This window comes from Xanthomarina sp. F2636L, from assembly GCF_026410195.1.
In the GTDB taxonomy this organism is placed as follows: Bacteria; Bacteroidota; Bacteroidia; order Flavobacteriales; family Flavobacteriaceae; genus Xanthomarina.
This window is the reverse complement of sequence record NZ_JAPMLM010000064.1, coordinates 1-48,297: the sequence shown is the minus strand read 5'-3', so window position 1 is coordinate 48,297 and position 48,297 is coordinate 1. Positions and strand designations below refer to the sequence as shown.

44 protein-coding genes, 2 tRNA genes and 3 rRNA genes are annotated in these 48,297 nt (G+C 33.3%); 24 read left to right on the top strand and 25 right to left on the bottom strand.

Annotated elements, in window-relative coordinates:
• Positions 1–355: 355 nt before the first annotated feature.
• From OS191_RS06705 to rrf, 5 genes are all read left to right on the top strand, one after another.
• Positions 356–1,875, top strand: a 16S ribosomal RNA gene (locus OS191_RS06705).
• An 82-nt stretch (positions 1,876–1,957) separates the two neighbouring features.
• Positions 1,958–2,031: transfer RNA gene (locus OS191_RS06700), tRNA-Ile, on the top strand.
• A 140-nt stretch (positions 2,032–2,171) separates the two neighbouring features.
• Positions 2,172–2,245 (top strand) — tRNA-Ala (locus OS191_RS06695).
• Positions 2,246–2,538: 293 nt separating this feature from the next.
• Positions 2,539–5,357 (top strand): 23S ribosomal RNA (locus OS191_RS06690).
• A 132-nt stretch (positions 5,358–5,489) separates the two neighbouring features.
• Positions 5,490–5,597, top strand: a 5S ribosomal RNA gene (rrf, locus tag OS191_RS06685).
• Together the 16S, 23S and 5S rRNA genes with 2 tRNA genes alongside form the textbook arrangement of a ribosomal RNA operon.
• Positions 5,598–6,031: 434 nt before the next feature.
• Here rrf and OS191_RS06680 read toward each other — a convergent pair.
• Positions 6,032–6,415, bottom strand: a complete 384-nt coding sequence (locus OS191_RS06680; protein WP_267154953.1) for a hypothetical protein — start codon at positions 6,413–6,415, stop codon at positions 6,032–6,034.
• 128 nt (positions 6,416–6,543) lie between these two features.
• Here OS191_RS06680 and OS191_RS06675 point away from each other — a divergent pair, with 128 nt between their 5' ends.
• Positions 6,544–6,987, top strand: a complete 444-nt coding sequence (locus OS191_RS06675) for an Lrp/AsnC family transcriptional regulator (protein WP_267154952.1) — start codon at positions 6,544–6,546, stop codon at positions 6,985–6,987.
• A 2-nt stretch (positions 6,988–6,989) separates the two neighbouring features.
• On the opposite strand, the gene OS191_RS06670 is transcribed toward OS191_RS06675, so the two are convergent.
• Positions 6,990–8,207, bottom strand: coding sequence for an MDR family MFS transporter (locus OS191_RS06670; protein WP_267154951.1), 1,218 nt, complete (start codon positions 8,205–8,207; stop codon positions 6,990–6,992).
• 234 nt (positions 8,208–8,441) lie between these two features.
• On the opposite strand from OS191_RS06670, the gene OS191_RS06665 reads away from it, so the two are divergent.
• Positions 8,442–9,044, top strand: a complete 603-nt coding sequence (locus tag OS191_RS06665; RefSeq protein ID WP_267154950.1) for a DUF1684 domain-containing protein — start codon at positions 8,442–8,444, stop codon at positions 9,042–9,044.
• Between the two features lie 46 nt (positions 9,045–9,090).
• Here the strand turns inward: OS191_RS06665 and OS191_RS06660 are convergent, their stop codons facing one another.
• The 4 genes from OS191_RS06660 to OS191_RS06645 form a co-directional block, all read right to left on the bottom strand.
• Positions 9,091–10,776, bottom strand: a complete 1,686-nt coding sequence (locus OS191_RS06660; protein ID WP_267154949.1) for a T9SS type A sorting domain-containing protein — start codon at positions 10,774–10,776, stop codon at positions 9,091–9,093.
• A gap of 13 nt (positions 10,777–10,789) precedes the next feature.
• The gene (locus tag OS191_RS06655; RefSeq protein ID WP_267154948.1) at positions 10,790–11,845 is read right to left on the bottom strand and encodes a right-handed parallel beta-helix repeat-containing protein; all 1,056 of its coding nucleotides are present in this window, start codon (positions 11,843–11,845) and stop codon (positions 10,790–10,792) included.
• 79 nt (positions 11,846–11,924) lie between these two features.
• Complete coding sequence (gene crcB / locus OS191_RS06650) at positions 11,925–12,290, bottom strand: fluoride efflux transporter CrcB (protein WP_267154947.1); 366 nt, start codon at positions 12,288–12,290, stop codon at positions 11,925–11,927.
• Between the two features lie 59 nt (positions 12,291–12,349).
• Complete coding sequence (locus tag OS191_RS06645) at positions 12,350–13,369, bottom strand: SRPBCC family protein (RefSeq protein WP_267154946.1); 1,020 nt, start codon at positions 13,367–13,369, stop codon at positions 12,350–12,352.
• 92 nt (positions 13,370–13,461) lie between these two features.
• Between OS191_RS06645 and OS191_RS06640 the strand changes: the two genes are divergently transcribed.
• The gene (locus tag OS191_RS06640; protein ID WP_267154945.1) at positions 13,462–15,501 is read left to right on the top strand and encodes a dipeptidyl-peptidase 3 family protein; all 2,040 of its coding nucleotides are present in this window, start codon (positions 13,462–13,464) and stop codon (positions 15,499–15,501) included.
• A gap of 479 nt (positions 15,502–15,980) precedes the next feature.
• On the opposite strand, the gene OS191_RS06635 is transcribed toward OS191_RS06640, so the two are convergent.
• Complete coding sequence (locus OS191_RS06635; protein ID WP_267154944.1) at positions 15,981–16,166, bottom strand: hypothetical protein; 186 nt, start codon at positions 16,164–16,166, stop codon at positions 15,981–15,983.
• 132 nt (positions 16,167–16,298) lie between these two features.
• Between OS191_RS06635 and OS191_RS06630 the strand changes: the two genes are divergently transcribed.
• Positions 16,299–16,685 carry a pyrophosphohydrolase domain-containing protein gene (locus OS191_RS06630; protein WP_267154943.1) on the top strand — a complete coding sequence of 129 codons (387 nt, stop codon included), beginning with the start codon at positions 16,299–16,301 and terminating at the stop codon, positions 16,683–16,685.
• A 131-nt stretch (positions 16,686–16,816) separates the two neighbouring features.
• Here the strand turns inward: OS191_RS06630 and OS191_RS06625 are convergent, their stop codons facing one another.
• Positions 16,817–17,890, bottom strand: coding sequence for a branched-chain amino acid aminotransferase (locus OS191_RS06625; RefSeq protein WP_267154942.1), 1,074 nt, complete (start codon positions 17,888–17,890; stop codon positions 16,817–16,819).
• A gap of 111 nt (positions 17,891–18,001) precedes the next feature.
• Between OS191_RS06625 and OS191_RS06620 the strand changes: the two genes are divergently transcribed.
• The 4 genes from OS191_RS06620 (at position 18,002) to OS191_RS06605 (ending at position 20,864) form a co-directional block, all read left to right on the top strand.
• A complete protein-coding gene (locus tag OS191_RS06620) occupies positions 18,002–18,517 on the top strand; it encodes a DUF4920 domain-containing protein (protein WP_267154941.1) in 516 nt (171 codons plus the stop codon).
• Positions 18,518–18,961 (top strand): hypothetical protein, encoded by a 444-nt coding sequence (locus OS191_RS06615; protein ID WP_267154940.1) that lies wholly within the window; start codon positions 18,518–18,520, stop codon positions 18,959–18,961.
• A 3-nt stretch (positions 18,962–18,964) separates the two neighbouring features.
• Entirely contained in the window at positions 18,965–19,660 is a 696-nt protein-coding gene (mnmC2, locus tag OS191_RS06610; protein WP_267154939.1) for a tRNA (5-methylaminomethyl-2-thiouridine)(34)-methyltransferase MnmC2, read from the top strand.
• A 298-nt stretch (positions 19,661–19,958) separates the two neighbouring features.
• The gene (locus tag OS191_RS06605) at positions 19,959–20,864 is read left to right on the top strand and encodes a TIGR01777 family oxidoreductase (protein ID WP_267154938.1); all 906 of its coding nucleotides are present in this window, start codon (positions 19,959–19,961) and stop codon (positions 20,862–20,864) included.
• 49 nt (positions 20,865–20,913) lie between these two features.
• Here OS191_RS06605 and OS191_RS06600 read toward each other — a convergent pair whose 3' ends face one another.
• Positions 20,914–21,570 carry a YceI family protein gene (locus OS191_RS06600; protein WP_267154937.1) on the bottom strand — a complete coding sequence of 219 codons (657 nt, stop codon included), beginning with the start codon at positions 21,568–21,570 and terminating at the stop codon, positions 20,914–20,916.
• A gap of 168 nt (positions 21,571–21,738) precedes the next feature.
• Here OS191_RS06600 and OS191_RS06595 point away from each other — a divergent pair, with 168 nt between their 5' ends.
• From OS191_RS06595 to OS191_RS06560, 8 genes are all read left to right on the top strand, one after another.
• Positions 21,739–22,275 (top strand): nucleotide exchange factor GrpE, encoded by a 537-nt coding sequence (locus OS191_RS06595; protein ID WP_267154936.1) that lies wholly within the window; start codon positions 21,739–21,741, stop codon positions 22,273–22,275.
• Between the two features lie 4 nt (positions 22,276–22,279).
• The gene (gene dnaJ / locus OS191_RS06590; protein ID WP_267154935.1) at positions 22,280–23,413 is read left to right on the top strand and encodes a molecular chaperone DnaJ; all 1,134 of its coding nucleotides are present in this window, start codon (positions 22,280–22,282) and stop codon (positions 23,411–23,413) included.
• A 288-nt stretch (positions 23,414–23,701) separates the two neighbouring features.
• Positions 23,702–24,628 carry an ABC transporter ATP-binding protein gene (locus tag OS191_RS06585; protein ID WP_267154934.1) on the top strand — a complete coding sequence of 309 codons (927 nt, stop codon included), beginning with the start codon at positions 23,702–23,704 and terminating at the stop codon, positions 24,626–24,628.
• A 1-nt stretch (position 24,629) separates the two neighbouring features.
• Positions 24,630–25,943, top strand: coding sequence for an ABC transporter permease (locus OS191_RS06580; protein WP_267154933.1), 1,314 nt, complete (start codon positions 24,630–24,632; stop codon positions 25,941–25,943).
• Positions 25,944–25,949: 6 nt separating this feature from the next.
• Positions 25,950–26,843 carry a mechanosensitive ion channel family protein gene (locus OS191_RS06575; protein ID WP_267154932.1) on the top strand — a complete coding sequence of 298 codons (894 nt, stop codon included), beginning with the start codon at positions 25,950–25,952 and terminating at the stop codon, positions 26,841–26,843.
• A 25-nt stretch (positions 26,844–26,868) separates the two neighbouring features.
• A complete protein-coding gene (locus OS191_RS06570) occupies positions 26,869–28,032 on the top strand; it encodes a sigma-54-dependent transcriptional regulator (protein ID WP_267154931.1) in 1,164 nt (387 codons plus the stop codon).
• A 20-nt stretch (positions 28,033–28,052) separates the two neighbouring features.
• Positions 28,053–28,934, top strand: coding sequence for a PPK2 family polyphosphate kinase (locus tag OS191_RS06565; protein WP_267154930.1), 882 nt, complete (start codon positions 28,053–28,055; stop codon positions 28,932–28,934).
• 68 nt (positions 28,935–29,002) lie between these two features.
• Complete coding sequence (locus tag OS191_RS06560; RefSeq protein WP_267154929.1) at positions 29,003–30,379, top strand: M20/M25/M40 family metallo-hydrolase; 1,377 nt, start codon at positions 29,003–29,005, stop codon at positions 30,377–30,379.
• Positions 30,380–30,448: 69 nt separating this feature from the next.
• Here OS191_RS06560 and OS191_RS06555 read toward each other — a convergent pair whose 3' ends face one another.
• The 12 genes from OS191_RS06555 to OS191_RS06500 form a co-directional block, all read right to left on the bottom strand.
• The gene (locus OS191_RS06555; RefSeq protein ID WP_267154928.1) at positions 30,449–31,219 is read right to left on the bottom strand and encodes a hypothetical protein; all 771 of its coding nucleotides are present in this window, start codon (positions 31,217–31,219) and stop codon (positions 30,449–30,451) included.
• A gap of 119 nt (positions 31,220–31,338) precedes the next feature.
• On the bottom strand, positions 31,339–32,391 hold the full coding sequence (locus OS191_RS06550) for a proline iminopeptidase-family hydrolase (RefSeq protein ID WP_267154927.1): 1,053 nt from the start codon (positions 32,389–32,391) through the stop codon (positions 31,339–31,341).
• 140 nt (positions 32,392–32,531) lie between these two features.
• On the bottom strand, positions 32,532–33,104 hold the full coding sequence (locus OS191_RS06545; RefSeq protein ID WP_267154926.1) for a nuclear transport factor 2 family protein: 573 nt from the start codon (positions 33,102–33,104) through the stop codon (positions 32,532–32,534).
• 533 nt (positions 33,105–33,637) lie between these two features.
• On the bottom strand, positions 33,638–33,907 hold the full coding sequence (locus OS191_RS06540) for a hypothetical protein (RefSeq protein WP_267154925.1): 270 nt from the start codon (positions 33,905–33,907) through the stop codon (positions 33,638–33,640).
• A 75-nt stretch (positions 33,908–33,982) separates the two neighbouring features.
• Positions 33,983–34,915 carry an ester cyclase gene (locus tag OS191_RS06535; protein WP_267154924.1) on the bottom strand — a complete coding sequence of 311 codons (933 nt, stop codon included), beginning with the start codon at positions 34,913–34,915 and terminating at the stop codon, positions 33,983–33,985.
• Positions 34,916–34,983: 68 nt separating this feature from the next.
• Positions 34,984–35,094: an SDR family oxidoreductase gene (locus tag OS191_RS06530; protein WP_267154923.1), complete on the bottom strand. Its 111-nt coding sequence runs from the start codon at positions 35,092–35,094 to the stop codon at positions 34,984–34,986.
• Between the two features lie 162 nt (positions 35,095–35,256).
• Positions 35,257–35,664, bottom strand: a complete 408-nt coding sequence (locus OS191_RS06525; RefSeq protein ID WP_267154922.1) for a nuclear transport factor 2 family protein — start codon at positions 35,662–35,664, stop codon at positions 35,257–35,259.
• Positions 35,665–35,833: 169 nt separating this feature from the next.
• Entirely contained in the window at positions 35,834–36,361 is a 528-nt protein-coding gene (locus OS191_RS06520) for a RidA family protein (protein WP_267154921.1), read from the bottom strand.
• 7 nt (positions 36,362–36,368) lie between these two features.
• Positions 36,369–37,307: an NAD-dependent epimerase/dehydratase family protein gene (locus tag OS191_RS06515; protein ID WP_267154920.1), complete on the bottom strand. Its 939-nt coding sequence runs from the start codon at positions 37,305–37,307 to the stop codon at positions 36,369–36,371.
• Positions 37,308–37,449: 142 nt separating this feature from the next.
• Positions 37,450–37,866 carry a hypothetical protein gene (locus OS191_RS06510; RefSeq protein ID WP_267154919.1) on the bottom strand — a complete coding sequence of 139 codons (417 nt, stop codon included), beginning with the start codon at positions 37,864–37,866 and terminating at the stop codon, positions 37,450–37,452.
• Between the two features lie 175 nt (positions 37,867–38,041).
• Positions 38,042–38,785, bottom strand: a complete 744-nt coding sequence (locus tag OS191_RS06505; RefSeq protein ID WP_267154918.1) for a LytR/AlgR family response regulator transcription factor — start codon at positions 38,783–38,785, stop codon at positions 38,042–38,044.
• 1 nt (position 38,786) lies between these two features.
• On the bottom strand, positions 38,787–40,805 hold the full coding sequence (locus OS191_RS06500; protein ID WP_267154917.1) for a tetratricopeptide repeat-containing sensor histidine kinase: 2,019 nt from the start codon (positions 40,803–40,805) through the stop codon (positions 38,787–38,789).
• Positions 40,806–41,033: 228 nt separating this feature from the next.
• Here OS191_RS06500 and OS191_RS06495 point away from each other — a divergent pair, with 228 nt between their 5' ends.
• Both OS191_RS06495 and sucC read left to right on the top strand, forming a co-directional pair.
• Positions 41,034–42,053: a T9SS type A sorting domain-containing protein gene (locus OS191_RS06495; protein ID WP_267154916.1), complete on the top strand. Its 1,020-nt coding sequence runs from the start codon at positions 41,034–41,036 to the stop codon at positions 42,051–42,053.
• A 189-nt stretch (positions 42,054–42,242) separates the two neighbouring features.
• Positions 42,243–43,433: an ADP-forming succinate--CoA ligase subunit beta gene (sucC, locus tag OS191_RS06490; protein ID WP_267154915.1), complete on the top strand. Its 1,191-nt coding sequence runs from the start codon at positions 42,243–42,245 to the stop codon at positions 43,431–43,433.
• Positions 43,434–43,505: 72 nt separating this feature from the next.
• Here the strand turns inward: sucC and OS191_RS06485 are convergent, their stop codons facing one another.
• Entirely contained in the window at positions 43,506–44,204 is a 699-nt protein-coding gene (locus OS191_RS06485) for a phosphoadenylyl-sulfate reductase (RefSeq protein ID WP_267154914.1), read from the bottom strand.
• A 68-nt stretch (positions 44,205–44,272) separates the two neighbouring features.
• A complete protein-coding gene (locus OS191_RS06480; RefSeq protein ID WP_267154913.1) occupies positions 44,273–44,539 on the bottom strand; it encodes a DUF1456 family protein in 267 nt (88 codons plus the stop codon).
• A 224-nt stretch (positions 44,540–44,763) separates the two neighbouring features.
• Here OS191_RS06480 and OS191_RS06475 point away from each other — a divergent pair, with 224 nt between their 5' ends.
• Positions 44,764–45,165 carry a TerB family tellurite resistance protein gene (locus tag OS191_RS06475; protein WP_267154912.1) on the top strand — a complete coding sequence of 134 codons (402 nt, stop codon included), beginning with the start codon at positions 44,764–44,766 and terminating at the stop codon, positions 45,163–45,165.
• An 84-nt stretch (positions 45,166–45,249) separates the two neighbouring features.
• Here the strand turns inward: OS191_RS06475 and uvrB are convergent, their stop codons facing one another.
• On the bottom strand, positions 45,250–47,253 hold the full coding sequence (gene uvrB, locus OS191_RS06470) for an excinuclease ABC subunit UvrB (protein WP_267154911.1): 2,004 nt from the start codon (positions 47,251–47,253) through the stop codon (positions 45,250–45,252).
• 44 nt (positions 47,254–47,297) lie between these two features.
• Positions 47,298–48,297: T9SS type B sorting domain-containing protein (locus tag OS191_RS06465; protein ID WP_267154910.1), on the bottom strand; the 1,000-nt coding region annotated here is incomplete at its 5' end.

Here is a 48,297-nt window from a genome sequence, read left to right as displayed (position 1 = left end):
AAAAAAGTTTTGTATTAACAAAAAAGGTTTTATATTTGCAGCCGCTAAAAACGGGAACGTTTATAGGGAAGAAAATAAGTTCATTTAAATGGTGTTTTTTTATTGAGATTTAGGAGTTAAAAAAACTTTTAATTTTTTTTCAAAAAAACATTGTGGGAATAAAAAAAGGGTTTTATATTTGCACCCGCTTAGGAGATAAACGCCCTGAGAAATTAAAGAAATAAGTTCATAAACATATTGAATTGACAGCGTAAGAAAGAGATTGGAAACGATCTTTTTTAAACAAGAGAATAAACCATTTTGAGTACCTAATTAAAACTATTTCGATTAGTTGTTAAATAATATTTAAGAATTAACGATGAAGAGTTTGATCCTGGCTCAGGATGAACGCTAGCGGCAGGCTTAACACATGCAAGTCGAGGGGTAACAGAGGTGCTTGCACTTGCTGACGACCGGCGCACGGGTGAGTAACGCGTATGGAATCTACCTTTTACATTGGGATAGCCCAGAGAAATTTGGATTAATACCTTATAGTATGTAGAGACGGCATCGTTTTTATATTAAAGATTTATCGGTAAGAGATGACCATGCGTTCTATTAGCTTGATGGTAAGGTAACGGCTTACCATGGCTACGATAGATAGGGGCCCTGAGAGGGGGATCCCCCACACTGGTACTGAGACACGGACCAGACTCCTACGGGAGGCAGCAGTGAGGAATATTGGACAATGGGCGAGAGCCTGATCCAGCCATGCCGCGTGCAGGAAGACTGCCCTATGGGTTGTAAACTGCTTTTATACAGGAAGAAACACCCCGACGTGTCGGGGCTTGACGGTACTGTAAGAATAAGGATCGGCTAACTCCGTGCCAGCAGCCGCGGTAATACGGAGGATCCAAGCGTTATCCGGAATCATTGGGTTTAAAGGGTCCGTAGGTGGACAATTAAGTCAGGGGTGAAAGCCTATAGCTCAACTATAGAATTGCCTTTGATACTGGTTGTCTTGAGTTATTATGAAGTAGTTAGAATAAGTAGTGTAGCGGTGAAATGCATAGATATTACTTAGAATACCAATTGCGAAGGCAGATTACTAATAATACACTGACACTGATGGACGAAAGCGTGGGGAGCGAACAGGATTAGATACCCTGGTAGTCCACGCCGTAAACGATGGATACTAGTTGTTCGGATTTATCTGAGTGACTAAGCGAAAGTGATAAGTATCCCACCTGGGGAGTACGTTCGCAAGAATGAAACTCAAAGGAATTGACGGGGGCCCGCACAAGCGGTGGAGCATGTGGTTTAATTCGATGATACGCGAGGAACCTTACCAGGGCTTAAATGTAGTGTGACAGATTTGGAAACAGATTTTTCTTCGGACACATTACAAGGTGCTGCATGGTTGTCGTCAGCTCGTGCCGTGAGGTGTCAGGTTAAGTCCTATAACGAGCGCAACCCCTGTTGTTAGTTGCCAGCGAGTCATGTCGGGAACTCTAACAAGACTGCCGGTGCAAACCGTGAGGAAGGTGGGGATGACGTCAAATCATCACGGCCCTTACGTCCTGGGCTACACACGTGCTACAATGGTAGGGACAGAGAGCAGCCACTTCGCGAGAAGGAGCGAATCTATAAACCCTATCACAGTTCGGATCGGAGTCTGCAACTCGACTCCGTGAAGCTGGAATCGCTAGTAATCGCATATCAGCCATGATGCGGTGAATACGTTCCCGGGCCTTGTACACACCGCCCGTCAAGCCATGGAAGCTGGGAGTGCCTGAAGTCCGTCACCGTAAGGAGCGGCCTAGGGTAAAATTGGTAACTAGGGCTAAGTCGTAACAAGGTAGCCGTACCGGAAGGTGCGGCTGGAACACCTCCTTTCTAGAGAAAGACGACTAATTTGAATAAAGGGAAATAAACCGTTTGTTCTCTTGCTGTTAATTTAATTTATATACTATAGTAGAGTCTCATAGCTCAGCTGGTTAGAGCGCTACACTGATAATGTAGAGGTCGGCAGTTCGAGTCTGCCTGAGACTACTAAAATATTTTAAGATTGAGGATTTACGAGAGTAGATTTAATGTTTTAAGACGTTCATAACATATTGAAAGGAAATTTTAGAAGTTGAGTCACAATCAACAATCGTTAATCGTAGTTCAGCAATCTGAAATTCATTAATGGGGGATTAGCTCAGCTGGCTAGAGCGCCTGCCTTGCACGCAGGAGGTCATCGGTTCGACTCCGATATTCTCCACAAAAACACTCACGAAAGTGGGTGCCTTATAAGGGCTGTCAATTTAATTGAAAGGAATCCTAAATGAGGTCTCTAAATTAGTTTAGAGAAACAACGTTCATTGACATATTGAAAAAGATACATGAAAAGAAATTAAATTGATTTAATTTCAAAGTAATTTAGATTAATTATACTCACAACGAGCGATGTATAATTAATCACATTATTAAGTTTACGGGGTGTAGGAAAGGATATTTTATATTTAGACTGAAAACTGTAAACTAAATAGTAACTCATTAAAAAGACAAAAAGTACAATAAGCTAAATAAGAGCGTATGGGGAATGCCTAGGCTCTCAGAGGCGATGAAGGACGTGATAAGCTGCGAAAAGCTACGGGGATTGGCACATACAAATTGATCCGTAGATATCCGAATGGGGCAACCCACTATATTGAAGATATAGTATCCGCAAGGAGGTAAACCCGGGGAACTGAAACATCTAAGTACCCGGAGGAGAAGAAAACAAAAGTGATTCCGTAAGTAGTGGCGAGCGAACGCGGATTAGTCCAAACCAGTACTGTTACGGCAGTGCCGGGGTTGTAGGACCACGACATTAGAAGCACAATGAATTAGAACAAGTTGGAAAGCTTGGCCATAGACGGTGATAGCCCGGTATAAGTAAAGCGTGTGGATATAGTGGTATCCTGAGTAGCGCGGGACACGAGTAATCCTGTGTGAATCAGTCGGGACCATCCGATAAGGCTAAATACTCCTGAGAGACCGATAGTGAACTAGTACCGTGAGGGAAAGGTGAAAAGAACCCTGAATAAGGGAGTGAAATAGATCCTGAAACCATACGCTTACAAGCGGTCGGAGCCCTTTGGGGTGACGGCGTGCCTTTTGCATAATGAGCCTACGAGTTACCGTTGCTAGCAAGGTTAAGGACTTCAGGTCCGGATCCGTAGCGAAAGCGAGTCTGAATAGGGCGCTTTAGTTAGTAGTGGTAGACGCGAAACCGTGTGATCTACCCATGGGCAGGTTGAAGTTTAGGTAACACTAAATGGAGGACCGAACCGGTTGACGTTGAAAAGTCTTCGGATGACCTGTGGGTAGGGGTGAAAGGCCAATCAAACTCGGAAATAGCTCGTACTCCCCGAAATGCATTTAGGTGCAGCGTTGATTTATAGTTTTATAGAGGTAGAGCTACTGATTGGATGCGGGGGCTTCACCGCCTACCAATTCCTGACAAACTCCGAATGCTATAAAATGTTAATCAGCAGTGAGGGCATGGGTGCTAAGGTCCATGTCCGAGAGGGAAAGAACCCAGACCATCAGCTAAGGTCCCCAAATGTATGTTAAGTTGAATAAACGAGGTTGAACTGCTTAGACAGCTAGGATGTTGGCTTGGAAGCAGCCATTCATTTAAAGAGTGCGTAACAGCTCACTAGTCGAGCGGTTCGGCATGGATAATAATCGGGCATAAACATACTACCGAAGCTATGGACTTGTAAAAGTGGTAGGGGAGCATTGTAGTGTCGTCGAAGGTGTACTGCGAGGTATGCTGGAGAAGCTACAAAAGAAAATGTAGGCATAAGTAACGATAATGCGGGCGAGAAACCCGCACTCCGAAAGACTAAGGTTTCCTCAGCTATGCTAATCAGCTGAGGGTTAGTCGGGACCTAACGCGAACCCGAAAGGGGTAGTGGATGGACAACAGGTTAATATTCCTGTACCTGCTCATACTAAAAGTGACGGAGGCGTAAATTTGGTGCGAACTGACGGAATAGTTCGTTGAAGCGAGTAGTAATACCGCGATAGTACACTAAGGCTACGGCTGCGGTGATAATCCAGAAAAGCGACTTCCAAGAAAAGCGAATGAAGCAGCCCGTACCCTAAACCGACACAGGTAGTTGGGATGAGAATTCTAAGGAGCTCGAGAGATTCATGGTTAAGGAACTAGGCAAAATAGACGCGTAACTTCGGGAGAAGCGTCGCCCATCTACGGATGGGCCGCAGTGAAAGAGTCCAGGCGACTGTTTATCAAAAACACAGGGCTATGCTAAATCGAAAGATGATGTATATGGCCTGACACCTGCCCGGTGCTGGAAGGTTAAGTGGAGTTGTTAGCTTCGGCGAAGCAATGAAATGAAGCCCCAGTAAACGGCGGCCGTAACTATAACGGTCCTAAGGTAGCGAAATTCCTTGTCGGGTAAGTTCCGACCTGCACGAATGGTGCAACGATCTGGACACTGTCTCAACCATGAGCTCGGTGAAATTGTAGTATCGGTGAAGATGCCGATTACCCGCTGTGGGACGAAAAGACCCCGTGCACCTTTACTATAGCTTAGTATTGGTTTTGGATAAGTAATGTGTAGGATAGGTGGGAGACTTCGAAGCAGCATCGCCAGGTGTTGTGGAGTCATTGTTGAAATACCACCCTTTGCTTATCTAGAGTCTAACCTTCAATGAAGGGACAGTGCTTGGTGGGTAGTTTGACTGGGGTGGTCGCCTCCAAAAGAGTAACGGAGGCTTCTAAAGGTTCCCTCAGCACGCTTGGTAACCGTGCGTAGAGTGCAATGGCATAAGGGAGCTTGACTGAGAGACATACAGGTCGATCAGGTACGAAAGTAGAGCATAGTGATCCGGTGGTTCCGCATGGAAGGGCCATCGCTCAAAGGATAAAAGGTACGCCGGGGATAACAGGCTGATCTCCCCCAAGAGCTCACATCGACGGGGGGGTTTGGCACCTCGATGTCGGCTCGTCACATCCTGGGGCTGGAGAAGGTCCCAAGGGTTGGGCTGTTCGCCCATTAAAGTGGCACGCGAGCTGGGTTCAGAACGTCGTGAGACAGTTCGGTCTCTATCTACAGTGGGCGTTAGAAATTTGAGTGGATCTGACTCTAGTACGAGAGGACCGAGTTGGACAAACCTCTGGTGTATCTGTTGTTCCGCCAGGAGCATTGCAGAGTAGCTACGTTTGGAAGGGATAAGCGCTGAAAGCATATAAGCGCGAAACCCACCACAAGATGAGATTTCTTTAAAGGGTCGTGGAAGATTACCACGTTGATAGGCTATAGGTGTAAAGGCAGTAATGTCATAGCCGAGTAGTACTAATAACCCATAGGCTTATTGTACAGCTGTTCTTTTTAAAAGTACAATAATTACAAATTCATGTCATTTTTTTCAATATGTTAAGATATTTGTTCCAATTTGATATTGGAACGCTGAAAGTAATAAGTTAAATACTTATTACTGCAGCAATAACTTAAGGTGGTTATTGCAATGGGGCTCACCTCTTACCATTCCGAACAGAGAAGTTAAGCCCATTAGCGCCGATGGTACTGCATTTGTGGAAGAGTAGGTCATCGCCTTTTTTAGAATCCCGATTCATTTATTTGAATCGGGATTTTTTTTGATTAAAATTTAAAGTAAATCTTCTAAATCAAACTCTTTAGTTAATGGATATGGGAAATGGAAAGTGAAGGAGCTAAATAGAACAGACAATGAATAATGATTATTTATTCTTCCAATAGCAACTATTCAGATGGCTAACTAAACTTAGCTATAGAGATATACTATTGATAGTAATAGATAAAGATAGCAACCAATTTATATATTCTAATAGAGATAAGCTGCACTTGGAATGTTTTAATAAAATGGCTTGAAAAATAAACTTTGAATAAATTAGATATGCAAAACAAATAAATAATAAACAAGAACCTTAGTTAAAGAGTATGGAAATCTTGTATAGTTTAAATAGGATAGGGTGTATTCTAAAATCTAATTTTAGGAAATATATTAGTAGACCTTATAAAGTCAAAGACCAAGTGTGCTGTAATTTTTTAAATTTTTTTAATTCGTTTCTAAGAATTGGAAGATAGTCTTTACCATTGCTATTAGATTTTTCCAATCTACTACAGTTTTTATATAATAGATTTGTTAATCGACTTACAGTAGCAATATGCTTGTGTTTTTTATCACTAAATTTTTCTAATTCAGCTTTTTCAATTTCTGGTGCTAAAGAAGAAGATTGTTGTACAATATCTCCAGAAAAATAGATGTTATTATCTTCTTTACCATCTAGTTGTAAATATGCTAAATCTTGGTTTAGATATGTTGAGATACTTCTAGACAGTATAATAATTTCCATAGCCTTTTGATATATAGGCAAGTGAGATAAATGTGAGGACATGTTTGTAATCATTTTATAATAGCAATAACATCAAAAATAGCAACAAGTTTTTACATGTTGCTTTCGCTTTTAATGTAAAATTGTATATTTGGTTTAATATTTATTGTAGATTTTAATATTTCTTTAATATGAGCGTAGATCAACTAAACTGGAAAATTCTAAAATGTTTACAAGCAAATGCTAGGCAGTCTAACGCTGAAATTGGCAGACAAGTTGGTATTAGTTCTCCAGCAGTTTCTGAAAGAATTAAGAAAATGGAAGATTTAGGAATTATTCAAAACTACCATACAACAGTCTCTCCTTTTGAAGTAGGATATCAATTAAAAGCACTTATAACTATTAGAGCTTTTATGGGGATGCTAAAGCCTTTTTTAGAAAAGGTAAAAACTTTTGATGAAGTTATTAACTGCTATCGTATTACCGGTAATGAGAACATAGTTATGGAGGTTGTATTAAAAAATCAGAAACATTTAGAAGCCTTTATAGATCAGTTAATTGTTTATGGCGAAACAAAAACTCAAATTGTTTTGTCTCATGTAATTAAGCATAATCCGGTAAAACCTTTAAAATAAGATTATTTTAAATATAATTCATTCTTAGATTTTAAATATTGTTTTAGATAGTATAATAAACCAACACAAATTAGTCCTAGAATTCCCATAATTAACCAAGTGATATTAAAACCATAATTATCTACAAGGTGTAATCCTGCATTATGGCCAAAAATATGTGCTATAGAAAACGAGATGGTATATAGAGCCATATATTCTCCCTGATTTCCTTTTTTAGCACGTTGCATAGCAAAGGCATTTGAAAAAGGAAAAGCAATCATTTCTCCAATGGTCATTAATAACATCCCTATTATTAATATTCCAGCCCAAGAGGTTAGGTCTAAAACTAAAAAACTTAATCCAGTTAAAAGAGCACCAAAAATCATGAGTCCTGGTTTTGTAAATTTAGTATGTTCCAACCATTTAATAAGAGGCATCTCTAATACAAAAATAAAGAATCCGTTTAGACCCAATAGTAATCCAATTTGCAGTTCGGATAACATATGGATATCTTTATAATATAATGGCATGGTAGAGAAATACTGTAAAAAGATAATTCCAAATAATGTCATAGAAGCCAAGAATATCCAAAAAGCCTTATCCTTATATGCAGAAATAGGATTTTCATTGATTACAACATCTAAGATTCTCGCTTTTTTAGGATTCAAAACTTTTATTAAGAGTAGTGTTGCCAAAATACAAGAAATACCATCCACCCAAAATAAACCACCATAACTCATGGTTGTAATGATTATACCCCCAACTGCAGGTCCAGCAGAAAATCCTAGATTAATTGCTAGACGGATTAAAGTTACAGAACGTGTTTTGTTTTCTGGTTTACTATAAGCACTTAAGGCTACAAACATGGCAGGACGAAACATGTCTGCAACCAACATGATTGTAAAAATACCCAAACAAAAAGTTGCAAATGTATCTAAGTATTGTAATCCTATAAAGAGAATACCTGTTGTTAATAGACTTCGAACCATGACTTTGTAATAGCCTATTTTATCGGTTAGCTTGCCACCCAACCATGAACCTACAACAGAACCTAAACCAAAGGCAGACATAATCCAACCTACTTCAGCAAAAGTAAAATGTAAATCTTTTGTTAAGTAAAGTGAAAGAAAAGGAATTACCATAGTTCCTGCTCGATTAATTAAAGTAATTAATGCCAACCACCATACTTCTGAAGATAATCCTTTAAAGGTGTTTATATAGTTGTTAAATAGTGTTTTCATTTTTTTGGTTAATTTATTAAAAGTAAAAAGTCCGACGATATCGTCAGACTTTTGTATATAATTTTAATTGATATTTAAATCACTAGAGTACATAGTTAGTCAAACGCATCCTTGAAAAGGCGGTCTGTTTTCTACAAATAGTGATGTATTTAATCATTGTTTTTTTACTTTTAATGAATCAAATCTAAACAAAATATTTTAAAGTTGTACTTTTGAATTGTAAAAAATATTAAAATGAAATACTTCCTACACTTTTTTTTATTGATTTCTATTTTAAGTTGTGCACAAGGCAAACAGCCTATTTTGGGTGAAACTGAATTTCAAAAAAAGATGAATGCCGATTTTAAAGACGCTTCAAAATCGCCATTAAAAGATAAAGACCGTAAAAATTTTAAAGAACTTGATTTTTTTAAATTTGATTCTACTTATGTGGTTACTGCAACTCTTACTAGAACTCCAGATGAAATTCCTTTTAAAATGAAGACCACCACAGAAAGAATGCCAATGTATGTAAAATATGGTGTTGTTAAGTTTGAATTAAAAGGAAAAACCCATGAGCTAAATGTTTATCAGAGTATGGAATTAATGAATGAGGAAGGGTTTGAAGATTATTTGTTTTTACCATTTTTGGATACCACAAATGGAGAAAGTACCTATGGAGGTGGAAGATACATTGAGTGTGAACAGCCTAAGAATGGCCTAATGGAAATTGATTTTAATACAGCTTATAATCCTTATTGTGCTTATAACGAAAAATATTCATGTCCAATTGTACCTCGAGAGAACTACTTACAGGTTAAAGTGGAAGCAGGTGTTAAAGCTTTTGAAAAGCATTAAAGCGCCTAACAAGAGTATTAGACGCTTTAGCTCCCGTTAACTAAACTTAATTTTTAATAATACGTTTAGATAAACTACCATTATTGGTAGTTATTTGCAATAAATATACTCCTTGCTGCAAGTTTGAGATATTTACTTTTTCAAATTGATTTTGTAGCTGCATCACTACTTTTCCATTCATATCAATCAATCTCATCGATTTTATTTGAACATGATTTGGTGTTTTAATATTCACATAATCTGAAGTTGGGATTGGATAGATGTTTATTTCTAGAAGGTTTTCAGTTTGAATTCCTAAAGTACCATCTATTTCAAATAATTGTCTATCATATAAAGACCAAGTACCATCAGCATTTTGAACTCGAATATGTAGAAAATGATCTCCTTGGGCCATACTTCCAAAGGTTGGTATTATTAAGTTTTCATCTATAATATCTCCTGAAACTGTTAATGCAGATGCGTTTCCTATACCGGGATCTACGTCAATAAAATATTCGGCTGCCATTATTGATGCATTATTAGTTTCGGTAATATCCGATACTCTAAAGGTTTTATGGTTGTACATGCTCCATTTGTTGTCATAGTTTTTAACACGCATAAACATTCTATGGGTTCCAATAGGCAGACTAGAGGTCGGAATGATGAAATTCTCATCCAAAGATGCCACATCTGCTACATCTATATTGGTTCCGTTACCTAAGCCAGGATCTGTGTTAAAGTAATATTCTGCTTCTACAATATCTGCTAGATTTGTATCTGGAATATCAGACACTCTAAACGTTTTATGGTCGTACAAGCTCCAAGTATCGTTGTTGTTTTTTACACGTAAAAAGAGCCTATGAGTTCCAATAGGTAAACTTGAAACTGGGATATTAAAGTTTTCATCTAAAGTAGCGACATCGGTTACATCTATTATTGTACCATTTCCTAAACCAGGATCGATATTAAAATAATATTCTGCTTCTACAATATCTGCTAGATTTGTATCAGGACTTTCTGTAACTCTAAAGGTTTTATTGGCATACAAACTCCAACGATTATCGCTGTTTTTTACGCGTAAAAACATTCTATGCGTTCCTATAGGTAAACTAGATGTTGGAATACTAAAATTTTCATCTAAAGAGGACACATCAGCTACATCAATATTGGTTCCGTTACCTAAACCAGGATCTGTATTGAAGTAATATTCTGCTTCCACAATATCTGCGAGATTTGTATCAGGAACATCAGTTTTTCTAAAGGTTTTATAGGTGTACATGCTCCACTCATTATCACTGTTTTTTACACGGAAAAAGAGCCTATGTGTACCCACAGGTAAACCTCCAGTGAGAACGTTAAAGTTTCTATTCATGTTGGTGGCATTACTAACAGTTCTTAAATTTCCATTACCAAAACCAGGATCTGTGTTAAAGAAGTATTCAGCTTCTACAATATCTGCCGTGTTAATTTCAGGAACATCATAGATTCTGAAAGTTTTGTAATTGTACATACTTGTAGAACCATTTGTGTTTACAACTCTCATAAATAATCGATGTGTTCCTTGTGGTAATCCAGTTGTTGAAATGCTAAAGTTTTGATCTAACAATTCTACATCAGGATCAATATCTACAGAGATACCATTACCAATTCCTGGATCTGAATCAAAGAAATATTCTACACTTGCAATATCTGATTGCGCTAACGTAACACCAACACAAAAGCAGCCTAATAAAAAGGTATATAAAGCTTTCATAATTTTGATGTTTTTAGTTAGTTTTATTAGCGTTGGCTTTTAAGTTTACATTTAAGTTAGAGCCAGCAGGCACCATATTATTGATAATAGACATTTCGGTTAAATAAGGCAATTCTGTTGGGTAACCTCTCATGTCAAAATCGTAATACCCATTGTAAATTCCTACATCGTTACCATCTGTACCTGCATCGTTACCAGCAGAACTTACACCTAAATTATAATCGTTATCAGCAGCCCAATATGGATTGTTAGCAGGAATATTTACAAAAAATGGATTTTGGTTATCTAAATTCCCTGTACCATTTAAATCAGTAACAGTAGGTGTACCATAATGGTATGTTAAAGAATTATTATGAATAATAGGGTTTCCTCCACTTTGATCTACTATTGCTTGGTTATTAGCTGTAAATAGCCAAATGTTATTTTGTGCAATAAAATTATTAGGACTGAGAAAAATAAACCATTGATAATGTGTCTGGTCACTAATAACAACATTATTATTAAATATTGTTGTATCGTTAAAATACTGAAGAGCACTACTCCCTAAATTTTGAATTAAGTTGTTGGTTATTGTAATATTGAGACTGTTTGTTGGAGTTGCGTTTAAATAAATTAAATTTCTAATAACATTTCCTCTGTATGTTATGTCAGCAATTCCTGTTCCATTTGCATAAGCACCTGCTGCAATCCAGCAATCTTCCACTAACAAGTCTGTTGTACTATTTCCAGACGATATCCATCCGTTTACATTGATACCTGCAATTTTTACATCGCTAGCAGAAACAGTAATATTTCCAGTTTGAGACGTTTCGCCATTGTTTAGTTCTGGAGCATAACCCATACCTAAAACAGTTACAGATTTGTTTATAGTTATGTTTCCATAAGAAGTTGCAGATGGTTGTATAAGTATAATGTCACCATTTGATGCACCTCCAATTGCTGCGGTAAATGTGGTGTACACATGCGAAGGAGTGTCATCAATAAATGCGTTATTGTCCACAATTAACGTGCTTTGTGCATTAGTAAAGCTTACTACTAGTAAGGTGATACCTAAAATAATTTTTTTCATGATAATTAAGATTTTAAGATTTATAAGTCAAAAGTCTTAATTATTTATAAGCCAAAACATACGTAGAATTACGTATATTTTACTTTACGAGAAAAATTCCGAGGAATACAGCCAAAAAACCAATCACAAAACTAGCTATGGTATAAATAGCAAAACTGGTAAAGTCTCCAGATTTTAAAAACACGTGATTTTCGTAAGCGAATGTAGAAAAGGTGGTGAAACCTCCACAAAAACCAGTAGCTAATAAGGCAATATGATTTTCAGATATGGAATTGTTTTTTGCAGCTATTCCTAAAATAATTCCTATAACAAGGCTTCCTAAAATATTTGCTAAAAAAGTACCATAAGGAATACCAGTGTCAGGATTGTTTAAAAATTTACCAACAAGAAAGCGCAAAGCACTTCCAATACCACCACCTATAAAAACTAATAAAAGTTGTTTCATTTAATAGATTTTAGTTGTTCTATTGTTCTTTTTATGATTCAATTAAAAACAATTAATACTTATTCAACAGCCAAGTATATTTCTGTTATTAAATTGGCTGGATTTGGTGTTTTTGTAGGGTTAGAAACATATACCTCAAGCATAGGTCCTTGTTCTTGAACGATTAATCCATTTTTAGGAATATAATCCATAGTGGTTTGCCATGCCTCTTTTAAATTCCCATAATCTCCTCTTAATGTTGTTTTAATGGCTTTAAAAGGAGCTAGTTGTCCAGTTAAAATATCATTTTCAGTAGTGATTACTTTATTGGTAGTTGGTACACAACAAGAGAACATGACTGCATTATTTTCTTCATCCCATTTATGGTATAAAATAAAAGGAGGTCCTGCTGTTGTAATGTTGTTTTCTTGAACATAAGTATTAACCTTTGAGAGCATGTTTTGCATGATAATTTCAAAATTATCCATTTTAGCAGAAGCTGTGTTATAGAGATAAAAACCACCTCCATATTGGGTAATACCATCCACTTTTATTGAATATACTTGCATTGAAGCTACTACTGCATTATCTAATTTCTCTAAGCCACGTTCAAAATCGGGACCTATCATTTTATCAAAACCTCCAGAGAAAATGGCATAGGCTTTAAACATAAAAGGAATATTGCCAGAGTTCATTATCCAAGAAACTTCTGTTTTATTTTCAGCTGAAGGAGCAAACTCCCAATGTATGTCTGAGGATGGATAATCTCCAAACTGTAATTTTTGATCTATGGAAGAAAAGGCTGAAGTTTGGGTAGTAGTTATGCTACCTTTTCCATCAGAATCTGTCCAAGAAAACGATCCTCCTATATCTTTGGTTTGTTCGTCTAAAGTAATCATTGTTTCAGGATCTTTTTCAACCCATGGAGACCAGGTTTCCCAGTTTTTGAAATCTATCACATTGTTATAAACAACTTCTACTGGTGCATCTATAATTCGACTTCGTTTTACTTCAAAAGAATTAGGCTGTACAGCAATGTAGATAGTTAATCCAATAATAAAAATAAGTATTAAAAACAGAATGTATTTAAGTGCTTTCATAGAAGGTAATCTAGTTGTGTTTCAAAGGTAATCAATTTTATACTATCTTAATATATGTTACATTTGCAATACACTAATTAAAAATTTTTAAAATGAAAGTAAAATATGTATTAGGTTTTACTTTAGCCTTAACTGCTTTTGTGTCTTGTAAAGATGATAAAAAAGAGCCAGTTGAAGAAGTTGCTGAAGTTAAAGTAGAAAATGCCTTCGATTATAATGTGGAGCAGTTTGCCGACATTAAAATGTTACGTTATCAAATTCCAGGTTGGGAAAATTTAACGTTAAAAGAGCAAACATTGGTCTATTATTTAACTCAAGCTGGTTTAGCAGGAAGAGATATAATTTGGGATCAGAATTACAGACATAATCTTAAAATTAGAAAAGCTTTAGAAGCTGTTTATACCAATTATTCTGGAGACAAAAATAGTGACGATTGGAGCGCTTTTGAAACATATTTAAAACGCGTATGGTTTAGTAATGGAATTCATCATCATTATTCAAACGATAAATTAAAACCAGAATTTTCTCAAGAGTATTTAAAAACCTTATTAACTGAAACTAACACAAGTTTAGAAGGCGAAGCTTTTGATGTTATTTTTAACGACTCTGATTCTAAAAAGGTGAATCAAGCTAAAGGAGTTGATAATGTAGCACTATCTGCAGTTAATTTTTACGGACCAAATGTTACAAATGCAGATGTAGAAACGTTTTATAAAAATAAAAAATCGCCAAACCCAGATAAGCCGTTGTCATTTGGGCTAAACTCTAAATTGGTTAAAGAAAATGGTCAATTAAAAGAATTGGTATATAAATCTGGTGGGTTATATGGTTCTGCTATTGATGAAATTACTAAATGGTTAGAATTGGCTCAAGGAGTTGCAGAAAACAAAGCTCAAGGAGATGCTATTGGCTTATTAATTCAATATTACAAAACCGGAGATCTTCAAACTTGGGATGATTATAACGTGGCGTGGACTGCTGCAACCGAAGGGAATGTAGATTATATAAACAGTTTTATTGAAGTTTATAATGATCCTTTAGGATATAGAGGTTCTTATGAAACGATAGTACAAATCAACGATTTTGATATGTCTCAAAAAATGAAGGTTTTATCTGATAACGCGCAATGGTTTGAGGATAATTCGCCGTTAATGGAAGAGCATAAAAAGAAGAATGTGGTTGGAGTAACTTATAAAGTCGTTAATGTGGCTGGAGAAGCTGGAGACGCTTCACCTAGTACGCCAATTGGTGTAAATTTACCTAACGCGAACTGGATTCGTGCAGCTGTTGGAAGTAAGTCTGTTTCTCTAGGAAATATTATCGAAGCTTATAACAATGCAGGAAGTTCTGGGCGTTTACATGAATTTGTAAATGATGAAGAAGAATTACAATTAGAAGAAAAATATGGACAAGTAGCAGATAAATTACACACAGCTTTACATGAAGTTATAGGGCATGCTTCGGGACAATTAAATCCAGGTGTTGGTGAGACCAAGGAAACACTTAAAAATTATGCATCTACTTTAGAGGAAGGTCGTGCAGATTTAGTGGGACTTTATTACTTATACAATCCGAAATTACAAGAATTAGGCTTGGTTGACGATTGGAAAGCTATGGGAAAAGCAGCTTACGATGGTTATATTAGAAATGGTTTGATGACACAGCTAATTCGCTTAAATTTAGGAGATGATGTAGAAGAGGCACATATGAGAAACAGACAATGGGTAAGTGCTTGGGTTTTTGAAAAAGGAAAAGCAGATAATGTGATTGAAAAAATTACTCGTGATGGAAAAACCTATTATAATATTACCGATTACGATAAGTTACACGATTTATTTGGAGAATTATTACGAGAGACTCAACGTATTAAATCTGAAGGAGATTATCAAGCTGTTGAAACTTTAGTAGAAACTTATGGCGTAAAAGTAGATCAAGATTTACATGCTGAAATATTGGAGAGAAACAAGCAATTTACTGCTGCACCATATAGTGGATTTGTAAACCCTATCCTGGTTCCAGAAATGGATGATAATGGTGAAATTACCGCTATAAAAGTATTGCAACCAGAGTCTTTTCCTGGTCAGATGTTAGATTATAGCAAAAACTATAATTACCTTCCTGAGGTAAACTAAAATTACAATTTACTTAAATTAAAAAGCCTTAATGTTAAAATCATTAAGGCTTTTTGTTAGAAAATTTTACTATTGAACTTATTTATTGATACTAAATTTTAAAAGAATAAAATTTATAGCAAGTAGTAAAAGTAATATTATAAATGAATTCATAATGAGTGATTTTTATTATACATCTTAAAACTATTGAATTGTCATCATCATCATCATCATCATCATCATCATCATTTTAAGATTAATTAGAATGTTAAACTCTTAGAATTATCTAATCTTAAAGAGATTTGGTTCATACAATAAACTAAAATTGAAAATAGAGAATTACCGTTTGATTTATTTTTGATTTTTTAAATTGTTTTATTTTTAGCACCAATTCTTAGATATACAGTTTATGTTAGTTACAAATAATAATTAATAAAATATAACTAGTGCTTTAAAAGTAATAAAATAAGTAATGAAATCTATAACCAAGAAAAATTATTTTACGAAAATAACCACTTTATAGAAACAATAAATAAGATAAATGAAATAAAGGCCACTAGAATCCAAACACTTCCTTTGTAATATTTTTTATGAAGTTTTAAATCCTTTCTATAGGTGTAAAAAATGGCTATAATAAAAGCTATTGCAAATAAAATTCCAAAAACCCATTGTCCTTTACTAAACATATTCTTAATTTTAGGCAAAATTACAAAAACATTCTAATAAGATTTCTGTTTTCAGGAATGAAAAATTTTAATTGTTAACTTCTAACTTCTTAGTTTTCGAAAAGTAGGTTGGGAAATGAAATTGATATTTAAATGAAAGATAAAATTGAAGCTGTAAAAGCTTTTCACACAGCTTTTAAAATAGGACATCGCGAAACTCCTAAAGCCGATCTTGGGATCGAGAAAAACATGTTGCGTTATAAATTAATGCGAGAAGAAAATGAAGAATACCTAGAAGCAGCAAACAATAACGATTTAGTAGAAGTGGCTGATGCTCTTGGAGATATGCTCTATATTTTATGTGGAACTATAATAGAACATGGTATGCAACATAAAATAGATGAAGTTTTTGAAGAAATTCAACGTAGTAATATGAGTAAGCTTGGAGGAAACGGAGAACCTATTTATCGTGAAGACGGGAAAGTGCTAAAAGGGCCCAATTATTTTCAACCTAATATTGCCAGTATTCTTGATGAATAAAAAAAATAAAATAATATATTACAAAATAAAAACGACCATTTAAAGAGGTCGTTTTTTATTAATTCAAATTCTGTGTCTTTTACAATTTTGGTTAAAAATAGCTTGCAGTGTTTATAACCGAAAATTAGTATCTATAAAATAACTTCGTGTCTCCAACCATGTTTGTCTTCTGCTAAATTATTTTGAATTTCTTCTAATTGCTTTTTAAACATGCCTGCAAACGATTTCTCATTGTCAGGAATTTCAAATACTTCATTACCGTGTTCAAAAGCAGAAATAGGACTCACTACAGCTGCAGTGCCTGCACCAAAAATCTCTTTTAAGCTACCATTTCTTGCGGCTTCTTTTATTTCACTTACAGAAACACGTCTTATTTCGGTAGTAATGTTGTTATCTTCAGCTAATTGAATGATGCTTCTTCTTGTAATTCCATCTAGAATTCTATCACTAATAGGAGCGGTAATAAGCGTGTTATTAATTCTAAAAAAGATGTTCATGGTTCCAGCCTCTTCCAAAAATTCATGGGTACTTGCATCTGTCCAAATAATTTGCTGATAACCTTTTTCTTGTGCCAAAGAAGTTGGATAGAATTGGGCAGCATAATTTCCAGCAGCTTTAGCAAAACCAACTCCTCCATCTGCTGAGCGACTATATTTTTCAGCAAATAAAACACGAACTTTTCCAGAATAATATGCTTTTGCTGGAGAACAAATTATCATAAATCGGTAGCTATTTGCAGGTGAGGCAGAAATGGCTGCTTCAGTAGCAATAACAAAAGGCCTTAAATACAACGAATTTCCAATCCCTGGTTTTATCCAATCTTTATCCATTTTTAACAAGGTCTCCAAGCCATTAAAAAAGTATTCTTTCGGAAATTCTGGCATGGCTAGTCTGGCAGAAGATTTGTTAATTCTAGCATGATTGTCTTTTGGTCTAAACAACCAAACCTTTCCAGTGTCATCTTTATAAGCTTTCATTCCTTCAAAAACAGCTTGCCCATAATGGAACACTCTAGCCGAAGGCTCAAAAGACATGGCTTGATAAGGCATGATTTTTGGTTGTTGCCATTTGCCATCAATAAAATCGCAAACAAACATATGGTCGGTAAAAGTTCTGCCAAAAGTTAGATTCTCAAAATCAACATGATCAATTTTTGAAGTTGAAGATTTTACAATATCGATTTTGGTATTTGAATGATTTGTCATTAGATATATTTTCTTCTGCGAATTTAAAAAATTAAAGTAGGATAAAAAACCAAAACTTTTTTTTAAAAATACGTATATTTGGCATTAAATTATTTAAACTTTTTAAAAATCATGAAGCATATTTTAACATTTTTAATTTTATCTTTAGTATTTGTTTCTTGTAAAAACAATACAAATGAAGCTCCAGAAGTCCCTGTTGAAACTGAAGAAGTAAAAGAATTAGCTTATGCTTCCTTTGGAGATAAGATAGAAGCAGATAATGCTATTGAAGCCAAATTAATGGCAGATACATATAAAGACTTGAAAGTTGGAGATAGTATTCCAACTAAAATGATTGGTAAAGTTGATGAGGTTTGTCAGGCAAAAGGATGCTGGATGAAAATAGATTTAGGGAACGACGAACAAGTTATGGTGAAATTTAAAGATTACGGATTCTTTATGCCAAAGAATATAGCAGGAAAAGAAGTTATCCTTGATGGAAAAGCTTTTGTAAGTGAGCTTTCAGTTGAAGAACAACGTCATTATGCTGAAGATGCTGGGAAATCTGAAGATGAAATAGCTGCTATTACAGAAGTTAGACGCACCTATTCTTTTGAGGCCGATGGTGTACTTTTAAAAGAAGAATAAATGAAAAAGCTGCTATTTAGTGTTTTAGTTTTCATGCTTTTTTTTAATTGTAACCAAACTAAAGAAGACGTTGAAGTTGTAATAGAAAAAAAAGAAGTGGCTTACGACATGTATCAGCCTTCTGAGATGGCAAACCTTATGAATGAGATGTATGCCCAAAACTTAAAAGTAAAACAAGAGATTCTAGAAGGGAAAATACCAACAGAATTTCCATTAGATTTTTTAAAAATACATACAGCAGAGCTTTCAGAATTTAAAAGTAGAAATGAAACCTTTCAGAGTTTTTCAAAACTATTTATAGAAAGTGAAAAAGAAATCTTTAACACAGAATCTCAAATTCCTATTGAAGAACGTTTTAATACAACCATTAACCTTTGTATTTCATGTCATCAAACAGAATGTACAGGGCCAATTACCAGAATTCAAAAACTATTAATAAAATAGGCCTTGGAACGTAAAATCATCACGACTGCAGATGGTTCTAAAACAATCCAACTTGTAGAGTTAGACGAGCAATATCATTCTCTACATGGTGCCTTGCAAGAGTCACAGCATGTTTTTATAAAACATGGTTTACAGCCTGTTTTAAAAACGCAGTTAAAAGATGCAGAACCCATTTCTATTCTAGAGATTGGTTTTGGAACCGGCTTAAATGCAATGACTACTTTAATTGAAGCAAAAGCAAAAAAAGCTTCAATATATTATGTTGGAGTAGAAGCTTATCCTGTTTCTCAAGAAGAAATTTTGGAACTGAATTATGATACGTTATTTTCTAAAGAAAAAACTAATACATATTTTAAAAAAATTCATGCCAGTTCTTGGGGAAAGCCACAAGAAATAAGCTCTTTTTTCACTTTAGATAAACAGCAAAAATTTTTTCATGAGATTGCAGATGAAAATACTTTCAATTTAATTTACTTCGATGCTTTTGGTCCACGGGTGCAACCTAAATTATGGACAGAATCCATGTTCCAAATCATGTTCAATTCTCTAAAAGAAGGTGGGGTTTTAGTTACTTATTCGGCCAAGGGAAGCGTACGTCGTGCCATGCAATCAGTTGGGTTTTTAGTAGAAAAACTTCCAGGCCCTCCGGGCAAACGTGAGATGCTTCGCTGCACGAAGCATCCAGCGACTCTAACATGAAATTAATATTTTGAATTAAATGTTAAGAGCCTAGGGAGGCTCTTGACATTCGGTGAGTGCGCGAGCCAAATGCCATTAAATAAAAGAATCATCCAACGATTCCAAATTAAAATGACATTTTTAGTCGTATATTAAGAACTCTATGATATTTAAAAATTTAATAGTTTATAGTTTTAATTCCAAAGCTGTTAAATTATAGATAATCCAAAAATTTATAAACTTTCGTTAAATCTGTTAAACCTAATCTAAAACACTATGATTAGGTATACAATTCAGTATCTTTAAATAAAAATTGAGAATGAAAGTTTTAATTACAGGAGCTACTGGATTGGTAGGGAAAGCTATTGTAGCTCAATGTAAAACAAATGGTATTTCTGTACACTATCTAAGCACTTCAAAAGAAAAAATAGAATCAACAGAAAACTACCAAGGATTTTATTGGAACCCAGCCAAACAGGAGATTGATGTTGCTTGTTTTAACGGTGTGGATGCTATCATCAATTTAGCAGGATCTCCAATTTCTAAAAGCTGGACCAAAGCTTACAAGCAAACCATATTAAATAGTAGGTTGGAATCTTTACAATTATTAAAGTCAACTATTAAAAATGAAAATATTGAGATTAAGCAATTAATTTCAGCAAGTGCTATTGGGATTTATCCAGATTCTATAATTAATTATTACGAAGAGAAAACTACGGCTATATCTTTAGGGTTCCTTGGAGAAGTAGCTGAATCTTGGGAAAAAGCAGCTGATGAATTTTCAGACTTAGGAGTTATAGTTACAAAAATTAGAATTGGTTTAGTCATGGATTCCAATGAAGGAGCATTACCGCAAATGGTAAAACCCATCAAACTTGGACTTGGGGCAGCTTTTGGAAGCGGACTTCAATGGCAGTCATGGATACATAAAAAAGATTTAGCTAGAATATTTGTTCATACTTTAGAACATAAATTAGAAGGGGTTTTTAATGGGGTAGCGCCAAACCCTGTAACCAATCTAGAACTGACTAAAGCCATTGCTAAGACAGTTAATAAACCCTTGTGGTTACCTAATATTCCAAGGTTTGTCATGAAACTAGTTTTAGGAGAAATGCATGTGTTACTTTTTGAAAGTCAACGTGTATGTGCTAAAAAGATTATTGATTCTGGTTTTGAATACCGTTTTGTAAATCTCAAGCCCGCTTTAGAAGATTTGTTAGAATAAAAAAAACCGTTACATTTTGTAACGGCTTTTTTTTATTCAATTAATACTACTAAGCTTTATTAGCAGTAACATTTATTTTTAATTCTATATCATCATTAATAAACTTATCTCCTAAGTTATCAAAAAACGATTTAGAACCATATTGTACATTCCATTTAGAACGATCAATGGTAAATGTTTCACTTGTAATAGTTAATGCGTCTCCATTTTGGCTAATTGTTACTGGAAAAGTAACATTGTTTGAAACATCTTTCATTTTTAAATTTCCAGATAACATTGTTTTTCCGTCTACAGTTTCAATTCCAGTTACTTCAAAAGCAGAAGCAGGAAATTGTTCTACGTCAAAAAAGTCAGGGCTTTTTAAATGTCCAGTTAATTTAGCATGATTTTCATCTTCAACAGGAATATCTTGAACATTAATAGAGGACATGTCAATTAAAATAGTACCACTTTCTAAAGCGTCATTATGCATAGTTACAACACCACTTTCTATGGCAATAGTTCCATTATGAGAACCTGTAGGCTTGTGCCCAGTCCACATAATTGCAGAGGTGTCTGTGTTTATTTTGTATTTTGTTGAAACGTCTGTGGTTTCTGCAGCTGTTATAGCTTCAGTTGTTTCAGCTTCTTTAGCTTTGTCTTTGCAACTTGTCAAAGCAAATGTCATAGTTGCAACGGCTAAGATTGTAAAAAATCTTGTTTTCATAATAATTAATTGTTTTTATAGTGTTAAGCAGCAAAAATAAGCATTTGCTTAATAACTTATTCTAAATAAAATATTAAAATTATTTGATGACATTTTGACATTTTTACAATAATGGCAGTACTTTTGCCATCTTAAAAAAAGTATTTAAAAATTTACGAGTACGAGACTATGAATAAGAATGATAAAAAATCAGACATAGCTTCAGATCAGGTTGAGAATCCGATTGACGATCAAATTACAGATCAAGAAGCAATGAGTAAAGAAGAACAGCTTGAAGAGGCGTTAAAATTAGAAAAAGATAAATTTTTACGTTTGTTTGCAGAATTTGAAAATTACAAAAGACGTACGGCAAAAGAGCGTATAGATTTATTCAAAACAGCTAGTGAAGATGTAATGCTATCTTTATTACCAGTTTTAGACGATTTTGATAGAGCATATATTGAGATTGCAAAAACTAAAGAAAAAGATTTGCTTAAAGGTGTAGAATTAATTAGTAATAAATTAAAGAATACATTAAAAAGCAAAGGGCTTGAACAAGTTGAACTAATTCCTGGAGATGTATTTAATGCAGATATCCATGAAGCAATTACCCAAATTCCAGCTCCAACTAACGATTTAAAAGGAAAAATTGTTGACGTAGTTGAAAAAGGATACAAGTTAGGTGACAAAATAATCAGATTCCCAAAAGTAGTTATAGGACAATAAAAAGATGGCAAAACGAGACTATTACGAGATTTTAAATATTGAAAAAAGCGCCACTACTGCCGAAATTAAAAAGGCATACAGAAAAAAGGCTCTAAAATATCATCCTGATAAAAATCCGGACGACAAAGAAGCCGAAACAAAATTTAAAGAAGCAGCTGAAGCCTACGAAGTTTTAAGTAATGCTGATAAAAAAGCACGTTACGACCAGTTTGGACACCAAGCCTTTGATGGTAATGGTGGTTTTGGTGGAGGAAATGGCATGAATATGGATGATATATTCAGTCAGTTTGGTGATATTTTTGGAGGAGCCTTTGGTGGAGGTGGCGGAGGTTTCTCTGGTTTTGGAGGAGGCTTTGGCGGCCAGCAACGTCGTGTTAAAGGTAGTAACTTGCGTATTCGTGTTAAGTTAACTCTTGAAGAAATTGCTAATGGAGTTGAGAAAAAAGTAAAAGTAAGAAGAAAAGTTCAAGCTAAAGGTACTACTTATAAAACATGTAGTATGTGTAATGGATCTGGACAAGTAACACGTGTTACCAATACTATACTAGGACGTATGCAAACGGCTACCACTTGTACAACTTGTGGAGGAGCAGGACAATCTATTGATAAAAAACCAGAAGGAGCTGATGCTCATGGTTTAATGGCTAAAGAAGAAACGGTTTCTATAAAAATTCCAGCAGGAGTTGTGGAAGGAATGCAGTTAAAAGTATCTGGAAAAGGTAATGAGGCTCCTGGAAATGGTGTTTCTGGAGATTTACTTGTGGCCATTGAAGAAGAAAAACACGATACTTTACAACGTGAAGGAGATAATTTGCACTACGATTTATACATCAGTTTACCAGATGCTGTTCTTGGAACTTCTAAAGAAATAGATACAGTTACTGGAAAGGTGCGTATTAAAGTAGAAGCAGGAGTACAGTCTGGAAAAATATTACGTTTAAGAGGTAAAGGGATTCCTAGCATTAATGGATATGGAAAAGGAGATCTTTTGGTTCATGTTAATGTTTGGACACCTAAAACCTTAAATAAACAACAAAAAGACTTTTTTGAAACAATGAAAGACGACGAACATTTTGCGCCAAAGCCAGAAAGTTCAGACAAATCCTTCTTTGAGAAAGTAAAAGATATGTTTTCTTAAAAGATAACAACTTCAATGAATCCGTCTAATTAGACGGATTTTTTCGTTTTTAAAACAACATATTTATAGCTTACTTCCTTTTGTTTATTAAAATTCACTATCTTTGAAATATCACTATTTTTAAATAGTGGTTTTTTTCTTTTTCATAGCAATTTTTTCCCATCCTAGAATATATTATATTTTAGGGTGGGTTTTGTTTTTTTAAAGCATTCAATAAATAGGTTTATATAAAGGTTTACTTCGCAACATTTAATATATTTACAATTCTATCTTAAATAACGAACTTGTATGAATAACTTATTAGAAGCAGATTCGGTTTCTAAAAAATTTGGAAATTTTACGGCGCTTAATCAAGTGTCTATATCTGTGCCTAAAGGAAGTATTTTTGGATTATTAGGTCCAAATGGAGCAGGTAAAACAACTTTAATTCGTATTATAAATCAAATTACCATGCCAGACCAAGGACAAGTCATTTTAGATGGAGAGCCCTTGCAAACACATCATGTTAAGGATATTGGTTATTTGCCAGAAGAACGTGGATTGTACAAATCCATGAAGGTTGGAGAGCAAGCTATGTATTTAGCTCGATTAAAAGGTCTAAGTAAATCTGAAGCAAAAAAGAGATTAAAGTATTGGTTCGAAAGATTGGATATTGGAGATTGGTGGGATAAAAAAATACAAGAGCTCTCTAAAGGAATGGCTCAAAAAATACAATTTATAGTAACGGTTTTACACGAACCAAAATTATTGATTTTCGATGAACCTTTTTCCGGTTTCGACCCTATCAATGCCATCCTGATTAAAGATGAAATTCTAAGACTTAGAGAAAATGGCGCCACTGTTATTTTTTCAACTCACCGTATGGAATCTGTTGAAGAATTGTGCGACCAAATAGCTTTGATTCATGAATCCAATAAAATATTGGATGGAAAATTAACAGACATAAAAAAAGAATTTAAAACCAATACGTTTGAAATTGGGATTAGAGCTTCAAATAATTTGTTACTAGAAAAAGAATTGTCTGAAAAATTCATGGTCTCACCAGCCAATTTTAAATCTCTTGGAGATGATTTAAAATTAAATGTAAAACTTTCACAAAACGATATTCCTAACGATTTGTTGAGTTTTCTAACTTCAAAAGGAGACGTGTCTCATTTTGTAGAATTAATCCCGAGCGCAAACGATATTTTCATTCAAGCTATAAAGAACAATTAATATGAATCATTTAGCATTAATTATAGAAAGAGAATATTTAACTAAGGTTAAAAATAAATCGTTTATAGTTATGACAATTTTAAGTCCAATCATCATGATTGCGCTTATAGCTGTTGTAGCTTATCTTTCACAAATTAATAATAACAAACTACGAACCATTTCAATTTTAGACGAATCTGGAATTTTAAAAAGTTCATTTGTAGATACTGAAACTGTAACCTATCGTATTTTAGAAAACGTATCGCTTGAAGAAGCCAAAATTAAAGTCAATAAAAATGAAGAATATGGCTTATTGTATATTGAGAATTTTCAGGATATTGATAAAGTGGGCGAACATATCAAGTTTTTTTCCGAAGAATCTCCTTCATTAACACTTATGTCTGCTTTAGAAAGTAAATTAGAAAAACAACTTACAGATTTAAAACTAGAATTTGAAGGTGTAGATGTTGAAAAAATTAAAGCCTCAAGAGTTCGAGTTAATATAGGTCAAGAAAGTTTTATTGGTGAAAAAACTTCTAAAATTGACAGTGTAGTCAAACTTATTTTTGGTGGTCTAGCAGGTTATTTACTGTTTATGTTTATCATTATTTATGGAAACATGATTATGCGAAGTGTGATTGAAGAAAAAACTAGTCGTATTATAGAAATTATTATTTCTTCGGTAAAACCTATTCAACTTATGTTGGGTAAAATTATTGGAACCTCGTTGGCAGGAATTACCCAATTCGTTATTTGGATTATTTTAGGAGGTGTTTTAATGTCTGTTTTTTCTTTGGTTTTTGGTATTGATCTAGTTCAGCCACAACCTGGTCAACAAGAACTGTTAGACCAAGCCATGCAAAATCCAGATGTTAATGCGGAAATTCAGAATATTGTAACTGCATTTTACAATTTGCCTATAACTAATTTAATTTTTGCTTTTATCCTGTTTTTTATTGGAGGTTATTTATTGTACAGTTCTTTATATGCAGCTATTGGAGCAGCAGTAGATAACGAAACGGATACACAACAATTTTTGTTGCCAATTTTAATGCCATTAATCTTGGCAGTTTATATAGGTATTTTTACCGTAATTGAAGATCCACATGGAACGGTATCAACCGTATTTTCATTTATTCCTTTTACTTCTCCAGTTGTCATGCTTATGCGCATTCCGTTTGGTGTTCCAATCTGGCAACAATTATTGTCTTTCGCTTTATTGGTTGGAACGTTTATATTCACAGTTTGGTTTGCAGCTAAAATTTATCGTGTAGGTATTTTAATGTATGGTAAAAAACCTACTTATAGAGAATTACTTAAGTGGATAAAATATTAATATAACATGCAAAACCAGTTAGAGGAAATAGAAGATATTGTAACAGAAAGTGGTATTTGGGAAACCTTTTTAGATATTTTAGGAACTGTTTTGTATGTTAATGAAGCCAAAACCATTAGAATTACAATTGGACTCATCTTACTTGTTTTTGTAATATATACTCTAACGACCATCGTTCTAAATTTTGTTAAACGTGTATTTACAAAAAAATTACCCAAAGCTGATAAAGCAAAATTTAATACTGTCTTTTCTTTTGCAAGGTGGCTTATTTATTTGGTGGTTTTACTAGTTGTTTTCGATAATTTAGGTGTCAATGTTACAGCTATTTTTGCTGCTTCGGCAGCCTTGTTAATAGGTGTTGGTTTAGCTTTGCAAACGTTATTCCAAGATATTTTATCTGGTGTTTTTATCTTAATTGATCAAAGTTTGCATGTAGGAGATATTATTGAAATTGATAATAAGGTTGGTCGTGTTGAGGAAATTAAACTTCGTACCACTCGAGCCGTTACTATAGACAATAAAGTGTTAATTATACCTAATCACTTATATTTAACTAATAGCTTATATAATTGGACACAAAATGGAGTGTCAACCAGAGAAAGTGTTTCTGTTGGAGTTGCTTATGGAAGTGATGTGCAATTAGTCAAGAAATTATTGTTACAAGCAGCCAACTCTCATGCAGAGGTTATAAATCCAGAATCTACATCGGTTTTATTTACAGATTTTGCTGATAGCTCTTTAAATTTTAAATTGATATTTACTCTAAACGATAGTTTTAAGGCCCAATTTCCTGCTAGTGATATCAGGTTTGAAATTGACAAGCTTTTTAGAGAACATAATATCAGTATCCCATTTCCACAAAGAGACATTTATATCAAATCTCATACAAAGGATCAATAGTTAAACATAAAGAAAACAGGAAGATATGCCAAGAATATTAATAATAGAAGATGAAGCAGCCATAAGACGTGTATTGGTTAAGATACTTTCAGAAGAAAATAACACTTACCTAGTGGATGAGGCTGAAGATGGTTTAATAGGAATTGAAAAAATAAAAAACGAAGATTACGATTTGGTTTTATGCGATATTAAGATGCCAAAAATGGATGGTGCTGAAGTCCTTGAAGCTGCAAAGAAAATAAAGCCAGAAATTCCAATAGTCATGATTTCTGGACATGGCGATATAGATACTGCCGTTAATACTATGAGATTGGGCGCTTTCGATTATATTTCGAAACCCCCAGATTTAAACCGTTTGTTAAACACGGTTCGCATTGCTTTAAACAGTAAAGAGTTGGTAGTTGAAAACAAAAGACTTAAAAAGAAAGTAAGCAAAAATTACGAAATGATTGGAGAAAGTGAAGGCATATCTAACATAAAAAGTATGATAGATAAAGTAGCTCCAACAGATGCTCGTGTTTTAATTACTGGACCAAATGGAACAGGAAAAGAGTTAGTTGCACATTGGCTACATCAAAAAAGCGAGCGCTCTAATGGTCCTTTAATTGAGGTGAATTGTGCTGCTATTCCTTCAGAACTTATAGAAAGCGAACTATTTGGTCATGTAAAAGGAGCGTTTACAAGTGCTGTAAAAGATCGTGCAGGGAAATTTGAAGCAGCTAATGGAGGAACCATTTTTTTAGATGAGATCGGAGACATGAGTCTGTCTGCTCAAGCCAAAGTATTGAGAGCCCTTCAGGAAAGCAGAATTCAACGTGTTGGGAGCGATAAAGATATTAAAGTAGATGTGCGTGTGATAGCTGCAACTAATAAAGATCTAAAAACTGAAATTGAGGAAGGAAGATTTCGCGAAGATTTATATCATCGTTTAGCAGTTATTTTAATCAAAGTTCCTTCTTTAAACGATAGACGAGAGGATATCCCTTTATTGATAGAATATTTTGCTGAAAAAATTTCAGACGAACAAGGCTCTGTTAAAAAATCATTTTCTACTAAGGCCATAAAAATGCTACAAGATTACGACTGGACTGGAAATATTCGAGAACTTCGAAATGTGGTTGAGCGTTTAATTATTTTAGGTGAAAAAGAAGTTGGAGAACAGGATGTTAAAATGTTCGCTTCAAAATAATTCTTAAAAATCCATACCTCATGAAAAAAATTGATATCAAGCAGTTTAAAGCAAGTAAACCTATTCTTTTAAAAGAGATTCCAACATCTTTCGACTTAGATGCCGATACCGAAGAAATAGAAAAGAAGCTTAGAAAAATTAGAAAAAAGTTAGCAAAACTTCAAGATACCATGTATGCTCATAGAAAATATGCAGCTTTAGTCTGTTTACAAGGCATGGATACAGCTGGTAAAGACAGCTTAATTCGTGAAGTTTTTAAAGATCTTAATGCTAGAGGTGTCGTGGTGCATAGTTTTAAAGTACCAACACCTTTAGAATTGAAACATGATTATTTATGGAGACATTATATTGCTCTCCCTGCACGTGGAAAAGTAGGGGTTTTTAATAGAACACATTATGAAAACGTGCTGGTAACTCGTGTACATCCAGAATATATTTTAGGTGAAAATTTACCAGATGTCACAACCCTAGAAGATGTAAACGACGCCTTTTGGGACAAACGTTTTGAACAAATTAATAATTTTGAAAAACACATTGCCGAAAACGGAACCATTATTTTTAAATTCTACCTCCACCTTTCTAAAGACGAACAAAAAAACAGATTGCTTCGTAGATTAGATAAAGAAAATAAAAACTGGAAATTCTCACCAGACGATTTAAAAGAACGAAAACTTTGGGACAATTACCAGGTGTGTTATCAAGATGCCATCAATAGAACATCCAAACCTCATGCACCTTGGTTTACTATTCCAGCAGATGATAAACCTACAGCGAGATATTTAGTCGGAAAAATTATTCATGAAACCTTAAAACAATATCAAGATATTAAAGAGCCAGAATTAGATGATGATATAAAAGCCAATTTGGAGCTTTATATAAAGCAGCTTCAAGGAGAACAATAGAACTTTTATTATCTCTTTAACAACTTGATTTTTCTATTAACAGTATCTTTATTTCTAAAACTCAACTCATGCGATTTACCATTTTACTTTTCAGTTTATTTATTGTTTTAAACACATCAGCTCAAACAGATGCTGAGGTTATAAAAAATATTTATAAAACCTCTCTAACAAATGGACATAGTTACCAATGGTTAGATTATTTGTCAAACCAGATTGGTGGACGATTGTCGGGATCTTTAAATGCTGAAAAAGCAGTAGCTTATACTAAAGAAGAACTTGATAAACTAGGTTTAGATAAAGTTTGGTTACAACCTGTAATGGTTCCAAAATGGGTTCGTGGTGCACCAGAATTTGCTTTTATTGAATCGTCTTTTGGCTCTACGACTAATGTGAATATTTGTGCACTTGGTGGTTCTATAGCAACCCCTTTTGGGGGAATTAAAGCACATGTAGTTGAGGTTAAAAGTATGGAAGAATTAGGCGCCTTAGGAAAGGAGAATATAGAAGGAAAAATTGTTTTTTTTAATAGACCTATGCAAGCAGACGTCATTCAAACTTTTGAGGCTTATGGAGGGTGTGTCAATCAGAGGTATTCTGGAGCTTTAGAAGCTGCAAAATATGGGGCTGTTGCCGTCTTGGTGCGTTCGTTGAGTTTGCGTCAAGACAATTTTCCTCATACTGGAAGCATGACTTATGGAAATTTACCCTTATCTCAACGAATTCCTTCAGCAGCTATTAGCACTAACGATGCAAATACTTTAAGTAGCATGTTGGCTTTGAATAAAGATGTTAAGTTTTATTTTAGTCAAACTTGTAAGCAGTTAAACGATGTGCAATCTTATAATGTCATTGGTGAAATTACAGGAAGTCAGTTTCCAAACGAATATATTATTGTGGGAGGCCATTTAGATTCTTGGGATTTAGGAGATGGTGCTCACGACGATGGCGCAGGAGTTGTGCAATCTATGGAAGTATTGCGCTTATTTAAAGAAAATGGTATTAAACCAAAACGAAGTCTTCGAGTGGTGTTGTTTATGAATGAAGAAAATGGACTTCGAGGCGCCACAAAGTATGCTGAGGTTGCCAAACAAAAAAACGAAAAACATATTTTTTCTTTAGAAAGTGATGCTGGTGGTTTCACGCCACGTGGATTTAGTTTTGATTGTAGCGATGCTAATTTTAATCAAGTATTAGGCTGGAAAGATTTATTTAAACCTTATTTAATTCATTATTTCGAAAAAGGAGGCAGTGGAGCAGATGTGGGACCGTTAAAGACAGATAACAATGTGTTGGCTGGTTTAAGACCAGATTCTCAACGTTATTTTGATTATCATCATGCTGCTAACGATACATTCGATGCCGTTAATAAGCGTGAATTAGAATTAGGCGCAGCTACCATGGCTAGCTTAGTTTACCTGTTTGACACCTATGGTTTAGTTAAATAGATTTTCATAGTGATGGTTATAATTTGTTTTAATTGGGTAAGTAACATTTCCATCTTCTGTATTCCTAGTTTAGGAACTTAGATTGCTTTCTTCAATCTCTAATTGTTTTCTCAAAGTTTTATCCAAATCCTGTAAAAGTAAGGTGAAGCTTTCTTGTCTAATGGTTTGCGTTTGATAGCCTTCCAATTTATAAGTTAATAAATTCCAAAGCTCTAAGTTGTTTAATAAATGGTCGTATTGGGTTTCTGGACCACCTGCAACAAGTAGTTTTTTACGATTTGGGAAAGCAACTTCTGAATAATTTATCCATTTATTGATAAAAGGCTCAACAACTAATTGGTGCTGATTATTGTTGTAATCATGAACTTGATTGATGTTTGATAATTGCTGCTGAAGTTTTCTAAGTAATTTAACGGTTTGCTTACTTTTTACTTTAAGAGTGTAATCTTTACTTAAAAACTCTTTAACCATTGGAAACTCAAAACTTTGGCTTCTTACAGTTACTAAAGGACCTAAATTATCTTTTAAATAAATAATGGAATCCATATTTTTAGTATTTAATATATCTAAGCACCTTTTTGTCATGATAATTAAAGAATCTGTTTGCTTTTTTTTTGCTTTACCCACAGCAATTGCTGGAGTAACTTCATGATAGATGTTTACAAAATATTCTTCAATATGCTTTTGTTCCACATAGTCTTGATACCATCCATATATTGCTAAAGCTAATAAAATACCAACTTTTACCAATAATATTTCTACAAGTCTATTTTTAAGAACTTTCCCAGATTTGTCATCGCTCTTTTTATAATCAACCAGTTGCTTAACAAGTTTTGCCATCTTTGTCTTAATTTTAAATAGGACACTTTTTATTAAGGTTGTGGTGCCTTAAAAGTTTTAAAGTTAATAAAATAGATGAGTAAAATTGAGAAAATAAAAAAGTTTATTCCATGAAATAATTATTCAAATGCACCAGAGTCTACATCTTTTATAAACGATATTAGACCTTTAAAATATATTTTTTGATCGTCGTATTGTGAGACATGGCTTCCATTTGGACATAGTAAAAAACGTCCATTGGGAAACTCGTTAGCCATCCATTCCATATATTTTGGATCCATGGTGTCATACGTGGCGCCAATGGTTAAGGTTGGTGTTGTAATGGTTTTTAACCTATCGGATACATCCCAACCTTTTAAAGTAGCGTTTCCAGTTACGCCAAATTCGCTATAGCCTTGCATATAGATGTAAATATTTGGGTTTAAATGTTTAAATGCACGATTTATAGATTCAGGCCAGGAATCTATAGGCATACGTAATACATGTTTTGTATAGTAATTATTTGTAACGAGTTCAAAATATCTAGGATTTTCAAAATCGTTATTAGCTTCAAGTTCTTTAATCTCATTATAGACTTCTTGAGGCAGTTGAGGTCCTAAAACTTCGGCAGCATATTTTTCGTATTCTGGAATACTTGCCATCATATTCGAGATAATTAAGCCTTTTAAATTGTCTTGATATTTTAATGCATATTCCATAGCAAGAATGCCTCCCCAAGATTGCCCATATAGATAAAAGTTACTGTTATCCATATTTAAGGCTTTTCGTACTTGTTCTACTTCTTCAACAAAATGTTCTGTTGTCCAAAGTGTAGAGTCGTTTGGCTTATCACTATAATAAGAATCTAATTGATCGTAATACACATATTCAATCTCTTCATTTGGGAAATAGCCATCAAAACATTCAAAGAATTCGTGTGTGCCACCTGGTCCTCCATGAAGCAATAAGACTTTTATTTTTGGGTTGTTTCCAACCCGTTTTGTCCAAACATTAAAAGTACCTTTTGGTGTAGAAATAGGTATCATATTAATGCCTCCTGTAAATTGATCCTTATTGTTGGAGTAATCCATATAAGTAGATGTGCAATTTGTATCAGGGGCTGAAACATGTTTTTCCTGACAAGCAAAACATAGAGCTAAGAAACAAAAGCAGATAAGTATATTTGATTTCATAATAGTATTTGTGTTTATATGTGCCTTCTCTATTTCAATAAACAGATGAGTTTTATTATCAGGCTAGGCTATTATTTGGTACAAAGAATACCTTTCAATAATATTAAAAGGTTCTACAAAAAGTTGAGGTTATTGAATTATTATTCTAGATCGTCAATCTCCTCTATTTCAACAACCTCAATAATGTCTTCTACTTCAGATTTTGTTTTAACATTGTCTGAAACAGTTTTTTCTGCTTTCATTTTTTCTAATTCTAAAAGTACTCTAGAGGAATCCCAATACCCAAATTCTGTAACAATTTTTTTATCGATAAATTGATAAGTAATATGCACTGGAATTGTAATTTGTTTGTTGTTCCCTTCTAGATTTCCTTTTAATAAACCCCAAAAATTAACCCAAGATTTTCCATTGTTATCTTCAATCATTTCGTATTCTCTGTTTTCATCTTCAAAGGCACGTGTGGAAAAACCTACATCGTGATTTATATGAAAACTTTCTAGATCTTTAGGTGAAAGAATATTAGACCTGGAGTTATAGTAAATATGTGCTGTGTCGTTGTAGTGAGACATTAAATTTTCCCATTCTTGATAATTATAGTCGCTAATAGCTGCTTTAACAATTTCTATTTCATCTGAATCTTGTGTGTAACGATGTTGTTTTTTACAAGATGGAAACATGAACAAAAGACAGCCAATTAAAATAAAATTTTTCATGATTTTGGGTTTTAAGTTAATAATTAAAGTTCTGTTTAACAGGATGACTTTTTTGAATATTATAACAAAGAATGCCATATTGAGTTAAACAACATGGTTGTTAGAGAGTCATCTTCAATTAATAGCAAAAAGGGCTAGATGCTATTAAAATAAAAAATACTTGAGTAATAGCTTGATTATAAATAGCTAGTACTCAAGTAAAAATACAAAATTAATGTGAATGTGTTCTTACAAGAATGAATTTTCTTTAAGTCGAAAAATAAGTCTATAGGATTAGTATTATAGAACTTCCTCGGTTGTCCAGGCTTTTATTTTGCATTAATCCTAACTTAATTCCAGTAAGAATTGCGCCATCACAATCTTTTACCATATTCTAATCTACCCACTCTAGATCACCTTTTTGCATGCAATCCATTCTTTAATAAGTTTAGTATCTTAATCTAAATGATGCCTTCATTTTAAATAATTTCTATTCTTAAAAACAAAACGAATAAACAACTGGAGCGTAAGTATACCCTATTTAAAACAGTACCTTAAACCTTTACTGGCATGGACAGGGTAATTGGGTCCAATACAGTATGTTTATTTTTAAAAGTTTCGGTAGAAGGGTCTTTTAAAATCGCATGAAACTTGTCCATATCAGTGACTTCAATGATCATTGCTACAGAATTAGGATCATCTGCATCTTGAAACGTTTTAATGTCTGATATTGCAGTTTTAAAAATGTCTAGTCTGTCTTGGTGTCCTTTGAGCCACGTGTCGATATTTCCTACTTTGTGTCTGGTGATGATTGTTGTTTTCATATTTATAAAGTTTAAATAGTTTTGCTTACTCTATTCGGTTTTCGGCTTTCCCGTATTTTTATAATGCAGTTGGGTTTAATTCTCCATTCCAATTTTAAGTTGTTGCTGATATTCTTCGGCATCAAAATAGGCTTTTGAATCTTGAATGAATCCTTCCTTATTTATAGTCCACTCTTCAAATCCACTAATTTTTACTTTATTTCCAGTTCCATTAGCTCCGTTATTTGTTCCATTTAATGTCCAATAAAATCGTGTTTTGTCCGAATTAGTAATTAAACTATCCATTGAAACAACCAAATCTGGAAAATTGTACATAAATCCTTTTACGACATTTGTTATCGCTTCAGTTCCTATTGCAGGTGAGTCATCATTTATCTGTAGAACGCCATCTTCTGCAAAAAAGGATGAGACAAAATTTGGTCTTTGGCTGCACCATACTTGTGCATAACTCTTGGCAAAAATCTCCAAATCAAATTTTTTTAATTCTTCTGGTAAGCGTGTATTTGTGAATGAAATGTTCATGAATTTCCATGCATCATCTTCTTTAATTAGAGTGAAATTGTCAATGTTATTTGTTTTGGGAACACCATATTTATACAAAGTAGCATCAGCCCAAACAAAAGCAATTTGTCCTTTATTTATAAGGATTTTGTATTCATTCACGGGCTCATAAAAGGGCTTCCGATCTCGGTTTTTTTGTGTTTCAAAATATTCACCAATTGTGATGATGGAATTTTTCGAGACTCTATCTCGAATTATTGCACTTGCTAGATTTGCCTTGTCTGAAACTATGGATTCTAAAGTCTGAAAGTCAGAATTACCCACAGCAAATAAGAGCTTCTCTACAATGGCTTTTAGTTCTTCTTCCTCTGGATTAGGTATTGCTTTTTTTATTTCTGAAGTGGACTTTTCAGATACTTCAGATTTGTTATTCTTTGGCTTGCAACTGATACTACATACAAAAAGTACAATAAGTAATACTATTTTATTTCTCAAAGTTATATTCATAACTGCTTGGTTTTATAACTGCTTATAGTCTCGGTTATAGTAGTTGAGTAATCTAATTTTTAGATGTTTTACATTGTTAATGTAAGTCCGCCATCAACTGTAAGTGTTGAGCCACTTATACAACTTGCTTCTTCAGAACAAAGGAATATAATGGAATTTGCTATCTCCTCTGGTTTCAATGTAAGCGACTAAACTATCAAGTTTTTCCTTTCTGCGAGCAGCTACGACTACATGTGCACCTCTTTCGGCGAATGCTTATGCTGTGACTTTTCCTATTCCACTACTTGCTCCAGTGATGAGTGCGACTTTGTTTTTGATTGTTTACATAATATATCTTTTACTTATTTAGTTTCCGCATCAGCCAACTTCTTAGTATCCACATACTGCTGAAATTTCACAATTTTACCAGCTTCTAAAGTCCAGAAATGTGCAGCTTGTGCATTGTAAGCTTTTCCTGTTTCTTTGTTTTTAGCATTATATCTTAAGGTAGCCAATACCTTATTATTACTCATGTCGTGAAGTTCAATATCAGCAAGATTAAAATATTCATGATTAGCTCCAAGCCGTGCAAAAACGCCATTTAAAATAGCATCTGGTCCTATGTATGGATTGCCATCTGCCATGGAATTACTTTCAGCTTCTTTCCATTCAATTTTAGGATTCATACTGCCTAAAACTGTCGGGATATCACCCGTTGCAAAGGCTTTGTATAAATTGTTAATGACTTGGATGTTTTGATTGGTGCTCATAATTATTGATTTTAGTTATTAGTTTTAGCCATTAGGATATATTCTTATTTAATATGGTTTTATCGATTTCAATTTTTAACTTTCATTATTCATTATTCATTATTCATTATTCATTATTCATTATTCATTATTCATTATTCATTATTCATTATTCATTATTCATTATTCATTATTCATTGTTTTGTTTATGTACTTCTAGTTCTATCTCAATCATAAATTCTGGAATTGCTAATTCTTTAACGCCTAACCAAGACCCTGTAGGGAATTGCTTTTTGTAAATTTCTGCTCGATAACCAGCAAATTCTAAAAACTTCCCCATATCTGTAGTAAATATGTCTTCCTTTACCACATCATCAAAGGTGCAACCGTAATGGTTTAGAATTCTTTCTAAATCAGCATAACAGTTTTTCATTTGCTGTTCAAAATCACCAATAGCAGTTGGATTGCCTTCATTGTCCATACTAACGGCTCCCGATACTTTTATTGAGTTTCCAATTTTTACAGCATGCGAATAGCCATAGGCTTTTTCTACTTCTGGGCGTAACATAAAATAGTCTGGTGTTTCATCTAATACTACTTCAACAGGTTGAGATTCTGGTTGAGTAGTTTCAGCTTTTGGTTCTTCTTTACAGCTGGTTAATGAAGCAATCATTATAATTGTTAAGAATCCTAGTTTTAAAAAGTTTACATTTTTCATTGTTATTTTAGTTTGAATAATTATTTAAAGTTGATTTTACGGAACGAAAAGGTAATCCTAAATCGCGCTCAGCAAGTTGATTTTGATAGATGATTTTTGGTGGGTTTTTTGGCTCTTTATTGTTTAGCATTAGGTTGATGTCTGAAACGGTATAGGTTTCACTGCTTAACAAATAATTTTTTCCGTGTAGTCCTGAAATAGTGGCTGCTTTATAAGTGGCAATTGCCACATCTTTTACATTAACAATGGCCATTTCAGTATTGGTATCATAAAGCATTTGTATAAATGGGTTGGGAGCCAGATTATTTTTTATTAAGTATTGTAAACCTGTTGAGGTGGAATCTTCTCTTTGTGACATGGATTTGCCGAAAACAGCAACTGGTGATATACTAGTGATTTCAAAATTAAGTTGTGGATGAGTTTTAATAAACTCATTAACTACTTGATTAGCTAGAAATTTAGCTTGCGCATAGGGATGACTTTCTTTACTTAAAAAAGGTGTGTCTTTCTCGTTAAAAGTATCTGATGCTTTTTTGTTTCCAGCAGATAAGGGAAAGTTAGTGTTAAATGCAGCAACAGATGCGATGAATACCACTTTCTTTATAGTTGAATTATTTTTAATGACTGACAAGAAATTTTCGGTTCCTTTAATGGTTGGATCTAGTAATTCTGTTTTTGCATCTTTAAAATCTAACTGAAAAGGAGTGCCACCATGAATTATTATATCGCAGTTTTTCACAAAATCTTCTAGAGCTACTTTATTTGTAACATCTAATTCGCAAATATGTAAATGATCTGAGTTCTCTAGATTCATTAAGTGTTGATATTTTTCTTCTTTTGAAATATTTGTTGTAGACACTTTTACTTCAAAATTATTATCTAAAAATATTTTGGTTATGAAGCTTCCTATAAAGCCTGAACCTCCTATAATACCTACGTTTTCCATTGTAACAGATTTTATATAGTGTGTTTTAAAAATTGAACAAGTAGAATAGCTATATAAATTAGTTATTATTACACTAAAATTTCCCTATGAAACTATAGCTATTCGTTTTTTTAAACTTATCTACTTGTCGCTTTTATGTTTTTTAATCTAAAAATTTGATGATTATTTCGTTTTGAATGAGCCAAGTATGTTGAAATTCTTGATGTTTTATTATTCCTTGTTCATAATTTTTTCCTGAGAGATATCCTCTAACTAGAATGTTGTCTTTTTCTATCTTTGTTATTAGAGCATCATTAAAAATGATGAATTCCCAATCGCTCTTAAAATCAGTAATAACATCACTTATAATAGTTGAATTTAGTATTGAAGTTTCTTTATCAATATTTAATAAACTGTTCTTTGAAACAGGGTTAAAAATGTATTTGAAACTTGATACTTCATTAGAAATTAAACGAGTATAAATTTCTTCTACGGTAATAATATGGTCTTCTTGAGTTTGAGATTTTACCAATTTTGGCATAAACAAAAAATAAGCTAATGTTGCTATGAATAAATTCAAGTGTTTCATAATACTATGAATGAGTAATTGTGATAACTAAGTAAGTTATTAATACAACTATTTAAAAGCGATGTAGGACGAAGTAGTGGTTTTAATGTCCGAAAACAGGTATTTACTTATCTAAGAAAATTATTAATTTCTATTAAGTTGATATATAGTACTATTGAAATTGTAATTAGATAGTATGTAAGCGTTTTAGGAGTTCAGATTTTAATTGCTTGCTAATAGGGATGGCTTTTTTAGAAACAACTACATGAGTAGTTGCAATTTCATCTATTTTTGAAATATTGACAATAAAGGAACGATGGATTCTTAGAAAATGATCTTGAGGTAGTTTTTGGTCAATATCTTTTAAGGTGGTTACAATTAGATACTCTTTACCTTTAGAATAAATACGACAATAATTTCTTTCGGCTTCTATATAAAGAATGTCTATAATACAAATTTTGACCATTTTTTCATGATGGCGTACAAAAATACAATCGTTTAAAACTAGTGGTTCTTCAGTATTAACAATAGGTTTTTTTGACTGCTTATCTTCGTTTTTTAATAGGTTCGTAGTTATTTCTATGGCACGTTGTAGATCTAGTTTTTTAAATGGTTTGGAAATAAATGCATATGGATTAGTTGCTTTGGCTCTATTGAAGTTAATGTCGTCTGCATTTGCAGTTAAATAAATTATAGGAATATTAAAATCCTGTTGCATTAAAATGGCAGTTTCAATACCATCCATTTCTCCTTTTAAATTAATGTCCAATAAGGCAATATCTGGCTGGTGTTTTTTAATGTGGAGAAGTGCTTCCTCTCCACGAGGAATAATACCTGTCACTTCATAACCTAATGAAGAAAGCTGCAAAGATATATTTGCAGCAATAATCATTTCGTCTTCAACTATTAATATTTGTATTGGAGAATTCATTTTATGCAGCGTGTTTTAATTTAAAGTGAAATAAAACGGATGTTCCATTGGTGTTGTTTTCTTCCATTTTCCCATTTAATTGCTGGGTTAATAATTTGATAAGTTGTGAGCCGAAACCAGTACCATTTGGCGAAGCACCTTCGATTTTTCCAACACCATTATCTATTACTTTAAGAGTTAAAATATCAGGCTTATCTTTTAGTAAGCTTATTTGTATATTTCCTTTTTGGTTTTCTGGAAAGGCGTATTTTAAAGCATTGGTTAATAGTTCGTTTACTATTAAACCAATTGGAACAGCCGTATCCACATCTAATTCTAATTGATCCATAGCGCATTCAATTTTCACTTGGTCTTCTCTATCAAATGTGTCCAAAACACCTTCGCTTAAGTTATTAAAGTAGTCTCTCATTTCTATACTTCCCAGATTTTGGCCTTGATAAAGTTTTTGATGAATAATCCCCATAGATTGGACTCTATTCTGGCTAGCAATCATGGCATCTTTAGTTGCAGAGTCTTCTAATTGAGCAGACTGAAGCGAAATAAGACTTTTAACTAATTCTAGGTTGTTTTTTACACGATGATGAATTTCCTTAAGGAGTAATTCATTTTGTTTATTTTTAGATTCTAATTCCAGATTTAGAACCTGTAATTTTTTACGCTTTTTCCGAATAGTCTTCATACTCGAGAACATACCAATTAAACTAAAAGTTAATAAAGCAGCAATACTTATATATAGTATTTGTGTTTTTTGTTGTTGGGATATTTTGGCCTCTTGGTTTTTAATTGTTTCTTCTTTTTTAGCTGTTTCGTATTTAGTTAATAGGTTAGACATAACTTTGTCACTTTCAATGGCTGCTGTACTATCCCTCATAACCCTTGCTTTTTTCTGATATTCAAGAGCTTTTGGGTAGTTGCCTAACTTTTCGTAAATACTACTTACGTGGTCGTAATTCTCTGTTAGGTTAGAGAGATCATTGTTTGCTTCTTGTAGTGCCACTGTTTGGAGTTGATATTTTAGAGCGTCTTCATAATTTCCTAGAAGTAAATTTACTTCCCCTAAATTAGCTGTTATAACATAAATAGCATTTTCATAATTTACTTCTTTGGCTTTTAATAAAGAGCTTTTATATTCTTTTTTTGCTTCTTGATATTTTCCCATGCGTTTTAAAGCGTTTGCTCTGTTGTTGGTGAAATTTAACACATCGTATATGGAAAATTCTTGAACTTTTGCCAAGTTGAGTGCTTTATCATAATAGTTAAATGCTTCTTGATTATTTCCCATAGCTATATTAATATCTCCAGCAGAGGTAAAAGCGTAAACTAACTCGTTTTTCAATTCATATTCATTGGATAAATCAATTGTTTTTAATGCATATTCTAAAGCTTCATGATGTCTTTCTTGCTTGTTTAAATCTTCAGAAATGCGACTATAAGCGCCAGCAATTCCAATTTTATCGTCTATTTCTTCCATAAGTGTTAAGGCCTCGAGATCTACTTTTAAAGCTTGCTCTATATCACCTTTTCTTTTATAAATCCACCCTATTTTAAAATAAGTAGTTGCTTGTCCTCTTTTATCTTTAATAGTTTTATAACCAGATAATGCTTTGTTAAAATAATAGGATGCCGAATCTAACTCTAGAAGATTAGCATGGATTCTACCTTGCATTTCGTAAAATTTAGGCTGCCATTGTTGGTTTTTAGTGTTTTCTGCAATTGCAACCCCTTGTCTTGCGTAAACAATAGCTTTTTCAATATCTGTTTGGGATTGTTCTGTTACTAATTCGCTAAGTAAATTTAATTTGATTTGATTGTCTTTTTCATTTTGAAGTAAGATTGAAAGACTATCTACTTTTTGGTTTTGACTAAAAGCAAAAGGCATGAAAGTAAAAATGAAAATCCAAAGTAGTTTTTTTAAACATGTTGTAATAAAAGTGGATTCAATAGAAAGCGTTGAATTTAGAGCACAACAAATTAATGTTGAACTACAAGGCCTGATTGGCTTAAGATTGTTAGATTTCATAAGTCTTTTAAATGCTATTAAAAAGACTTGAGGAGATTTTAAAGATAATAAAAAAATGGTGTAGCTTATATTTTTAATGCATTTAATTTAGTTGTAGGTTTTTGATTTATATTATTTTAAATGTAAATCTAACTTATCAGTAGCACTTTAACGTTAATTTTTAACGCTTAGCTTATTTTTTATTCAAAAGCATATGCTTTTTGATAGTTTTGGAAAAAACCATCAACTATGAAGACAAAATTATCTTTTTTATTTATACTATTAACTATTTTTACTTACGGTCAAACCCCAATTAGCAACTTTGATAGTGCTCCAATGACAGTTTATGCAGTTGTAACTTCAAGTGGTGCAGTAGACCAAACGGCAAGTGGAACCGCATTAACTTGGAATTTTACAGACTTAGTAGCAGATGGAACAACCACTACAGATACTTATGCAGCACCTACACCAGTAGAAATTACTAATTATCCTGGTACAACTTCTGTTTTAACAATAACAGATAACTCCATGGCTGCAAATAAAATATTTAGCCAAAACACATCAAATAACATTTCTTTTACTGGAGCAGAAAGAGATGATTTGATTTTGAGTTACACAAATAATGCTTTTATTGGAATATTTCCTATGAGTTACAATGTAAGTAATTCTGATCCGGTTTCAGGAGCTTTTACCTACAGTAATACACCCCTTGGTGCAGTTTCAGGCACATTTGCTGGAACTATTAATTCAAGTGTCGATGCTTATGGTACACTTAATATGAATGATCTTGGCGAAGGTGCTTATTCTGGTAATGTAACTCGTTTAAAGATTGTACAAAATTTAACCTTAAATGCAACATCACCTTTTCCTGTAACTGCAGAAGCTACGCAAACATCTTATTTTTATTATGATAATAGTACTAATAATTTAGTGTTTAGAACAAATAGTTTTGTTGTTGCTTTACTATCGGTTAATGAAACTATTATGGAAAGTTTTTTGCCGGAAAGCACATTAAATATTAAAGCCAATGAAGTAGCTTTAAATGAACTAAAAATCGTTCCTAACCCTGCTGGAGATTTGTTAAATATTCAGTTTAATAAGAATGAAATTATTAATTCGATAATTATTACAGACATGAGTGGAAGACAGGTGTTATCTATAAAGAACTCCTTAAATTCTATTTCAGTCTCTGAGTTAAAATCAGGAATGTATATTGCAAACATTACGACCGATAGTGGTGTTTACTCTAAAAAATTCATAAAAAAATAAATTGTAATAAAGATTTAAATAAAAAAGCGTTTTAAATACTGAAACGCTTTTTTTATATCACATATTTACTGAGAACATAATAATCGTGAATAAAATTATTGGTTAAAAGCTATAGGTTGTTTACTTTTGCAGCACAATAGATTTAAGAGATTCTTTTCTTTTAAATGAATGACAACTAATTTAATAAACATGAATTTACACGAATATCAAGGAAAAGACATATTAGCTAATTTTGGCGTACGTATTCAACGTGGAGTTGTAGCAAAAAATGCTCAGGAAGCTGTTGCTGCTGCAAAACAATTAACTGCAGAAACTGGAACAGGTTGGCATGTTATTAAAGCTCAGGTTCACGCTGGTGGACGTGGTAAAGGTGGAGGTGTTAAACTTGCTAAAAATCTTCAGGAAGTGGAACAAATTGCTGGTCAGATTATCGGTATGAATTTAATTACGCCACAAACATCTGCAGAAGGGAAGAAAGTACATCAAGTATTAGTTGCTGAAGATGTGTATTATCCTGGTGAAACTGAAACAAGTGAATTTTATGTGTCTGTATTATTAAATCGTGCTTCTGGCCGTAACATGATTATGTATTCTACTGAAGGTGGAATGGATATTGAAACAGTTGCTGAAGAAACACCACATTTAATATTTACTGAAGAAGTAGATCCTTCGGTTGGTTTGATGCCTTTTCAAGCAAGACGTGTAGCCTTTAATTTAGGACTTGAAGGTTTAGCTTTTAAAGAAATGACTAAATTTATTACAAGTCTTTATACAGCTTATGTAGCTTCAGATTCATCTCTTTTTGAAATCAATCCGGTTTTAAAAACTAGTGATAATAAAATCATGGCAGTAGATGCAAAGGTAACTATCGATGATAATGCACTTTACAGACATAAAGATTACCAAGATTTGCGTGATTTACGTGAAGAAAATCCAATAGAAGTTGAAGCAGGAGCTTTAGGACTTAACTATGTAGATTTAGACGGAAACGTTGGGTGTATGGTTAATGGTGCTGGACTTGCCATGGCAACAATGGATTTAATAAAACAAGCAGGAGGAGAACCAGCTAACTTTTTAGACGTTGGTGGAACTGCAGATGCTGCTAGAGTAGAAGCTGCTTTCAAAATTATCTTAAAAGATCCAAATGTAAAAGCCATTTTAATTAACATTTTTGGGGGTATTGTACGTTGCGATCGTGTTGCACAAGGTGTTATTGATGCTTATAAAAATATGGGGACAATCAATGTGCCAATTATTGTACGTTTACAAGGAACCAATGCCGACATTGCTAAAGAATTGATTGACAATTCTGGATTAGATGTAATGAGTGCAACTGAGTTTCAAGAAGCTGCAGATAAAGTACAACAAGTATTATCTTAAACAGATAATCTATTTATATAAAAAAAGAGCAATGTTTAACATTGCTCTTTTTTTGTGCTTTAAAATGAAAATTTATAAATGCAAGCCACATTCTGTTTTTGGGTTGTTGTTCCAACGTCCACTTCTGTCCTTGCCTGGAACTGTACAATGGCTACATCCAATAGAGTTATAGCCTTTTGCAACTAGTGGATGAAATGGTAATTGGTGTTTGTCTATATATGCATCACGTTGTTTTTTGGTAATGTCCAACAACGGATAAAATTTTAATATTTCACCACGCATTTCAAAAATATTTAAGGACGCTCTATGATCGCTTTGCCATTCCATTAGACCAGAAACCCAAACTTTGTATTGTTTTTTTATGGTTTCTAAAGGTCTTACCTTATTAATAGAACAACAGAAATCAGGATTCTTCTTCCAGGTCTCATCTTTAGTTGTAAACTCATGTTCTTCTTTAATGGCACTAATCGACTTTACATTTAAGCCATACAGTTGTTCTAATTTATCTTTATATTTTAGAGTTTCTTCAAAATGATAACCAGTATCAATAAAGAATACTTGCTGCTCTTTGTTAACTTCAGAAAATAATTTTAATAAAAAAGCTGAGGTTGCTGCAAAGGAACTCGTTAACATAATATCTTGTACATCAAAGTCCTTATAGAGTTCTTTAATGCGATTGGTTGCTGATAGCGACTTGTACTTTTTATTTAAAAATTTTATTTTTTCATCTGAAATTTCAGATGAATGAATAGTTGTAGGATGATCGAACATGTTATTTAGGACTTTTTAGTCTTATTTGTGCAATGTAAGAATAATTGACAAGCTATTAAAGGGCTTTATTATTTTTTTAAGGTTTTGTCTGTAGGTTTAGACTTAGATTCCTTTTTAGGCATAGGGCCGCGAAGATGAATAACCAAACCATTTAAAAAATTACGTAGTATTTGATCACCACATTCCATATATTTTGGATGATCTTCTTTTCTAAAGAAAGCACCAAGTTCACTTTTAGAAATCCTGAAATCAACTAATTCAAGAATTTTCACTATTTCGTCGTCACGAAGTTGTAAAGCGACTCTTAGTTTTTTAAAGATATCATTGTTAGTCATATACAATATTTTGTTGTTACTTTTTTCTCACAAGAGAGAAATAATCGATGAAATGCATTCTTTTCTTAAACATCTGATTTTTAAGTATTTAAAATTATTTTTATATAAAGCGTATAAAAATAACGATAAAATACAGATTATTTTTCGACAAGTTACAAATTATCATGGATTATCAATTATTGTTTATAAGTATCTTTATGTAGTAATATTAATCCATTCCTCTAATGATTAACAGGGTTGAAAAATTAAGCCTTTTGTCCGAAATGATTTCATTTGCAAAAAGCGAAAGTGATTTAAAACCAATTGAGTATAACTTTTTACTTGCAATTGCAAAGCAACTTGAAATCTCGAGAGAAGATTTCGATTACTTAATTGAACATCCTATAAATTATATTCATTTAAAATCGCACAGCGAACGTATTGTGCAATTTCATAGATTGGTATTGTTAATGAATATTGATGATGAGCATACACATAAAGAGAGAATTAAACTTTTTAATTATGGGATTCGTATGGGCTTAAGTCATGAATCTATTAATAAGGTTTTATACTTAATGGAAAGCTTTCCAAATAAAATTGTTCCGCCTGATGTACTGATAGATATTTTTAAGGTTCAGTATAATTAAATTCAAAATTTCAACTTTAGCTTTTTGCAAAGGCACAAAGAGTTGTTGTTACTATATTTTGAATATGACTGACATGACAGAAAATTAAACTTTTAAACCTTCCAGTTTTTCTTGGTACCCTTTTATCTCATCTCTAAATTTTGCTGCTTGTAAAAAATCTAAAGCTTTTGCAGCTTCTTCCATGAATTTACGTTTCTCTCGTATTTTCTTTTCTAGTTCGCCTTTAGATAAATATTTACTTTCAGGCTCTGCGGCTTTCATAGCCTCTAATTCATAACTATATGTGCTTACGGAGTTTTTAGATAACGCATTGTCTAAACTCTTATTTAAAGCTCTTGGTGTGATGTTGTTTTCAGTATTATAAGCAATTTGTTTTTCACGTCTGTAATTGGTTTCATCGATAGTTTTTTGCATGCTTTTGGTTATTTTATCTGCATACATAATAGCTTTACCGTTGAGGTTTCTCGCAGCTCTACCAACTGTTTGTGTTAAAGATCTTGCGGAACGTAAAAAACCTTCCTTATCGGCATCTAAAATAGCAACTAAAGATACTTCAGGTAAATCTAAACCTTCACGAAGTAAGTTTACACCCACTAAAACATCAAACAAACCAGCACGTAAATCTTGCATAATTTGTACACGTTCTAAGGTATCCACATCACTATGAATATAACGACAACGTATCTGAATTCTATCTAGATATTTTGTTAGTTCTTCAGCCATTCTTTTAGTAAGCGTTGTTACCAAAGTCCGTTCATCTTTTTCTACACGAACTTGAATTTCCTCAATTAAATCGTCGATCTGGTTTAAGCTTGGACGTACCTCAATTATTGGGTCTAAAAGTCCAGTCGGTCTAATTACTTGCTCTACATAAACTCCGTCTGTTTTTTGAAGTTCATAATCTGCAGGAGTGGCACTTACATAAATTACTTGATTTTGTAGAGCTTCAAACTCTTCAAACTTTAAAGGTCTGTTGTCCATAGCAGCAGGCAATCGAAAGCCATATTCTACCAGATTTTCTTTTCTACTCCTATCGCCTCCATACATGGCGTGGACTTGTGAAATGGTGACGTGACTTTCGTCCACAACCATTAAATAATCGTCTGGAAAATAATCAAGCAGACAGAATGGTCGTGTGCCAGGTTGTCTGCCATCTAAATATCTGGAATAGTTTTCAATTCCCGAGCAATAACCTAGTTCACGAATCATTTCTAAATCGAATTCTGTTCGTTCTTTTAGTCGTTTTGCTTCTAAGTGTTTTCCTATTTCTTTGAAATAATCATATTGTTTTACTAAATCGTCTTGAATACTTTTTATGGCTCCCTGCAAAACCTCTGGAGAGGTAACAAACATATTTGCGGGATAAATATTGACTCTGTCATATTTTTCAATGACTTCATTAGTTTGGATATTAAATGCTTCAATGTCTTCAATTTCATCTCCAAAAAAGTGAACTCTAAAAGCATGATCGTCGTAACTTGGAAAGATATCCACTGTATCTCCTTTTATTCTGAAATTTCCATGATTAAATTCGGCTTCCGTTCTAGAATATAAACTCTGAACCAATCTATGAAGTAATTTTGTTCGAGAAATAACTTGATCTATTTCAAGAGAAATAACATTTTTCTGAAACTCCACAGGATTTCCAATACCATACAAACAAGACACCGAGGCAATTACTATAACATCTCTTCTTCCTGAAAGTAGAGAAGAGGTTGTACTTAATCGCATTTTTTCGATTTCTTCGTTTATAGATAAATCTTTTTCAATATAAACCCCAGAGACAGGAATATAGGCTTCGGGTTGGTAATAGTCGTAATAAGACACGAAATACTCGACGGCATTCTCAGGGAAAAATTGTTTGAATTCAGAATATAATTGCGCAGCCAAAGTTTTATTATGTGCTAAAACCAAAGTTGGTTTTTGAACTTTTTCAATTACATTGGCCACAGTAAAGGTTTTTCCAGAACCAGTAACTCCTAATAAAGTTTGATATTTTTCTTGTGCATCAAGACCTTCAGCTAGTTGATTTATAGCAGAGGGTTGATCTCCTGTCGGACCGAATTCTGATTTTATCTTGAATTTCATAGCACAAAATTACGTAAAAAAAATGTGCATTTTCCTATTAGTAACTAGCGTTTTAGGGTAAAATGGCCTTTAAGTGCTTCTCCAGATTTTAAATTGATAAGATACCAATAATCGTTAGTTTCTAAAGGATTTCCATTATAAATACCATCCCAGCTTTTTTTCTGAGGTGATACTTGTTTTAATAATTTTCCGTATCTATTGAAAATAAAAATCTCTTCAATGGTGTTTTGATTATCTATTATTTGCCAGATATCATTGTAACCATCATCATTTGGTGTGAAAAATGGAGGAATATATATGCTGTCAATCTTTTCAATTTCAAATTGAATAGACTTAGTAACACAACCATTAACATCTTGAACATATAATGTGTGTATTCCATTTGAAAGATTATTAAAAGTAGGACTGACTTGGTAACCTGAAGAATCTACAGCATATTCATAGCTTATACTTGTATCAAACATTACAACAGTAATTGTGTTGTCGTTAATAATAATGTTTGTAGCATTAAGTGTAAAATCTGTTGCTGGATAAATAGTTATAGAAAAATCACTTTCGCTAGAACAAACATTAGGAGCAGTTCCAGTTTCATTGAAGATATAAATAGTTTGAGATGTTGAAATAGTATCCCCAGAAAATAGCTGTGTTCCTGAGCCATTAGTTTCTGTAAAATAATTCCCATTTATCAAATTTGGTAATGTGTATTCTGAACAAATAAACACATCAGAAAGAATATCTACAGGAGGTGCACCAGAAATAGTAACTGTAAAACTACTTTGGTTAGAACAGATGTTTGGTGCTGTTCCAATTTCATTATAAATATAAATGGTTTGCGTGGTTGAAATAACGTCTCCAGTATTGAGTTGGGTTTCCGTTCCATTAGTTCCAGTATAATAGGTTCCGTTTGTTAAAGCAGGTAAGGTGTAACTAGAACAACCTGAATAATCTAATAGTGAATCTACAGGAGGAGTTCCAACAATAGTTACCGTAAAACTACTTTCGTTAGAACAGATATTTGGTGCTGTTCCAGTTTCATTATAAATA

Excerpts from the sequence above, each read along its gene's own strand:
- OS191_RS06645 (WP_267154946.1), bottom strand. The coding sequence starts at position 13,369 with ATGAAAGCACTTAAATACATTCTGTTTTTAATACTTATTTTTATTATT.
- OS191_RS06565 (WP_267154930.1), top strand. The coding sequence starts at position 28,053 with ATGAAAAAAATTGATATCAAGCAGTTTAAAGCAAGTAAACCTATTCTT.
- OS191_RS06670 (WP_267154951.1), bottom strand. The coding sequence starts at position 8,207 with ATGAAAACACTATTTAACAACTATATAAACACCTTTAAAGGATTATCT.
- OS191_RS06595 (WP_267154936.1), top strand. The coding sequence starts at position 21,739 with ATGAATAAGAATGATAAAAAATCAGACATAGCTTCAGATCAGGTTGAG.
- OS191_RS06580 (WP_267154933.1), top strand. The coding sequence starts at position 24,630 with ATGAATCATTTAGCATTAATTATAGAAAGAGAATATTTAACTAAGGTT.
- OS191_RS06585 (WP_267154934.1), top strand. The coding sequence starts at position 23,702 with ATGAATAACTTATTAGAAGCAGATTCGGTTTCTAAAAAATTTGGAAAT.
- OS191_RS06540 (WP_267154925.1), bottom strand. The coding sequence starts at position 33,907 with ATGAAAACAACAATCATCACCAGACACAAAGTAGGAAATATCGACACG.
- OS191_RS06575 (WP_267154932.1), top strand. The coding sequence starts at position 25,950 with ATGCAAAACCAGTTAGAGGAAATAGAAGATATTGTAACAGAAAGTGGT.
- OS191_RS06485 (WP_267154914.1), bottom strand. The coding sequence starts at position 44,204 with ATGTTCGATCATCCTACAACTATTCATTCATCTGAAATTTCAGATGAA.
- OS191_RS06525 (WP_267154922.1), bottom strand. The coding sequence starts at position 35,664 with ATGAGCACCAATCAAAACATCCAAGTCATTAACAATTTATACAAAGCC.
- OS191_RS06615 (WP_267154940.1), top strand. The coding sequence starts at position 18,518 with ATGAAAAAGCTGCTATTTAGTGTTTTAGTTTTCATGCTTTTTTTTAAT.
- OS191_RS06600 (WP_267154937.1), bottom strand. The coding sequence starts at position 21,570 with ATGAAAACAAGATTTTTTACAATCTTAGCCGTTGCAACTATGACATTT.
- dnaJ (WP_267154935.1), top strand. The coding sequence starts at position 22,280 with ATGGCAAAACGAGACTATTACGAGATTTTAAATATTGAAAAAAGCGCC.
- OS191_RS06520 (WP_267154921.1), bottom strand. The coding sequence starts at position 36,361 with ATGAAAAATGTAAACTTTTTAAAACTAGGATTCTTAACAATTATAATG.
- OS191_RS06620 (WP_267154941.1), top strand. The coding sequence starts at position 18,002 with ATGAAGCATATTTTAACATTTTTAATTTTATCTTTAGTATTTGTTTCT.
- OS191_RS06675 (WP_267154952.1), top strand. The coding sequence starts at position 6,544 with ATGAGCGTAGATCAACTAAACTGGAAAATTCTAAAATGTTTACAAGCA.
- OS191_RS06545 (WP_267154926.1), bottom strand. The coding sequence starts at position 33,104 with ATGAAAAATTTTATTTTAATTGGCTGTCTTTTGTTCATGTTTCCATCT.
- crcB (WP_267154947.1), bottom strand. The coding sequence starts at position 12,290 with ATGAAACAACTTTTATTAGTTTTTATAGGTGGTGGTATTGGAAGTGCT.
- OS191_RS06640 (WP_267154945.1), top strand. The coding sequence starts at position 13,462 with ATGAAAGTAAAATATGTATTAGGTTTTACTTTAGCCTTAACTGCTTTT.
- OS191_RS06515 (WP_267154920.1), bottom strand. The coding sequence starts at position 37,307 with ATGGAAAACGTAGGTATTATAGGAGGTTCAGGCTTTATAGGAAGCTTC.
- OS191_RS06550 (WP_267154927.1), bottom strand. The coding sequence starts at position 32,391 with ATGAAATCAAATATACTTATCTGCTTTTGTTTCTTAGCTCTATGTTTT.
- uvrB (WP_267154911.1), bottom strand. The coding sequence starts at position 47,253 with ATGAAATTCAAGATAAAATCAGAATTCGGTCCGACAGGAGATCAACCC.
- OS191_RS06505 (WP_267154918.1), bottom strand. The coding sequence starts at position 38,785 with ATGAATTCTCCAATACAAATATTAATAGTTGAAGACGAAATGATTATT.
- OS191_RS06655 (WP_267154948.1), bottom strand. The coding sequence starts at position 11,845 with ATGAAAAAAATTATTTTAGGTATCACCTTACTAGTAGTAAGCTTTACT.
- OS191_RS06535 (WP_267154924.1), bottom strand. The coding sequence starts at position 34,915 with ATGAATATAACTTTGAGAAATAAAATAGTATTACTTATTGTACTTTTT.
- OS191_RS06635 (WP_267154944.1), bottom strand. The coding sequence starts at position 16,166 with ATGTTTAGTAAAGGACAATGGGTTTTTGGAATTTTATTTGCAATAGCT.
- OS191_RS06570 (WP_267154931.1), top strand. The coding sequence starts at position 26,869 with ATGCCAAGAATATTAATAATAGAAGATGAAGCAGCCATAAGACGTGTA.
- OS191_RS06625 (WP_267154942.1), bottom strand. The coding sequence starts at position 17,890 with ATGACAAATCATTCAAATACCAAAATCGATATTGTAAAATCTTCAACT.
- sucC (WP_267154915.1), top strand. The coding sequence starts at position 42,243 with ATGAATTTACACGAATATCAAGGAAAAGACATATTAGCTAATTTTGGC.
- OS191_RS06630 (WP_267154943.1), top strand. The coding sequence starts at position 16,299 with ATGAAAGATAAAATTGAAGCTGTAAAAGCTTTTCACACAGCTTTTAAA.
- OS191_RS06680 (WP_267154953.1), bottom strand. The coding sequence starts at position 6,415 with ATGTCCTCACATTTATCTCACTTGCCTATATATCAAAAGGCTATGGAA.
- OS191_RS06560 (WP_267154929.1), top strand. The coding sequence starts at position 29,003 with ATGCGATTTACCATTTTACTTTTCAGTTTATTTATTGTTTTAAACACA.
- OS191_RS06480 (WP_267154913.1), bottom strand. The coding sequence starts at position 44,539 with ATGACTAACAATGATATCTTTAAAAAACTAAGAGTCGCTTTACAACTT.
- OS191_RS06500 (WP_267154917.1), bottom strand. The coding sequence starts at position 40,805 with ATGAAATCTAACAATCTTAAGCCAATCAGGCCTTGTAGTTCAACATTA.
- OS191_RS06475 (WP_267154912.1), top strand. The coding sequence starts at position 44,764 with ATGATTAACAGGGTTGAAAAATTAAGCCTTTTGTCCGAAATGATTTCA.
- OS191_RS06660 (WP_267154949.1), bottom strand. The coding sequence starts at position 10,776 with ATGAAAGCTTTATATACCTTTTTATTAGGCTGCTTTTGTGTTGGTGTT.
- OS191_RS06605 (WP_267154938.1), top strand. The coding sequence starts at position 19,959 with ATGAAAGTTTTAATTACAGGAGCTACTGGATTGGTAGGGAAAGCTATT.
- OS191_RS06495 (WP_267154916.1), top strand. The coding sequence starts at position 41,034 with ATGAAGACAAAATTATCTTTTTTATTTATACTATTAACTATTTTTACT.
- OS191_RS06555 (WP_267154928.1), bottom strand. The coding sequence starts at position 31,219 with ATGGCAAAACTTGTTAAGCAACTGGTTGATTATAAAAAGAGCGATGAC.
- OS191_RS06665 (WP_267154950.1), top strand. The coding sequence starts at position 8,442 with ATGAAATACTTCCTACACTTTTTTTTATTGATTTCTATTTTAAGTTGT.